General features: G+C 67.2%; 48 protein-coding genes and 1 tRNA gene (1 of these 49 running past the window's edge). 27 read left to right on the top strand and 22 right to left on the bottom strand.

The features are described 5' to 3' along the window. Positions 1–118 precede the first annotated feature (118 nt). The 3 genes from gorA to AC0Z6F_RS18275 all read right to left on the bottom strand — a co-directional run bounded on the left by gorA (position 119) and on the right by AC0Z6F_RS18275 (position 3519). Positions 119–1477 carry a glutathione-disulfide reductase gene (gorA, locus tag AC0Z6F_RS18265; RefSeq protein ID WP_006381791.1) on the bottom strand — a complete coding sequence of 453 codons (1359 nt, stop codon included), beginning with the start codon at positions 1475–1477 and terminating at the stop codon, positions 119–121. A gap of 215 nt (positions 1478–1692) precedes the next feature. Continuing rightward, entirely contained in the window at positions 1693–2937 is a 1245-nt protein-coding gene (locus AC0Z6F_RS18270) for a DUF418 domain-containing protein (RefSeq protein ID WP_485618125.1), read from the bottom strand. A gap of 99 nt (positions 2938–3036) precedes the next feature. After that, positions 3037–3519 (bottom strand): FKBP-type peptidyl-prolyl cis-trans isomerase, encoded by a 483-nt coding sequence (locus tag AC0Z6F_RS18275; RefSeq protein WP_012511747.1) that lies wholly within the window; start codon positions 3517–3519, stop codon positions 3037–3039. Between the two features lie 111 nt (positions 3520–3630). Here AC0Z6F_RS18275 and AC0Z6F_RS18280 point away from each other — a divergent pair, with 111 nt between their 5' ends. Further along, positions 3631–4170 (top strand): C40 family peptidase, encoded by a 540-nt coding sequence (locus tag AC0Z6F_RS18280; protein ID WP_485618130.1) that lies wholly within the window; start codon positions 3631–3633, stop codon positions 4168–4170. A gap of 131 nt (positions 4171–4301) precedes the next feature. Then, positions 4302–5075, top strand: coding sequence for a C40 family peptidase (locus tag AC0Z6F_RS18285; protein WP_041864571.1), 774 nt, complete (start codon positions 4302–4304; stop codon positions 5073–5075). Between the two features lie 257 nt (positions 5076–5332). Here AC0Z6F_RS18285 and AC0Z6F_RS18290 read toward each other — a convergent pair whose 3' ends face one another. Next, a complete protein-coding gene (locus tag AC0Z6F_RS18290) occupies positions 5333–6667 on the bottom strand; it encodes a dicarboxylate/amino acid:cation symporter (protein WP_006381938.1) in 1335 nt (444 codons plus the stop codon). A gap of 154 nt (positions 6668–6821) precedes the next feature. Here AC0Z6F_RS18290 and AC0Z6F_RS18295 point away from each other — a divergent pair, with 154 nt between their 5' ends. The 5 genes from AC0Z6F_RS18295 (at position 6822) to AC0Z6F_RS18315 (ending at position 12135) form a co-directional block, all read left to right on the top strand. Next, positions 6822–8528 carry an alkaline phosphatase gene (locus AC0Z6F_RS18295; RefSeq protein ID WP_485618122.1) on the top strand — a complete coding sequence of 569 codons (1707 nt, stop codon included), beginning with the start codon at positions 6822–6824 and terminating at the stop codon, positions 8526–8528. After that, entirely contained in the window at positions 8528–9070 is a 543-nt protein-coding gene (locus AC0Z6F_RS18300) for a WG repeat-containing protein (RefSeq protein WP_485618128.1), read from the top strand. The genes AC0Z6F_RS18295 and AC0Z6F_RS18300 overlap by 1 nt, the downstream gene beginning before the upstream one ends. 613 nt (positions 9071–9683) lie before the next feature. Continuing rightward, the gene (gene tilS, locus AC0Z6F_RS18305) at positions 9684–10970 is read left to right on the top strand and encodes a tRNA lysidine(34) synthetase TilS (RefSeq protein ID WP_485618120.1); all 1287 of its coding nucleotides are present in this window, start codon (positions 9684–9686) and stop codon (positions 10968–10970) included. Between the two features lie 36 nt (positions 10971–11006). Beyond that, a complete protein-coding gene (locus AC0Z6F_RS18310; RefSeq protein WP_010482975.1) occupies positions 11007–11267 on the top strand; it encodes an exodeoxyribonuclease VII small subunit in 261 nt (86 codons plus the stop codon). Beyond that, on the top strand, positions 11257–12135 hold the full coding sequence (locus AC0Z6F_RS18315; protein WP_485618118.1) for a polyprenyl synthetase family protein: 879 nt from the start codon (positions 11257–11259) through the stop codon (positions 12133–12135). Before AC0Z6F_RS18310 ends, AC0Z6F_RS18315 begins: the two co-directional genes overlap by 11 nt. A 112-nt stretch (positions 12136–12247) precedes the next feature. On the opposite strand, the gene AC0Z6F_RS18320 is transcribed toward AC0Z6F_RS18315, so the two are convergent. Both AC0Z6F_RS18320 and pmbA read right to left on the bottom strand, forming a co-directional pair. Further along, complete coding sequence (locus AC0Z6F_RS18320; RefSeq protein ID WP_012511754.1) at positions 12248–12619, bottom strand: DUF4870 domain-containing protein; 372 nt, start codon at positions 12617–12619, stop codon at positions 12248–12250. A gap of 87 nt (positions 12620–12706) precedes the next feature. Then, positions 12707–14074, bottom strand: a complete 1368-nt coding sequence (gene pmbA / locus AC0Z6F_RS18325; RefSeq protein WP_485618116.1) for a metalloprotease PmbA — start codon at positions 14072–14074, stop codon at positions 12707–12709. A 68-nt stretch (positions 14075–14142) separates the two neighbouring features. Between pmbA and yjgA the strand changes: the two genes are divergently transcribed. Then, a complete protein-coding gene (gene yjgA, locus AC0Z6F_RS18330) occupies positions 14143–14733 on the top strand; it encodes a ribosome biogenesis factor YjgA (protein ID WP_012511756.1) in 591 nt (196 codons plus the stop codon). A gap of 41 nt (positions 14734–14774) precedes the next feature. Here the strand turns inward: yjgA and tldD are convergent, their stop codons facing one another. From tldD to AC0Z6F_RS18350, 4 genes are read right to left on the bottom strand one after another with little or no spacing between them, the layout of a single operon-like run. Next, positions 14775–16220, bottom strand: coding sequence for a metalloprotease TldD (gene tldD, locus AC0Z6F_RS18335; protein WP_485618113.1), 1446 nt, complete (start codon positions 16218–16220; stop codon positions 14775–14777). 59 nt (positions 16221–16279) lie between these two features. After that, a complete protein-coding gene (locus AC0Z6F_RS18340) occupies positions 16280–20131 on the bottom strand; it encodes a YhdP family protein (protein ID WP_485618111.1) in 3852 nt (1283 codons plus the stop codon). A 30-nt stretch (positions 20132–20161) separates the two neighbouring features. Beyond that, complete coding sequence (gene rng / locus AC0Z6F_RS18345; RefSeq protein WP_006382134.1) at positions 20162–21649, bottom strand: ribonuclease G; 1488 nt, start codon at positions 21647–21649, stop codon at positions 20162–20164. After that, positions 21642–22250, bottom strand: coding sequence for a Maf family nucleotide pyrophosphatase (locus AC0Z6F_RS18350; protein ID WP_065724413.1), 609 nt, complete (start codon positions 22248–22250; stop codon positions 21642–21644). The genes rng and AC0Z6F_RS18350 overlap by 8 nt, the downstream gene beginning before the upstream one ends. Positions 22251–22379: 129 nt before the next feature. On the opposite strand from AC0Z6F_RS18350, the gene AC0Z6F_RS18355 reads away from it, so the two are divergent. The 4 genes from AC0Z6F_RS18355 (at position 22380) to AC0Z6F_RS18370 (ending at position 28586) form a co-directional block, all read left to right on the top strand. Then, positions 22380–23117 (top strand): SIMPL domain-containing protein, encoded by a 738-nt coding sequence (locus AC0Z6F_RS18355; RefSeq protein WP_046983566.1) that lies wholly within the window; start codon positions 22380–22382, stop codon positions 23115–23117. A gap of 217 nt (positions 23118–23334) precedes the next feature. Further along, positions 23335–23991: an energy transducer TonB gene (locus AC0Z6F_RS18360; RefSeq protein ID WP_065724414.1), complete on the top strand. Its 657-nt coding sequence runs from the start codon at positions 23335–23337 to the stop codon at positions 23989–23991. A 200-nt stretch (positions 23992–24191) separates the two neighbouring features. Next, a complete protein-coding gene (locus AC0Z6F_RS18365) occupies positions 24192–27026 on the top strand; it encodes a TonB-dependent receptor (protein ID WP_012511760.1) in 2835 nt (944 codons plus the stop codon). 138 nt (positions 27027–27164) lie between these two features. Next, entirely contained in the window at positions 27165–28586 is a 1422-nt protein-coding gene (locus AC0Z6F_RS18370; RefSeq protein ID WP_100435074.1) for a basic amino acid/polyamine antiporter, read from the top strand. 83 nt (positions 28587–28669) lie between these two features. Here the strand turns inward: AC0Z6F_RS18370 and AC0Z6F_RS18375 are convergent, their stop codons facing one another. The 9 genes from AC0Z6F_RS18375 to AC0Z6F_RS18415 form a co-directional block, all read right to left on the bottom strand. Continuing rightward, a complete protein-coding gene (locus AC0Z6F_RS18375) occupies positions 28670–29629 on the bottom strand; it encodes an alpha/beta hydrolase (protein ID WP_485618108.1) in 960 nt (319 codons plus the stop codon). 90 nt (positions 29630–29719) lie between these two features. After that, positions 29720–29796, bottom strand: a tRNA-Asn gene (locus AC0Z6F_RS18380). 22 nt (positions 29797–29818) lie between these two features. After that, positions 29819–30289, bottom strand: a complete 471-nt coding sequence (gene rlmH, locus AC0Z6F_RS18385) for a 23S rRNA (pseudouridine(1915)-N(3))-methyltransferase RlmH (protein ID WP_012511763.1) — start codon at positions 30287–30289, stop codon at positions 29819–29821. 64 nt (positions 30290–30353) lie between these two features. Continuing rightward, on the bottom strand, positions 30354–30767 hold the full coding sequence (gene rsfS, locus AC0Z6F_RS18390) for a ribosome silencing factor (RefSeq protein ID WP_012511764.1): 414 nt from the start codon (positions 30765–30767) through the stop codon (positions 30354–30356). Between the two features lie 58 nt (positions 30768–30825). Next, a complete protein-coding gene (nadD, locus tag AC0Z6F_RS18395) occupies positions 30826–31491 on the bottom strand; it encodes a nicotinate-nucleotide adenylyltransferase (RefSeq protein WP_012511765.1) in 666 nt (221 codons plus the stop codon). A 4-nt stretch (positions 31492–31495) separates the two neighbouring features. Further along, entirely contained in the window at positions 31496–32533 is a 1038-nt protein-coding gene (holA, locus tag AC0Z6F_RS18400) for a DNA polymerase III subunit delta (protein ID WP_012511766.1), read from the bottom strand. Positions 32534–32542: 9 nt separating this feature from the next. Then, a complete protein-coding gene (locus AC0Z6F_RS18405) occupies positions 32543–33127 on the bottom strand; it encodes an LPS-assembly lipoprotein LptE (protein ID WP_012511767.1) in 585 nt (194 codons plus the stop codon). A gap of 136 nt (positions 33128–33263) precedes the next feature. Then, a complete protein-coding gene (gene leuS, locus AC0Z6F_RS18410; protein WP_485618104.1) occupies positions 33264–35906 on the bottom strand; it encodes a leucine--tRNA ligase in 2643 nt (880 codons plus the stop codon). A gap of 105 nt (positions 35907–36011) precedes the next feature. After that, on the bottom strand, positions 36012–36614 hold the full coding sequence (locus AC0Z6F_RS18415) for a DUF998 domain-containing protein (RefSeq protein ID WP_485618102.1): 603 nt from the start codon (positions 36612–36614) through the stop codon (positions 36012–36014). Between the two features lie 124 nt (positions 36615–36738). On the opposite strand from AC0Z6F_RS18415, the gene trxA reads away from it, so the two are divergent. The 5 genes from trxA to AC0Z6F_RS18440 all read left to right on the top strand — a co-directional run bounded on the left by trxA (position 36739) and on the right by AC0Z6F_RS18440 (position 42323). Further along, positions 36739–37596, top strand: coding sequence for a thioredoxin (trxA, locus tag AC0Z6F_RS18420; RefSeq protein ID WP_012511770.1), 858 nt, complete (start codon positions 36739–36741; stop codon positions 37594–37596). Between the two features lie 107 nt (positions 37597–37703). Continuing rightward, positions 37704–39404: a FecR family protein gene (locus AC0Z6F_RS18425; RefSeq protein WP_485618100.1), complete on the top strand. Its 1701-nt coding sequence runs from the start codon at positions 37704–37706 to the stop codon at positions 39402–39404. After that, positions 39401–41032, top strand: a complete 1632-nt coding sequence (locus AC0Z6F_RS18430; RefSeq protein WP_485618098.1) for a CHASE2 domain-containing protein — start codon at positions 39401–39403, stop codon at positions 41030–41032. The genes AC0Z6F_RS18425 and AC0Z6F_RS18430 overlap by 4 nt, the downstream gene beginning before the upstream one ends. A gap of 74 nt (positions 41033–41106) precedes the next feature. Next, positions 41107–41559, top strand: coding sequence for a DUF4442 domain-containing protein (locus tag AC0Z6F_RS18435; protein WP_006382368.1), 453 nt, complete (start codon positions 41107–41109; stop codon positions 41557–41559). A gap of 47 nt (positions 41560–41606) precedes the next feature. Next, the gene (locus tag AC0Z6F_RS18440) at positions 41607–42323 is read left to right on the top strand and encodes a hypothetical protein (protein WP_065724420.1); all 717 of its coding nucleotides are present in this window, start codon (positions 41607–41609) and stop codon (positions 42321–42323) included. A gap of 8 nt (positions 42324–42331) precedes the next feature. Here AC0Z6F_RS18440 and AC0Z6F_RS18445 read toward each other — a convergent pair whose 3' ends face one another. Next, entirely contained in the window at positions 42332–43645 is a 1314-nt protein-coding gene (locus AC0Z6F_RS18445) for a hypothetical protein (protein WP_485618096.1), read from the bottom strand. Positions 43646–43721: 76 nt separating this feature from the next. Here AC0Z6F_RS18445 and AC0Z6F_RS18450 point away from each other — a divergent pair, with 76 nt between their 5' ends. From AC0Z6F_RS18450 to rnfB, 9 genes are all read left to right on the top strand, one after another. Continuing rightward, entirely contained in the window at positions 43722–44405 is a 684-nt protein-coding gene (locus AC0Z6F_RS18450) for a DUF502 domain-containing protein (RefSeq protein WP_006382401.1), read from the top strand. Further along, entirely contained in the window at positions 44402–45187 is a 786-nt protein-coding gene (locus tag AC0Z6F_RS18455; RefSeq protein WP_006382403.1) for a queuosine precursor transporter, read from the top strand. Before AC0Z6F_RS18450 ends, AC0Z6F_RS18455 begins: the two co-directional genes overlap by 4 nt. Before the next feature lie 95 nt (positions 45188–45282). Continuing rightward, the gene (locus AC0Z6F_RS18460; RefSeq protein WP_485618093.1) at positions 45283–47223 is read left to right on the top strand and encodes a DUF885 domain-containing protein; all 1941 of its coding nucleotides are present in this window, start codon (positions 45283–45285) and stop codon (positions 47221–47223) included. 13 nt (positions 47224–47236) lie between these two features. Continuing rightward, complete coding sequence (locus AC0Z6F_RS18465; protein WP_485618091.1) at positions 47237–48307, top strand: serine hydrolase domain-containing protein; 1071 nt, start codon at positions 47237–47239, stop codon at positions 48305–48307. Next, positions 48304–48708, top strand: a complete 405-nt coding sequence (gene gloA2 / locus AC0Z6F_RS18470; RefSeq protein ID WP_065724424.1) for an SMU1112c/YaeR family gloxylase I-like metalloprotein — start codon at positions 48304–48306, stop codon at positions 48706–48708. The genes AC0Z6F_RS18465 and gloA2 overlap by 4 nt, the downstream gene beginning before the upstream one ends. Before the next feature lie 383 nt (positions 48709–49091). Further along, on the top strand, positions 49092–49535 hold the full coding sequence (locus tag AC0Z6F_RS18475; RefSeq protein WP_032971981.1) for a DUF2147 domain-containing protein: 444 nt from the start codon (positions 49092–49094) through the stop codon (positions 49533–49535). Positions 49536–49638: 103 nt separating this feature from the next. After that, positions 49639–51720, top strand: coding sequence for a methionine--tRNA ligase (metG, locus tag AC0Z6F_RS18480; protein WP_065723970.1), 2082 nt, complete (start codon positions 49639–49641; stop codon positions 51718–51720). A 78-nt stretch (positions 51721–51798) separates the two neighbouring features. Beyond that, complete coding sequence (locus tag AC0Z6F_RS18485) at positions 51799–52389, top strand: HAD family hydrolase (RefSeq protein WP_065723969.1); 591 nt, start codon at positions 51799–51801, stop codon at positions 52387–52389. Positions 52390–52413: 24 nt separating this feature from the next. Continuing rightward, complete coding sequence (gene rnfB / locus AC0Z6F_RS18490) at positions 52414–52827, top strand: Rnf electron transport complex subunit RnfB (protein ID WP_485618089.1); 414 nt, start codon at positions 52414–52416, stop codon at positions 52825–52827. A 201-nt stretch (positions 52828–53028) separates the two neighbouring features. Here the strand turns inward: rnfB and AC0Z6F_RS18495 are convergent, their stop codons facing one another. Beyond that, positions 53029–53376: a RidA family protein gene (locus tag AC0Z6F_RS18495; protein WP_005418155.1), complete on the bottom strand. Its 348-nt coding sequence runs from the start codon at positions 53374–53376 to the stop codon at positions 53029–53031. 192 nt (positions 53377–53568) lie between these two features. On the opposite strand from AC0Z6F_RS18495, the gene mprF reads away from it, so the two are divergent. Beyond that, positions 53569–56133: a bifunctional lysylphosphatidylglycerol flippase/synthetase MprF gene (gene mprF / locus AC0Z6F_RS18500; RefSeq protein ID WP_485618087.1), complete on the top strand. Its 2565-nt coding sequence runs from the start codon at positions 53569–53571 to the stop codon at positions 56131–56133. A gap of 120 nt (positions 56134–56253) precedes the next feature. Here mprF and AC0Z6F_RS18505 read toward each other — a convergent pair whose 3' ends face one another. Beyond that, positions 56254–57494: the 3' portion of a virulence factor family protein gene (locus tag AC0Z6F_RS18505; protein ID WP_485618086.1), read on the bottom strand. 106 nt of this gene lie beyond the right edge of the window; only the last 1241 of its 1347 coding nucleotides appear in the window; its start codon lies beyond the right edge, outside the window; the stop codon is at positions 56254–56256.

A 57494-nucleotide genomic window follows, 5' to 3' on the forward strand; every position in this document is an offset into this window, starting at 1 on the left:
GGGAGGTTGGGGGGTTGGTTGTGTTCGAGGGGGGGTTGCACTCTCTTTTTGGGGGTTAGGCCCGTTTTCGTTTGCTTCCGGGGGAAGGTCGGTTGTTTCTCGACTCTACAATCGCAGGTCAGCGCATCAGCACCACTTCCTCGGCCGAGGTCGGGTGGATCGCCACGGTGTCGTCGAACTGGGCCTTGGTCGCGCCCATCTTCACCGCCACCGCGAAGCCCTGCAGGATCTCATCCGCGGCCTCGCCCAGCAGATGGATGCCGACCACGCGTTCTTCCGGGCCGGCGCAGACCATCTTGAACAGGCTGCGCTGGGTGCCATTGGCCAGCGCCTGCAGCATCGGGCGGAAACGGCTGTGGTAAACGCTCACCTGGTCGAAGCCTGCGCGTGCTTCTTCTTCGCTCATGCCCACCGCGCCCAGCGGCGGGTGCGAGAACACCACGCTGGCCACGTTCTCGTAATCCATCTTCGACTGCGGGCGGCCACCGAACAGGCGGTCCATCAGCCGCCGCGATGCGGCCACCGCCACCGGGGTCAGGCCAACCTTGCCGGCGATGTCACCCACCGCGTGCACGCTCGGCACGCTGGTGGTCTGCCATTCGTCCACCTGCACCTGCTGGTGTTCGCCAATGCCGATGCCGAGCGCTTCCAGGCCCAGATCACGGCTGTTGCCGCGACGCCCGGTGGCAAAGAACACCGCATCGAACACGTTGTCGAGCGGACCGTCATGGCCGAACGCACGCACCCGTTCGCCATCGCGCTGCAGTTCGCGCAGGCGGTAGTTGAAATGGATGCGCACGCCCTGCTGTTTCAGGTTCTCGGCCAACTGATCGGTCAGCTCGTAGTCGAAGCGCTCCAGCAATCGCTTGCCGCGCACCAGCAGGCTCACGCGGCTGCCCAGCGCCTGCAGCAGGCCGGCCAGTTCCACCGCGATGTACCCCCCCCCGATGATCGCGACCTCGGCAGGTGCCGCGCGCAGATCGAAGAAATCGTCGGAGACCAGGCCCAGTTCGGCACCCGGAATGTCGGGCCGCAACGGGTGCGCACCGGTGGCGATCAGGATGTGCTCGGCGCTGTAGCGCACACCATCGCTACAGGCCACGGTGTGCGCATCCAGCAGATGGCCACGCGCTGGAATACGCACCACGCCGGTCTCATCCAGGCGCTTGTGGTAGCTGGTGTGAATGTTGCTGATGTAGGCCTGGCGATGGATCACCAGTTCCTTCCAGGAAAGCGCCGGGCGCGCTTTTACATCGAAGCCCATCGCACTGGCCAGGCCGATGCGCTCGTGCAGGTCGGCTGCCAGCCACATCGCCTTCTTCGGCACGCAGCCGACATTGACGCAGGTCCCGCCCAGTTCGCCCGGCTCCAGCATCGCCACACGCTTGCCGTGCTGTGCGGCGCGGATCGCGCCAGCCAGGCCGGCGGAGCCGCCGCCAAGGACGATCAGGTCGTAATCATAGGGTGCAGTGCTCATCGGAATCGCTCGGGTCGGTAGGGGGCAGGATCGATCGCGGGTGGACGGTCGCAGACAGGATCGGCGATCAGCCGGCCGGTGCCGGCACTCATGCTGATATCGAGCATGGCACGGCCCACTGCAGGCCAGACGTGAACTGACGCCACCGATGACCTGCGGCAGCTGCGCAGATGGCGGCGGCGATCACGGTCAACGGCGTGTGTGGCAGGCATCGATCAGCCCTGCCCGGCATCGCGTCGCATCGCCGGCCATTGCCGGTAGGTCATCGCTCGCCACAGCCATTCCATCGGACCAAAACGGAACCGGCGCAGCCAGAGACGGCTGATCACCACCTGGGTGGCGAACAGCAGCAGCGCCGACAGCAGTTGCACGCTGCGCGGCATCAGCTCGAACCATCCCAAGCCGTAGTGATAGAACAGGAGCGTGCAGACCAGCGACTGCGCCAGGTAATGGGTCAGCGCCATGCGCCCGACCGGCGCCAGCCATCCCAGCCGCGTACGCCAGTGCACGATCCACGCCAGGTAGCCCAAGCACATCGGTAGCGCGCCAACCGTCACCAGTGCCATTGTCGCGGTCACCGGCAGGTCGTAGGCGCCCGGCACCAGGTACGGCTTCCAGGCAACACCGATCAACGTGATCAACAGGCCCAGCGGCAGCGCAATCCAGCGCAGCACCGCGTACAGCCGCGGGAAGCGCTCCGGCGCCGCCAGCGCACCGCTGCCGGCGAACCAGCTGCCGATCAGGAACATGCCCAGCACTTCGGGGCCGGTGATCAGCAGCGCACCCATCGACGTGCCGAACTCGCTCAACCGCTGCACGTTGGCCTGCATCCAGCTGCCGTGCCCGTACACCTGCCGCTGCAGATTGATGCTCTGCTGCGCCTCAGCCAGCATTTTCTGCACATCCTCGGCCGAGGCCATCGATACCATCGCGCCGACCAGCAGCATCATCGCCACACCGCCCAGATAGAGCATCACGCCCACCCATGGCAGCCAGCTGCGCGGCGCCTCGCGGCAGGCCAGCAACGGCAGCGACACCAATGCGTACATCACCAGGATGTCGCCGGACCAGACCAGCAGCGCATGGCACAGGCCGATCAACAGCAGTCCGGCGCTGCGGCGCAGGTAGAACGGAGTGAACCCACGCCCGGCCACTTCAGCGCGCCGTGACATCACCGCGAAGCCGGCGCCGAACAGCAGCGAGAACAGAGTGAAGAACTTGCCCTGCACGAACACGTAGACGAAGGCATCGGCCCAGTAGTCGATGCCCTGCCAATGCGCGTCGATGCCGGTAAAGGCCAGATCCAGCGGTCCGCTGAAGGCCTCGATGTTCATCAGCAGGATGCCCAGCAGCGCGGCACCGCGCAGCATGTCCAGCACCGCGATGCGTTCGCCGGAAGCCACCGGCTGCAGGGAAGGAGAAGCGGCGTTCACGGGGGATCCGTCGGGCAGGTCCGCCATTATGCCGCCGGCCTGCGCGCCATGGATGGCCGCGCCGTGTTCCACAAACGCAACGGCCCGCCGTAGCGGGCCGTTGCAGCCATCACGATCGCGCTGCGATCAGTGCTGGTGACCACCGTCGCCGTGGACGTGGCCGTGGTCGAGCTCTTCCTTGCCGGCTTCGCGCACGTCGACGATCTCGACGTCGAAATGCAGGTCCTTGCCGGCCATCGGGTGGTTCAGGTCAACGTCGACCACGCTCATGCCGACCTTCTGCACGGTCACCGCACGCGGGCCGAAGTTGGTCTGCAGCACAACCTGCTGGCCCGGGACCAGCTTGGTGTTGCCGAAGTGTTTCTTCGGCACGCGCTGGGACAGGCCATCACGGCGCTCGCCGTAGGCGTCGGCCGCCTTGACGTCGACATTGAAGGTCGCACCGGCTTCCTTGTCCATCATGGCGTTTTCCAGGCCCGGGATGATGTTGCCGTGGCCGATCAGGATCGCCAGCGGCTCGCCGCGGTCCTTGGACGATTCGATCGGCTCCTGGCCGGCTTCGGAAACGGTGTAGTGGAAGCGGACAACGCGGTCTTTTTCGATCTTCATGCGCAACTCTGTATGGATCTGCCGGAGGCAGGCGGGTTGGGGCGGGTTGTCGCCCGGCGGGGACGCCGCCATCATGACGGCCAATCCAAGGTGGCGCATTATCCGGAGATCATGCAGATCACGCCAGTTTCGTCCGGCCCGCGCCGGCTCCTCGCCCCGGCCCTGCTGCTGGCCCTGCCCCTGTTGATGAGCGCTTGTGGCGGCGGCAAGGCCACGCGCCCGGCCCCACCACCGCCCTCGGCGAACTGGCCGAAGACGGTGCCGGACAATCCCGAGGCCGCCAACTCGGTGCTGATGCGCGCCATCAGCCTGGTCGGCACGCCTTACCGCTATGGCGGCAACACGCCTGATTCGGGCTTCGACTGCAGCGGACTGGTCGCCTACGTCTATCGCGAGATGCTGGACCTGAAGCTGCCGCGGACCTCGCGCGACCTGGCCGCGGTACAGGGCCCGAAGATCGATCCGCAGCGCCTGGCCACGGGTGACCTGGTGTTCTTCGGCAGCCGCGGCAGCGTCACCCATGTCGGCATTTATGTAGGTGAAGGACGCTTCGTGCACGCACCGAGCACCGGCGGTACGGTTCGTCTCGATTCGCTCAGCGGGCCCTATTGGAAAGACCACTACACCGGCGCGAAACGTGTTCTTCGCTAAACTGAACAGGCGATATGTTCAAAACTGTGACGTCCATCACCATAAAAATAACGGTTTTATAACGGAATTTTTAACTTTTAGAGGCGTTCGCAGGGCATGATGCCCCATCGTTTTTTTCCTGTGACCGACGCGTGACGACTGAAGACCAGACGTGCCAAGGCCAGACCGCCGCATTTTCGCGTAGTGCCCGCCCTCTGCTGATGGGCCTGGCGCTGTGTCTGACCAGCCTTCCGGCCTGGTCGCAGACTGTTCCCTCCCGCTCCGATGTGACCCCGGCCCCCGCGGCCGAGAGCACCGCCCGCCCGGCCGCCAAGGCCGAGGCTGCCGCTCCTCAGCGCAGCCGCGTCGATGCCGCCGCCAGTGCCACGCTGGCCGCCCTGCTGCCGCACCTGGCCGCCAATGACACCATTCCGCTGATGGACCGTTCGGCCGTGGTGGCCGGCGACCTCAGCCGCCTGCTCGCCAACTACGACACCAGCAGCGCCGCCAATGGCAGCGTTGTCGGCACCGCCGCCGACAACGGCAAGGTGCAGTCGCTGCTGCGCCGCGCGATGACCCTGCTGGGCACCCCGTACCGTTGGGGTGGCAGCAACCCGGACAGCGGTTTCGACTGCAGCGGTCTGGTCGGCTACGTGTTCCGCTCGGCCCTGGGCATCGAGCTGCCGCGCGTATCGCGCGAGATGGCCCACGATGACAACGCCGAACTGATCAACGACCGCACCGCGCTGGCCGCTGGTGACCTGGTGTTCTTCGGCCGCAAGGGCCGCGTCGACCACGTCGGCATCTACGTCGGTGATGGCCGCTTCCTGCACGCCCCGAGCTCCGGCAAGGATGTGCGCGTGGATACCCTGCTCAGTGGCTACTGGGGCAACAAGTTCATGCAGGCCCGCCGGGTCGATCTCTGATCTGACCTCGCTGGCGCCACGGCGCCGCCTGAGAGACAAGAAGCCGCTGCCCTGCAGCGGCTTTTTTGTTGGGCCCGCAATGACGGGTAGGCAGATGCCGGTCGACCCTCTGTCAGATGGGTGCCGACCTTGGTCGGCACTGCCTTCATCCACGCTTGGCGTGGATCTACCGGGGGCCGCCTTGGTCGGCAACGCGTCCGCCATCCCCCAAACGAAAGGCCCGCCGGTCAGGGCGGGCCTTTCATCTCAACGCAACCTCAGGCGCGTGGCGGTGTTGGATCAGGATCGTCCACACCCACATTGCTGGACGGGTTGTCATACACCGCCTGGTCGAGCAGCCCGGTTTCCTTGGCCACGATCACCGGCACCAGCATCTGGCCCGTCACATTGGTCATCGTGCGCATCATGTCGAGGATGCGGTCGATGGCATACAGGTAGCCGATGGTCTCCAGCGGCAGGTTGGCTGCGCTCAGCACCACCGTGGCCATGATCACTGCCGTGCCGGGTACACCGGCGGTGCCGAAGCTGCCCAGCACCGAGGCGATCAGCACCACCACGTACTGTTCCGGGGTCAGCGGCACACCGCTGTACTGCGCGATGAACACCGCGCACAGCGCTGGGTAGATCGCGCCGCAGCCATCCATCTTGATGCTGGCTCCCAGCGGTACCGCGAACGAACCGTAGTCCTTGTTCACGCCCAGGTTGTGGGTGATCGAACGCAGCGCCACTGGCATCGCAGCGAAGCTGGACGAACTGACGAAGGCCACCTGCATGCCCGGCGCCGCCCCACGGAAGAACTTCAGCGGGTTCAGTCCGTGCGCCAGCAGCAGTGCACTGTAGACCACCACGATGTGCAGCGCGCAGGCCACGTACAGCGCCAGCACGAAATGACCCAGTGGCAGCAGCTTCTCGAAGCCATAGCTGCCGACCAGGCCGGCGATCAGGCCGAAGGTACCGATCGGGGTGACTTCCAGCACGAAGCGGGTCACCTGGATCATGATGTCGCTCATCTGCCCGACCAGCTTGCGCGCCTCGGTCACCTTTTCGCCCAGCTTGACGATGGCAAAGCCGACCAGGCCGGCGAAGAAGATCACCGGCAGGATCGAGCCACGGCCCGCCGCCAGCACGGTCTCACCCGCCGCATTGACCTTGGTGCCGATGCCGGACAGCGCATAGAAGACATTGGCCGGCACCACGTCCAGCAGCACCTGCACCACGCTGGGCACTTCGCGCGGCACGTAGTTGCTGGCCATCGACAGCTGCAGGCCACCGGCGCCGGGCTGCAGCACGGTACCCACGCCCAGGCCGACGCAGACCGCCAGCGCGGCGGTGATCACGAACCACAGGAAGGTGCGGCCACTGAGTGCGGCGACCGACTTCTGGCCGTGCAGCGACGAGATCGCGTTGATGACCGCGAAGAACACCAGCGGCACCGCGATCATCTTGATCAGGGTGACGTACAGCTCGCCCAGCGGGCCGAACCAGGTTTCAGCAGCCGGGCCGAGCGCCCAGCCGGCCAGCGCGCCAAGCACGAAGCCACCGACCACGCGCTGCCAGAATGGAATCCGCAGCCAGGCAGAGACCAGCTTCATAGGCAATCCAGAGGGGAAGGAAGGGATGCTGGCACGATAGCCCAAGGCGGCCCGCAGAACGACCGCCGGGCGGGCAAATCAGTGTGTCATCGGCGTGCCTTGCGAGGGCGGGCATAATGAACGTCCCGTTACAGTTTGTGAGATCCCAGCGTCCATGCGCCGTTCCGTCTCCCTGTTGGCCGCCTGCGCCACCACCCTGCTGCTGGGCGCCTGCGCCAGCACCGCCCCCGCGTCCGCCCCTGCCGGCCTGAAGGTCGCTGTCGATCCTGTCGCCCATCCGGCCGGCGAGACCCCGCAGTGGTGGTACCGCAGTGGCGCCGCCCAGGCGGCAGCCAACGGCGCGATGTCCGGCAAGGCCAAAAACGTCATCCTGTTCCTCGGTGACGGCATGAGCCTGACCACCGTAGCCGCCTCGCGCATCTACGAAGGCCAGCAGAAGGGCGGCTCGGGCGAGGAGAACCTGCTGTCCTGGGAGCGCTTCCCGGCCACGGCCTTCAGCAAGACCTACAACACCGATTCGCAGACCCCGGATTCGGCCGGCACCATGACCGCCATCACCACCGGCGTGAAGACCCACATGGGCGCGATCGGCGTCAGCGCCGGCACCCGCACCGACTGCGCCGACAGCCTGTCCAAGGGACTGCTGACCTGGCTGCAGCTGGCCGACAGCGCCGGCCTGGCCACCGGCGTGGTGTCCACCGCGCGCCTGACCCATGCCACTCCGGCCGCCACCTACGCGCACTCGCCCGAGCGCAACTGGGAAAACGACACCGACCTGACCGAAGCGGCCAAGGCGGCCGGCTGCAAGGACATCGCCCAGCAGCTGCTGTCGACCTCGCGCTATGGCCGTGGCCCGCTGGTCGCCCTTGGCGGTGGCCGTGGTGAGTTCACCACCGTGGAAGAGCGCGATCCGGAATACGACGACAAGGTCGGCCAGCGCCTGGATGGCCGCAGCCTTGTGCAGGAATGGCAGCAGGCGCACCCGCAGGGTGCCTACGTGTGGAACAGCAAGCAGCTGGCCGCCGCCGCCAACGCGCCGGCCATCCTTGGCCTGTTCGAGCCGGACCACATGCGCTACGAGTACGAGCGCCCGCAGGATCCGGGCGGTGAGCCGAGCCTGGCCGAACTGACGGCGGCAGCCATCAAGAACCTGGCCAAGCACCAGGAAGGCTACGTGCTGATGATCGAAGGCGCGCGCATCGACCACGCCAACCACAGCGGCAACGCCTACCGGGCGCTGACCGAGACCGTGGCGCTGTCCGACGCCGTGCGCGTGGCCAACGAACTGACTTCGGCCGATGACACCCTGATCATTGTCACCGCCGACCACTCGCACACCCTGAACTTCGTCGGCTACCCGGCGCGCGGCAACCCGATCCTGGGCAAGGTGAAGGACAAGGGCGGCGAAGACGGCGCCGGCAAGCTGGACTACGCGCTGGACGGCACCGGCCAGCCCTACACCACGCTGAGCTACGCCAACGGCCCGGGCCACACCGGCAGCAGCAACCAGCAGCCGGCTGGCACCAAACGCTATCCGCACAATCCCAGCACGTTCGAGCCGGCCAATGGCCGCCCGAACCTGCGCGAGGTCGATACCGAGCACCCCGATTACATGCAGGAAGCGCTGGTACCGATGAAGTCCGAATCGCACGGTGGCGAGGACGTCGGCATCTGGGCCCGCGGCCCCGGCAGCAAGGCGATCCGCGGCACGCTGGAACAGAACGCGATCTACCACATGATCGTGCAGGCCACCCCGGCCCTGCGCGAGCGCCTGTGCCAGGCCGGCACCTGCGATGACAAGGGCGTGCCGGTGCAGTTGCCGGCGCCGACCGTCTTCGAGCGCAAGGCCGAGGCCAAGTGATGGTGTGGCCGGCACGCCCTGCCCCCGCCAGCGGCCGCCTCGCGCGGTCGCTGGTCCTGCTCGGCGTGCTGGCCAGCGGCAGCGCGCTGGCGCAGGGACCGGCCTGCAAGGTCATGACCGAAGAACATGGTCTCTGGATGCTGCCGGGCTGCGAGGTCGCCAACGGCCGGCCGCAGATCAGCCGGGACATCCTGGCGCAACTGCCGTACGACGATCATGGCCTGGCCGTGGTGTACGCAGGCGAAGGCTTCCACTACGTCAACCGCAAGGGTCGCAGCCTGCCGGTGATCACCTGGGACAACGGCCCGGAGACACCGAAGGAAGGCCTGTTGCGCGGGCGCGTTGGCAATCGCGTGGCCTACTTCGATCTGAAGTTCCAGCAGACGGTACCAGGCACTTTCGATTTTGCGTGGCCATTCCAGGATGGCGTGGCTGAAGTCTGCAATGGCTGCCGGCGTGGCACGCCGGATGGCGATGGCCACACGCCGATGGAAGGCGGCGACTGGTTCCGCATCGACCGCAAGGGTCGTCGAGTGAAGTAGGTTTTCGGCAGGGCTGCGCCCTGCACCTGCAGACGCAACGGCAACAGCCGAAGCAACAGCGTGCATTCCGTGGGATGGCGGGGCACTGTGGGTTTGCGGGGACGGCGCAAGTACGTCCATGTAGCCTTGATCGCCGCATCCATGCGGCTCACACCCCGCAAACCCACAGTGCCCCGCCTTCGACAGTTTTCCGGCGGCCGGTAGATCCACGCCATGCGTGGATCAGATCTGTCAGATATCGAATTGAATCCGGGGTCAGATCCGTTTTCCTGCGGAAAACGGATCTGACCCCATCAGCATGCCCAACAGATCGCAGGACACTGTCGAAGGCGGGGTGGGTCCGGTTGCGGGGGCGTGAGCCGCATGGGCCCGAGGCATGCCTCGGGCGGGTTGGGCAGGACGCCCAACCCCGGTCTTGCCGTGTGCGCAGGACTGCGCACACGAGCAAGCGGCGACCGAGCTTACATGGACGTACTTGCAGCGTCCCCCGCAACCGGACCCACCCCGCCTACCCTCAGGAAACCCGCTTCTGCTGTTGCTTCGGCCGTTGCCGTTGCTTGCGCGTCTGCGGGTGCAGGGCGCAGCCCTGCCGACCAACCCTATACTTGCCGCCGTGAGTGAATTCCCTGCCCTTGTTCCGCTGGATGCGCCCGTGCTGGTGGGCTACAGCGGCGGTGTCGACTCGACCGTGCTGCTGCACTGGTTGTGGCGCTGCGCACAGGCCTCCGGTACCCCGCTGCGCGCGGTGCACATCCACCATGGCCTGCAAGCTGCAGCTGACGAGTGGGTACTGCACTGCCAACAACAGTGCATAGCACTGGGCATCGAACTGGCCGTACACCGCGTGCAGATCGACCACACATTGGGCCTGGGCCTCGAAGGTGCGGCCCGGCAGGCACGGCGGGCGGCGTTCGCGGCCGAACTGCGCGAGGGCGAAACGCTGGCGCTGGCGCAGCACCAGGACGATCAGGCCGAAACGTTCCTGCTGCGCGCCTTGCGTGGCTCCGGCGTCGACGGCCTTGCGGCGATGTCCGCCGACAGCCTGCTCGACGGTCACCGCCTGTGGCGACCACTGCTGCAGGTGCCCCGCAGCATCCTGCTCGACCATGCCCGCCAGCACGCACTGCGCTGGATCGAAGACCCCAGCAATGGCGATGACCACGCCGATCGCAATTTCCTGCGCCTGCAGGTGCTGCCACTGCTGCGCCAGCGCTGGCCTCATGCGGCCAGCGCATTGGCGGGCAGCGCGTTGCATTGCAGGCAGACGCGGGACCTGCTGGATGAAGAAGACGCGGAACTGATCACGCATCTGGAAGTGGCACCGCGCGTGCTGTCGCTGCAGCTGCTGCGCCAGGTCTCGACGGGCCGCGCCGCGCGTGTGCTGCGTGCCTGGGTGGTTGGCCACGGTGCTGCACCGCTGCCGGCCACGGTGCTGCAGCAGGCACTGGACGAACTGCTGCCGGCCGACAACGATCGCCAGGCGCGCGTGTGCTGGCACGATCACGCGATCCAGCAATGGCGCGACCATGCCTACCTGCTGCCCGCGCAGCTTCCCGTGCTGCCGAACGACTGGCAGACCGAATGGGACGGGCGAGCGCCGCTGCCCCTGCCCGACGGTGGCCAGCTGCGCCTGCAGGGCATCGCTGCCTTCGAACGCCCGCTGCAGGTGCGTGCACGCATGGGTGGCGAGCGCATCCAGCTGGCCGGACGCCAACATTCGCACGCGCTGAAGGACTGCCTGCAGCGCGAACATCTTGCGCCGTGGCGACGCGCGCAGCTGCCGTTGATCTTCGATGGCCCGCAGTTGCTGGCCGCCGCCGACGTGGTCATCGCCGCACCGCTGCAGGCCTGGTTGCAGGCGCATGACGCGCAGCTGCAGTGGCGGCCGGGCGGCTGGTGAATTGACCCCCGCGCGCGGCCCGTCCACACTTGCCGCATGGCCAAGAAGTCCCCCGAAAACGCCTCCCCGGTCGCCCAGTTCGAGCAGTCGCTCGAATCGCTGGAGCAGCTGGTGGAGCAGATGGAAACCGGCGAGCTGAGCCTGGAAGCTTCGCTCAGTGCTTACGAACGCGGCGTGGGCCTGTACCGCCAGTGCCAGCAGGCGCTGGAGCAGGCTGAACTGCGCGTGCGCCTGCTCAGCGACCCCGCCCAGCCGGAAGCCGCCGAACCTTTCGACCCGCCCAGCCATGACGGCTGAGGCATTGTTCGCGCGCTGGCGCGACCGTATCGAAAGCCAGCTCGACGCCGCCCTGCCCTCGCCGGCCGAGGCGCCACAGCGCCTGCACCAGGCCATGCGCTATTCGGTGCTCGGCGGCGGCAAGCGCATGCGCCCGCTGCTGGTGTATGCCAGCGGCCAGCTGTTCGGCGCGCAGCCGGAAAGCCTGGACGCGGCGGCGATGGCAGTCGAACTGATCCACGCCTATTCGTTGGTGCATGACGACCTGCCGGCCATGGACGACGACGCCCTGCGCCGCGGCAAGCCGACCACCCACATCGCCTTCGACGAAGCCACCGCGATCCTCGCCGGCGATGCGCTGCAGACTCGTGCTTTTGGTCTGCTGGCCGATGCTCCGCTGCCGGCAACGCTGCGCGTGGCCTGCCTGCAGACCCTGGCGCATGCCTCCGGTGCCTCCGGCATGTGCGGCGGCCAGGCGCTGGATATCGATGCCACCGGCCAGCAGCAGACGTTGGCGGCACTGACCCGCATGCACGCACTGAAGACCGGCGCACTGATTCGCGCGGCGGTGCGCATGGGCGCGCTGTGCGGCCAGGCCAACGAACCTCAGCTCGCCCAGCTCGACAGCTTCGCCGATGCGCTCGGCCTGGCTTTCCAGGTGCGTGACGACATCCTCGATGTCGAAGCCAGTTCCGAACAGTTGGGCAAGACCGCGGGCAAGGACCAGGCGCAGGACAAGAGTACCTTCCCCGCCCTGCTCGGCATGGACGGTGCGAAGGCCCAGCTGCGCGAACTCGCGGCCCGCATGCAGGCCACCTTGGCCGACTATGGCGAGGAAGCCGACGCGCTGCGTGCGCTGGCGACGCTGGCGGTGGAACGCGATCACTGATCGCTGGCGGTGATGCTGCCGCGCTGCGCGCTCGCCGGGCATGGCCCGGCGCTACCGCCAAGCAAAAACGCCCGGCAGTGCCGGGCGTTTTCGTTTCAGCATGCAGCCGGGCTTACTTGATCAGGCGCAGCGTGAACGGGTAGCGGTACGCTTCACCGTTGTTGGCCTTGACCGCTGCGATGATGCAGAACACCAGGTTGATGATGCCGACGATCGGGGCCAGGATGCCGCCGATGATCACGATCATCAGGATGATGCTGATGACCATGGCGATGGTCACGGTGATCTGGAAGTTCAGGGCTTCCTTGGCCTGGTCGGTGACGAACGACTTGGCAGCATCGTCCTTGTTGATCAGCCAGATGATCAGCGCGCCGATGAAGCCGGTGAAGATACCCAGCAGGTGGGCAGCCAGGGCCATGGTGCGCTGGTCGGCCGGCACATCGGTGGTGACCGGCGGCGGCGGGACGTTATCGAATTCGCTCACGACAAAACTCCTTTTCATTGGGTGGTCTTGACCCACCAGCACCAAGCTGGTTGCGTCAGGCGGGCATAGCTTACGCCATCGACGCCATCAATCATTACCGGCGATGGTCATCCGCCCCAACAGGATCGAGCCGGTGCGGATGTGCGAGCGCGGGTCGACGTCGCTGCCGACCGCTTCGATCGAACGGAACATCTCGCGCAGGTTGCCAGCAATGGTGATGCCGTCCACCGGGAACTGGATCTCGCCGTTCTCGACACGGAAGCCGCCAGCCCCCCGCGAGTAGTCGCCGGTCACCCCGTTAACGCCCTGCCCCATCAGCTCGGTCACCAGCAGGCCGTCGCCCATCTGCCGGGCAATCTCCTGCAGGGAACCGGCGTTGGCGGCCAGCTGCAGGTTGTGCACGCCGCCGGCATTGGCGGTGGTCTGCAGGCCCAGCTTGCGCGCCGAGTAGCTGCCCAGCACATAACGCTGCAGCACGCCGTCGCGGACCAGGGCCGAGGCGCGGGTAGCCACACCATCACCGTCAAAGGCGGCCGAGCGCAGGCCACGGCGCAGGTGCGGCAGTTCCTCGATCTGCATCCAGTCCGGGAACAGCTGCTGGCCGACGCTGTCCAGCAGGAAGCTGGCCTGGCGGTACAGCGCACCGCCGGACACGGCCGAGAGCAGATGGCCGACCAGGCTGCGCGCCACTTCCGGGGCGAACAGCACCGGCATGCTGCCGGTGGAAAGCGACCGTGGCTGCAGGCGGGCGACGGTGCGTTCGGCGGCACGGCGTCCGACCAGGCCCACATCCTCCAGATCTTCACGGGCCAGCGCACCGGTGTACCAGCCGTCGCGCTGCATGCCATCACCCTGGCCAGCGATCAGCGCACATCCGATCGAATGGTGGGTGCCGCGCTCACGGCCGATGAACCCATGCGAATTGGCATACACCGACAGGCTCTGCATGCTCGACACCGAGGCGCCGTCGGAATTGCGGATCTGCGCGTCAGCATCGCGGCCGGCGGTTTCACAGGCCAGGGCCAGGTCCACGGCCTCATCGGCCTGCAGCGCCCACGGATGCCAGGCATCCAGATCCGGGAAGTCGGTGGCCATCAGCACAGCCTCGGCCAGCCCGGCGGCCGGGTCGTCCTCGGTATGCCGGGCAATCGCGCAGGCCTGCTCGACGGTGGCCGCCAGGCTGGCCTCGTTCAGGTCGCCGGTGCTGGCACTGCCCTTACGCTGGCCGAAATAGACGGTCACGGCGATACCGCGGTCACGCGTGGACTGCACGGTCTCCACGTCACCGAGGCGCACATTGACCTCCAGGCCACGGTCCTCGCTGCAACTGACCTCGGCCTGGCTGGCGCCGAGCGCGCGGGCACGGTCGAGCAGCTGCTGGGAGAGGTCGGCCAGCCGTTCCAGCCGGGCCGGGCTGTCGTCACCGACGGCGACTTCAGGGGCGATCACGTTCAATGCTTTATCCTGTACAGGTTGGGCCCGGCATCACGCCGGGCGACTTTTTTTGAAATCAGGTATGGACGATGCGCGGACGCGACGAAGAAACCGGTGAATTCCATGACAAGAGCCGCAGCCAGAACCGGCGCGACGCGCTCGACGTTCTGGCCCTGGGCGAGAAGCTGGTGTCGCTGACCCCGGCCCAGCTGGCGCGCCTGCCGGTTCCGGAAGACCTGCTGCCGCACATCGCCGAGTGCAAGCGGATCACCGCCCACATCGCCCACAAGCGCCAGCTGGCGTTCCTGGCCAAGCACATGCGCCGCGAAGAAGATGCCACCCTGGATGCGATCCGCGATGCGCTGGATGCCAACAGTGAGACCGGCCGCCGCGAAGTGGCGATGATGCACCGTGCAGAAGACTGGCGCGAACGCCTGCTTGCCGAGGGCGACAAGGCGCTGGCCGCACTGCTCGATGACTACCCGCAGGCCGACCGCCAGCAGCTGCGCACGCTGGTACGCAACGCCCAGGCCGAAAAGGCCAAGAACAAGCCGCCGCGCGCCTACCGCGAGATCTTCCAGGTGCTGCGTACGCTGATGCTGCCGGCCGCGCTGGGCCTGAAGGCCAGCGACGACGAGGTCGAGGCCGACGACACGGCCGACGCCAGCGACGAGGACTGAGTCCCCGCCGGGCCTGGCGGTGGCGCTGGCCATCGCCCGGCTCAGGCCTGGGTACCGCCGACGGTGATGCCTTCGATCAGCAACGACGGCTGGCCGACGCCCACCGGCACGCTCTGGCCGTCCTTGCCACAGATGCCCACACCCTCGTCGAGGGCCAGGTCGTTGCCGACCATGCGCACCTTCTGCATGGTTTCCGGGCCGTTGCCGATCAGGGTCGCGCCCTTCACCGGCGCGGTGATCCGGCCATCCTCGATCAGGTAGGCCTCGGTGGCCGAGAACACGTACTTGCCGCTGGTGATATCGACCTGGCCGCCGCCGAAGTTCACCGCGTACAGGCCCTTCTTCACCGAACGGATCATCTCCTGCGGATCGTGCTGGCCGGCACGCATGTAGGTATTGGTCATGCGCGGCATGGTCAGGTGCGCGAACGATTCGCGGCGACCGTTGCCGGTCGGCGCCATGCCCATCAGCCGTGCGTTGAGGCTGTCCTGCATGTAGCCGACCAGGATGCCGTCCTCGATCAGCGTGGTGCACTGGGTCGGGTGGCCTTCATCGTCGATGTTCAACGAGCCACGGCGGCCATCCAGCGTGCCGTCGTCGACGATGGTCACGCCCGGGGCGGCCACGCGCTCGCCGATGCGACCGGCGTAGACGCTGGTGCCCTTGCGGTTGAAGTCACCTTCCAGACCGTGGCCGACCGCTTCGTGCAGCAGCACGCCGGGCCAGCCTGGGCCGAGCACCACCGGCATCACACCGGCCGGCGCCGGCACCGCGTCCAGGTTCACCAGCGCCTGGCGCAGTGCCTCGCGGGCGAACGCTTCGGGACGTCCCTCGGCGAACAGTTCTTCATAACCATAGCGGCCACCGCCACCGGCATAGCCCGATTCACGGCGGCCGTTCTGCTCGACGATCACCTGCACGTTCAGGCGCACCAGCGGGCGCACGTCTGCGCCCAGCACGCCGTCGGTGCGGGCCACCAGCACGGTGTCCACGCCGCCGGACAGGCTGACCATCACCTGCTTCACGCGCGGGTCGGCGGCACGCAGGTAGCCGTCCAGGCGCTTGAGCACCTCGACCTTGGCCTCGTTGCCCAGGCTGTCGATCGGGTCCAGGGTCGGGTACAGCGCGCGCGCGTTGCCGCGCAGCAGCGACCGCCCGGACTGGGCACCGCCTTCACGCGAGATCGCACGCGCCGACTGCGCCGCCGCCAGCAGCGCGTCGGCATGGATGTCATCGGAGTAGGCGAAGCCGGTCTTCTCCCCGGCAATCGCACGCACGCCCACGCCCTGCTCGATGGAATGGGCACCGTCCTTGACGATGCCGTCCTCCACGCTCCAGCTCTCGCGGCGGGCGTGCTGGAAATAGAGGTCGCCGAAGTCGACACCGGGGCCGAGCAACTGGCCGAAGGTGCGCTCCAGGCCAGCGGTATCCAGGCCACCGGGGCGCAACAGGCGGTCTTGGGCAAGCGTCAGGGCGGTATCAGTCATGGTCTCGATCTGGGGATGCGGGGGCGCTCAGGCAAGCCCCGTGAACAGGAGGGCCACGCTCAGCGCGAGCGCGGCAGGTCGGTGACGGTCGGCGGAATGGCCGGTGCCGGCTTCGGCGCGGGCGGCGGAGTCTTGTCGCGGCTGCGCTCGATCACTTCCACTTTCGGCTCCTTCCATGGACCGGTCACCTTGTACGTGCGGGCGCCGATTTCGCCCAGTGGCTTGGACAATACCGCATTGGTGGCGGCACCGAGCGCAGCGCCCACCGGCCCGCCGGCCACCGCACCGACCACGGTCAGCAGGTTGCCGGCACGCGGGTTGACGTCGATGGTCTGGTCGAACTGCTGGTTGCGGAGGTCGGCCTGGCCGCGAATGGTGATGTTCGCCGCGGGGCCCTCGATCAACACCTTGTCGGTACGTGCCATGCCCTGGCCGAACTGCATGCTGCCGTCGATCTGGTTGAACGCGAAGCCCTTGGAGAAGAAGTCGCGGAAATCGAACATCAGGCGCCGCGGCAACTGGGTGACACTGAGCAGGCCCAGCACGCGGCCGGCACCCGGCTCCAGCTCCAGCAGCTGGCCATTGCGTGCATGCAGATCGAGGGTGCCCTGCAGGTTGCCCAGCTGGAAGTCCGACGGACCGCCGCTCCATGACGCCTGCAACTGCGCCCGGCCCGAGCCGCCGCGCAGCTGGCCGCCGTAGTCGAGGTTCTGCATGAGTCCACCGAGGTCTTCGCTGCGCACCTGCGCGGTCAGTTCAGTGCGCGCGCCACCACTGCGGCCCAGCCAACGGCCGCTGATGTCGATTTCCTGGTCCGGCGCGCGGAAGCGCAGCTCATCCACGTTCAGTCCGTTGCCCAGCGGTCGCGTACGCAGCACCGTCTGGCCGAGCACGACCTTGCCGAACTTGAGGTCGGCGATGTCCAGCGCGAACGGCGGCAGCTTGGCCGGGTCCATGTCATTGGCACCGGCCTGTACCCGCGCCGGCGCGGCAGCACCGGGGGACGGCGGCAGCGACTGCCAGTGCACGCGGTCGAGCTGGCCACTGATGGTGCCGCCCTCGGCGTTGGGTACCGTCAAACGGCCTGCCAGCGTAGGTCCATCCAGGCGCACGTCCAGTGCCTGCGGGCCGGGCTGCAGCTGCAGCCGGGTCTGTTCGAAGACGCCGCCGATCAGCATCAGCTTGCCGACCTGCACATCCACCGCACGCAGCGGCATTGCATCATCGTCGTCACCACCGCGGGCCAGGCTGATCCACTCCAGCGCATCCAGGGTCGGGCTGCGGCCGTTGACGGTCAGCCCGCTCGGCGGGGGCTCCCGGTCAACATGATCGCTGCCCAGGGTGACCTGCACGCCGGTGCGGTTGTTGTGGCTGCGCGCGGCCAGGGCCAGACGCTGGCCGAAGGCCACATCGATACGGCCGGCGCCCATCGGCAACTGCGCGGCCACCGTGGTCGCCAGCGGCTCGCCGGCGGGCTTGTCCAGCGGTGCCGGCAGGTCAAGACGGGTGCCGACCAGATCCGAGCTCAGCCGCAGTTCGCTGGGCGGGGCCGGTGCACCAGGCGCGACCTTCGGCAGGTTGACCGCGATGGTCCACGGCGAGACACCGCTGATGTAGGGCTTGAGCCAGGCCATCTCCGGCGCGCGGTCGATCAGCACGCCGGCGTCGAGGTTGGCCGATAGCTGCGATTCAAAAGCCAGTTTGCTGTCGTGCACATAGCTGCCGGCCCGCAGGCTCAGGCGACCGTCCTGACCGAGATGGCGCACCGCCAGTTCCTCGGCGCCGAAACCACCGTTGCCGTAGCGCGCCTGCCCCTGCATGTTGTCGAAGGTCAACTGGAAGCGCTTGTCGACCAGCTTCACTCCCGCCAGATCTACCGTGCCCTGCAGGTGGCCGCCACCTTCATCGTGATGCAGCGGCTGCAGCAGGTCGAAGGTCACATGCGCCGGACCCGCTGCGGTCAGGTTGTCCAGGGTGTCGCCATAATCCTTGTGCAGCGGGCTCTGCCGCAGCATCGCCAGCAGCTTGCCTGCCTCGCTCTGCGTGTCGGCGCGCACATACAGCGGCTGCTGGCCGAAGTCGGGAATACCCGCCTCGAATTTCTGCACCGCCACACCCGCCAGGTCACCGCGCCCGCGCATGTCGAAGCCCGGCCCGATGAAAGCGATATCGGCGTCAACCTGGCTCATCAGCGGCCAGTCGTGCTGGAAGCGGATGTCGCCGTTGGTGATGTGGCCAGTGGCTTCAAAGCGACCGTCGTTGTTATCGAACGGCCAGTCGTCCAGGTCACCGCTGACCAGACCGATGCCGCCACGCACCTGGCCACCGGCCAGCGCCATGTCCAGCCAGTCGGTGGCGCCCTTGCTCATCCTGGAGTGGATCCAGAAGCGCTTGGCCGCGGTCATCGGCACATCGTCCAGCTTGGCGGCCAACTGCAGCCACGGCCGGGTGCCGTCACCCTGGAACCAGACCCCGCCACGCACGTCAGCGGCGTAATCGGTGCCTTCCACGCGCATCGCCGCGGTGCCGATACGCCAGCCGCCGCCCTCGTCACGCCAACCCACCACCTGGCCGGCCAGATGCAGGTCGTGGCGCACGCCAAAGCCGGTCGGCCAGTCGAACTGCAACTGGCGCTGCGGCTGCAGCTGCAGGCTGAAGCCATTGGCATCGCCCTCGAAGCGTCCGCCAAGGCCACGTAGGCCAGGCGAATGACCGACGCTGGCAAAGCCCAGCGACTGCAGCTCGCCCTGTGCCCACAACGGGCCATCGCGCTCGCCGGACAGCTGCAGCTCTGCGACGTCCAGCTGCGGTTTGGACAGGAACAGCCAGCGGCGCAGCCCGGGGTCAAGGCGGTCACTCAGCGCCAGTGCGCGCAGCGCGGTGCCGGCCTGCACTTCACCGGAGCTCATCCGCAGCTGCTTGCCGACCTGCAGCTGCAGGCCATCGAGCTGCTGCTCGCCCTCTTCCGTTTTCAAGCGCAGGTGCGGTACCTGCAGCGCCCAGCCATCGGCCTGGCGTTGCCAGCGCAGGCGTGCCTGCAGGCGCTGCAGCTGCAGCTGCGGTGCAGCCAGCTCCGGCATCGGCGCGCCGTCGATGCGTACGTCGCGCAGGTCCGAATCGGTGGTCAACGCCACCGGCGCGAAATCACGCAGGGTCAGCCACAGGTTCAGTTCGCCCTTGCCCTCGCGCAGGCGAACGCCGCCGGCCGCCAGCAGTGGCGACCAGGCATGGAAATCGACCGGGTCGGCACCCAGCCAGGCCTGGCCGTTGCCGCCTGCGCGGTCCACGTCCAGTACCGCGGTCAGCGGCAGCGCATCGGTCTGGGCCCAGGCCCGCACGCCCACCCGCAGGCGCTCGCCGTTGACGCGCAGGCGCAGGTCGATGCGTGGCAGCGTGGTGTCGATGCCGAGGCCAGGGGCATGCACGCCCAGACGGCCACCGATCACCTGCAGCTCGCCCAACCGGCGCAGTGCGTCCAATGGGTCGCCACCGCTGTCGGATCGGGGCAGGCCGCGTACCGACCAGCGCCCGTCCTCACCCTGCTGCAGGTCCAGCGCCAGCCCGCGCAGGCGCAGCTCGGTCAGCGAGCGGCCCGGAAGCAGGCCGCTGTACAGCGATACCAGCACTTCGGCCTCGCCGATGGCCAGGCCCTGCCCGGCGCCGATGCGCAGGCCCTTCAGCTGCAGCAGCGGACCACGCCGGGTCCAGGCGGTCTGCAACTGATCGAAACGGACCGGCTGGCCAGCACGCTCGCTCAGCCACGCAGCAATCTTTTCAGGATGGCGCTCGGCCAGCGGCAGCAGCTGGCTGAGCGTTCCCACCAGCAGTGCAAGCCCGACCAGGCCAACCGCGCAGGCGGCGATGAAATGACGGCGGATCCTTCGCAGTCGCAGGCGCGGCGGCGCGCTCATCGGCCACCGGAAGAAGACAGTCGGCCTGGATCAGAGCAGCACAACATCGAACTGCTCCTGCAGGTACTGCTCGTCCGCCTGGAAGCGGATGCTCTTGCCGAGGAACTCCTCAAGCTCGGCCACCGCCGAAGACTCCTCGTCGGTGATGCGCGCGACCACCTTGGTCGAGGCAATCACCAACAGGCGCGCGGCATCGAACTGGCGCACCGCACGGGTGATCTCGCGGAAGATCTCATAGGTCACCGTTTCGGTGGTCTTGATGGTGCCGCGGCCACTGCACTGCGGGCAGGTTTCCGACAGCTGGCGCTCCAGGCTTTCCACCGTGCGCTTGCGGGTCATCTCCACCAGACCCAGCGGCGAGAAGTCGTACACCGTGGTCTTGGCATGATCGCGCGCCAGCGCCTTTTCCAGCGTGCGCAGCACCTGGCGGCGGTGCTCGGCATCGTCCATGTCGATGAAGTCGATGATGATGATGCCGCCGAGGTTGCGCAGCCGCAGCTGCCTGGCTACTGCCTGCGCAGCCTCCAGGTTGGTACGGAACACCGTCTCTTCCAGGTTGCGCTGGCCAAGGAACGAGCCGGTGTTGACGTCGATGGTGGTCATCGCCTCGGTCTGGTCGATCACCAGGTAGCCACCGGACTTCAACGGCACCTGCTTGTCCAGCGCGCGGCCGATCTCGTCCTCCACCCCGAACATGTCGAAGATCGGGCGATCGCCGCTGTACAGCTCGATCTTCTCGGCCAGCACCGGCATGTACTTGGCCACGAAGGCCTGCAGCTGGGCGAAGGTCTCCTTGGAGTCCACCTTCACCTTGTCCACATCCTTGCGGATCAGGTCGCGCACCGAACGCAGCGGCAGGCTCAGGTCTTCATAGATGTTGCTGCACGAGGCCGCTTCACGGCCACGACGCTCGACCACGTTCCAGACCCGCGACAGGTAGGCGACGTCCTCGGCGATGGCCTCGGCCGGCTGGCCCTCGGCATTGGTACGCACGATGTAGCCGTAGCCGCCATGCTGGGCCGACAGCTCGGTCACCAGCGCCTTCAGCCGCGCACGCTCGCCTTCATCCTCGATGCGCGCCGACACCCCCACCACCTTGGACTGCGGCAGCAGCACCATGTAACGCGAGGGAATGCTGATCTGGGTGGTCAGGCGCGCGCCCTTGGTCCCGATCGGATCCTTCACCACCTGCACCACGATGTCCTGGCCGTCGCGCAGCAGTTCGACGATCGGCACGCTGGACGGCGGTGGCAGCGTGGTGTTTTCGGTGTCGGCGCTGGCCACCGGCGCCGGCCGTACCACGTCGTTGGCGTGCAGGAACGCGGCGCGCTCCAGCCCGACCTCGACGAAGGCCGCCTGCATGCCCGGCATGACCCGCTGCACCTTGCCCTTGTAGATGTTGCCGACCACACCCCGGCGCCAACCGCGCTCGATGTGCAGTTCCTGCAGCATGCCGTTCTCGATCACCGCGACCCGGGTTTCGCGCGGGGTCACATTGACCAGGATTTCCTCAGACATCGGCAGCCTCCCTGGCGGCATCAGCAGTTGTGGCCGGCACGCCGCAGCGCGACAGCAGACGATCGGTATGCAGCAGTGGCAGCCCCATGACACCGGAGTAGCTGCCGGAAAGATGTTCGATCCAGCGCTCGGCACCGCCCTGGATGGCGTAGGCGCCGGCCTTGTCCAGCGGCTCGCCGGTGGCCACGTAGTCGGCGATGTCGGCGCTGTCGATCGGGGCAAAGGTCACCTCGGAAACGACCAGCTCGCTGTCCAGGCCTTCCGCGCCGACCACCACCACGGCGGTCATCACCTGGTGGGTACGCCCGGCAAGCCGCGCCAGCATCGCCCGCGCGTCGGCAGCATCGGCCGGCTTGCCGAACACCTCGCCGTCCAGCACCACCTCGGTGTCCGAGCCGAGCACCCGCGCCTGCGGGTCATCGGCCAGCACCCGGGCCAGGCCGGCACGTGCCTTGTCGGCTGCGACCCGGCAGACATACTGTTCGGCGCTTTCAGCGGGCGCGCGCTGCTCGACGACCTCCAGGTCCAGGGCCTGGAAGGGGCGTCCGAGTCGGGCCAGCAGCTGGTTGCGTCGGGGGGAGCGGGAAGCAAGATAGAGCATCGGCACAGCATAACCTGAGGCCGCCACCTGAATCGTCGGCAACCCCTCGCGGTACGCTTCCAACCCCGAACAGGCTCACAGCGCGTTCATCGCTACGACACCACCCTCACCGCACAACAAGGAGATCCCATGCGCCTGACCGCCACCCCGCTGCTGCTCGCCCTGTCCCTCGCCCTTGGAACCTCGATGACCGCCCATGCTGCCCCGTCGTCGCCGTCGATCGCCGCCCCGGCCGAAGGCACCCTGCTGAACATCTCGTCCAACGCCGAAGCCACCCGCGTGCCGGACGTGGCCACCTTGTCGGCCGGCGTGGTCACCCAGGCCGCCGATGGCAACAGCGCGATGCGCCAGAACGCCCAGCAGATGGACAAGGTGCTGGCCGCGATCAAGGCGGCCGGCATTGCCGAGCGTGACGTGCAGACCAGCGGCGTCAGCCTCAACCCGCAGTACCGCTATGCCGACAACGAGGCGCCGAAGATCACCGGCTACCAGGCCAGCAACACGGTCAGCCTGAAGGTCCGCGACATCGCCAAGCTCGGCAAGGTGCTGGACGCACTGGCCGCGCAGGGCGCCAACCAGATCAACGGCCCCAGCTTCGAGATCGATCAGCCGGAACCGGTCTATGACGAAGCCCGCCTGGCTGCACTGAAGAAGGCCCAGGCCCGCGCCCAGACCTATGCCAAGTCGCTGGGCCTGCAGGTGCGCCGCATCGTCAGCATTTCCGAGAATGCCGGCGGCGGCTACCGCCCGATGCCGATGATGCGGGCGATGTCGGCCGGCGCCGCAATGGACAAGGCTACCCCGGTCGCTCCGGGCGAGTCGACCGTCTCGGTCAACCTGGATGTGGTGTTCGAACTGGGCCGCTGATCCCGCTCGTCATTGCCGACAAAGGCGGATCCCGCAGGGGATCCGCCTTTTTTCATGCCCGCGGCCGGCACTGGCTGAAGGCCAGCCCAACGATCGCCCCCCTGCCTCTAGGCAGTAGCCGCCGCGTCGCGCTACTGATGCACTGCCAGCCGCGTGCGGCAACCCCGTCATCGGCCCTGGTGCGTTGAGGACTTCGTCACTGGCATGGAGGTGGACCATGGTTCGTACGTATCCCGTTGCATCCCCGCACTTCGACCCCGCCCGCGTTGCCGCCTGGAGCGCGGCCATCGCCCTGCATCTGATCGCGCTGCTGATGTTGCTGATCCCGGCGACCTACCAGGCCGTCACCGCACTGCCCCGCGACAACACCACGGTGCGCCTGATCCCGAAGGAACAGCCCAGACCACCGGAGCCGCCCAAGCTGCCCACTGACCCGGAACAGGTACAGGTCAAGGCCGAACCACGGCAGCAGACCGTGCCCACGCCATTGCCCGCCCCCACCGCCACCGTCGAGGAGGCACAGGGCATCGTCCTGCCTGCTGCTGATCCTGCGCCGGTGCAGGCGGCCCCGAGCATCGATAGCTCGACGCCGCTGGCCGGTGCCCAACTGCAGTATCGCAGCGCCCCGCCGCCGACCTACCCGGTTCCGGCGCTGCGCAACCACGAGCAGGGCACGGTGCTGCTGCGGGTGGAAGTGGACAACAGCGGTCAACCGGTGGTGGTCAGCATCGAGCGCAGCAGTGGCTCGCGCAGCCTGGACCAGGCCGCACGCCAGCAGGTACTGAAGCACTGGCGCTTCGAACCCGCCCAGCGTGAAGGCGTGGCAGTGCCGGCCATCGGCCTGGTGCCGGTGCAGTTCTCGCTGCCGGACTGAGCCTCTCCGAGCGCCGGCCCGGCACCCGCCGGGTCGGCCTGGAAGGTCGAAATGCCAGATTCAGCAAAGTCCGTCCTTAAACGTTACGGATTAAGCAAAATTTCACGACTTCGTCACCCGCTGGAAACCTAGATTGGCCCGTCCCGGAACCTTCCGGAGACAGCCCTCAACGCTAAGGTTTTCCAGTTAGGAGAGAAGCTGTGAAACACCCGATCCAACGGCCCGCCAGCCGCCGCCGCTCCACCCTGGCATCGTCCATCACCCATATCCTTACCGGCGGCACCCTGCTGCTGGTTGGCGCCGTGGCTTCCACCTCCGCCTTCGCGCAGGAAAAGGCCACCAACCTGGACCGGATCACGGTCACCGGCTCGAACATTCCGCGCACCAACACCGAAACACCGTCCCCGGTGCAGGTGGTGACCCGCCAGGAAATCGACCGTACCGGCAAGACCACGGTTGCTGAATACCTGCAGACATTGACTGCCGATGGTTCCGGCTCCATTCCCAAGACCTTCGGCAACGGCTTCGCCGGCGGTGGCGCCGGCATTTCGTTGCGTGGTCTGGGCGCGGGTTCGACCCTTGTCCTGCTGAATGGCCGCCGCATGGCCACCTATGGCCTGGCCGATGACGGCCAGAAGGTCTTCACCGACCTGAGCACCATCCCGCTCGACGCCGTTGAACGCGTTGAAGTGCTGAAGGATGGCGCCTCGGCGATCTATGGCTCCGACGCCATCGCCGGCGTGGTCAACATCATCCTGCGCAGCGATTTCCAGGGTGCGATCCTTCGCGGTTCCTACGGCGTTTCCGGCGACGGCGATGGCGACGCGAAGAAGGCGACCCTGACCGCCGGTACCGGCGACCTCGCCACCGATGGCTGGAATGCATTCTTCAGCCTGGATGTGGCAAAGACCGACGCGATCAAGATCAGCGACCGCAAGAACCGCAAGTGGATCGGTACCGGCGATACCCGCCCGTGGGGCTATGGCAACAACGCCCAGTTCCTGGGCGGCGCCTTCCTCAGCGGCAAGACCCGGGGTGGCGTCGGTCCGAACGGTTCGGTGTATGACGATCGCAATGTAACCAAGGAGAACCCCGCCTTCCTGGTCGCACTGCCGGGCTGTGCTGGCCTGACCACGATTCCGGGTCAGACCGAAGCCTCGGCACAGGCGCAGGGCTGCCTGTGGGATCCGAACCAGCTGTATCGCGACCTGACCCCTGAAGAGAAGTACATCAACGTGTTCGGTCGCGCCAGCTTCGCCTTTGGTGAAGGGGGTGAGATCTACACCGAAATCGGCTACTCGAAGAAGGAAACGACCTTCAGCAATACACCTTCCGGCGTATCCGGCAGCTGGGGTTTCCCAGAGGGTCCCGTCAACGGCAACAGCGGCCCGGGCGCGGTCGTGCTCGGCCCCAACCACCCGGACAATCCGATCCCGGGCCAGGCCTCGCGCCTGCGCTATTCGGCATGGGATGTCGGTCCGCGCGTGACCAACAACACCAACGAGTTCACTCGCTTCCTGGTCGGCGTCAAGGGCAACTGGGGTGACTGGAGCTACGACACCGCATACCTGCACTCCGGCACCGACCTGGTCAACAAGCGCACCGGTTTCCTCAACTACGACAACGTACGTTGCGCACTGGCCAATCCGAACTGCGCCGGTGGTGTTTGGCGCATCGGTGACAACGCGGGCATGAACTCGCAGGCGTTGTACGACTTCATCTCGCCGGATATCAGCGCCCGCGCCAAGTCGAGCCTGGACATGTTCGACTTCACCGTGTCGCGCAGCCTGATGGACCTCAAGGGCGGCCCGCTGGGCCTGGCACTGGGTACTGAATGGCGCAAGACCAGCAACAGCCTGACCCCGCAGACCTACACCGACAAGGGCCAGATCATTGGTCTGGGCTACTCGGCCTATGACGGCACGCAGAACGTGTACGCCGGCTACGTCGAACTGTCGGCCCCCGTGCTGGAAAGCCTGGAACTGTCCGGTGCTGTGCGCTACGACAAGTATGAAAGCGGCGAAGGCAAGGCCACACCGAAGATCGGCATCAAGTGGACACCGGCCGACTGGATCGCACTGCGCGGCAGCTATGCCGAAGGCTTCCGTGCACCGAACCCGGCCGAGAACGGCGATGGCGGCCTGGCAGCGTTCTCCAATGCATCCGATCCGGTGCGCTGCCCGGGCGGCAACCCGGCACCAGGTGCAAACGGTGACGACTGTGGCGCCCTGCCGGTCGCCATCATCACCCGCCCGAACAAGGACCTGAAGCCGGAAGAGTCGAAGAGCTACTCGGTGGGTATCGTCCTGCAGCCGACGTCCACGACCTCGCTGACCATCGATGCCTGGCAGATCAAGCGCACCAACGAAATTGCCCAGGGCAGCACTGCCGAGGCAATTGCTGCCGGCAACGTACTGCGTGACACCAACCTGCTCAATGGCGTACCCGGCACCGGCAGCATCCTGGCGGTCAACACGCAGTACATCAACGCCGCATCGACCCGGGTACGGGGTATCGATACCGATATCCGCCAGACCTTCGACATCGGTCCGGGTCAGCTGGAGATGGATCTGCAGTGGAGCCATGTGCTCAAGTTCGAGCGCACCGATGCCGACGTGACGGTTGACTACGCGGGTACTCACGGCAACTGCGACGTGACCAACTGCATCGGCACGCCGAAGGACCGCATCAACTTCGGCACCACCTGGCGGCAGGGCCCGTGGAGCGTCAGCGGTGTCGCCAACTACATCTCGAAGATGGACAACAAGGACTTCCGTGGTCCGGACGGCTCGTATCTGTTCGCGTATGCGGACGGCACCGACGTCAAGAAGATCTCCTCGTTCACCACGTTCGACCTGTCGGGCCGCTGGAACATCACTGACGCGTTCGAGTTGAATGCCTCGGTGCAGAACGTGTTCGATCGGATTGCGCCGCTGGATCCGTCCACCTACGGCGGCGTGAACTACAACCCGTTGCACTTCAGCGGTGCCATCGGTCGTTACTTCACCGTCGGTGCCAAGTACACCTTCAAGTAATACAGGCACCATCCGTCAACGCAGTACCTTCGAAGGCCCGGGCAGCTGCCCGGGCCTTCGTCGTTCTGCCCCTTGCAGGCATGTTCACAAGCACATGGCTACCGTGTGCACGCGGCATCACCGCCGCAGGGGATTTCCATGGCCGCGACATCGCAACGCCTGGGCCTGCCCGCGTTGATCGCACTGGTGGTCGGCTCGATGGTAGGCGCAGGAATATTTTCATTGCCGCAGAACGTGGCGCGCAGCGCCGGCCCGGCCGCTGCGCTGATCGGCTGGGCGCTGAGCGGCGCCGGCATGCTGATGCTGGCCTTCGTGTTCCAGGCCCTGGCCAACCGCCGCCCGGACCTGGATACCGGCATCTATGCCTATGCGCGCGAAGGCTTCGGCAACTACATCGGCTTTTCCGCAGCGTGGGGCTACTGGGTCGCTTCGGTACTGGGCAATGCCAGCTTCTTCGTACTGATCTTCAGCGGGCTTGGCCACTTCATGCCCGTCTTCGGTGAAGGCAATACCCCGGCCGCGGTGGCGGCCTCGTCGCTGCTGCTGTGGGCCGTACACCTGCTGGTGCTGCGCGGCCTGCGTACTGCCGCCATCGTCAACGGACTGGTGACGGTGGCCAAGCTGTTGCCGATCGCACTGTTCCTGGTGCTTGCTGCCGGTGCGTTCCGTCTCGACGTGTTCCGTGCCGATTTCTTCGGCACGCCTGCACTCGGCGATCTCGGCCAGCAGCTGCGCGGCATGATGCTGGTCACCGTCTGGGTGTTCATCGGCATCGAAGGCGCCAGCATCTACTCACGTCGCGCCGCCCGCCGCGCCGATGTCGGCCGCGCTACGGTGATCGGCTTCGTGGGTGTGTGGCTGCTGCTGGTGCTGGTCAGCCTGCTGTCGATGGGCGTGCTGTCACAGGCGGAACTGGCAGGCCTGCCCAATCCGTCGATGGCCTATGTGCTGCGCGCCATCGTCGGCGAATGGGGCGCGACGGTGATCATCGTCGGCTCGATCATTTCCGTGCTGGGTGCGCTGCTGGCCTGGGTGCTGCTGTGCGCCGAAGTGCTGTACGCTGCCGCAGGCGATGGCACGATGCCCGCATTCCTCGGCCGCGAAAACGCGCGCGGTGTGCCGGCCAATGCACTCTGGTTGAGCAACGGGCTGATCCAGTTGTTCCTGCTGCTGGTGCTGGTCAATTCCGGCAGCTACACCGGACTGGTGCTGCTGGCCGCATCGATGAGCCTGGTGCCATATTTCCTGTCCACCGCGTTCGGTGTGCAGCTGGCCTGGCGCGGTCACGCCTACGCCGGTGAGCCGGGTGTGCGCTGGCGCGATTTCGCGGTTGCGCTGCTGGCCAGCGCGTATGCACTGTGGCTGGTATATGCCGGCGGCCTCGACAACCTGCTGCTGTCGGTGCTGCTGTATGTGCCGGGCGTGGTGCTGTTCGCGCTGACCCGGCACCAGCGCGGCGATCAGGTATTCACGCGCTGGGAATGGGTGCTGTTCGCTGCGATCCTGGTTGTGGCGGTTGCTACGCTGGCGGCGTTCTGGCGAGGAGCACTGACACTGTAGAGCCGAGCCCGCGCTCGGCTGCTGCTGGGTAGAGTCGAGCTTGCTCGACGCTACGAAGCAGAGCGGCTCCATATGGTTCGACTCTACAAGACCCTGGGCAGCATGCCGATATCGCGCATCCAGCGTTCGGCCAGATGCGGCCACTCCGCCACCGGCGCGTCCTTCACACGCAGGCCGAAGGCATGGCCGCCACGCGCAAACAGATGCATTTCCACCGGCACGCCCGCGCCGATCAGCGCACGGTAATAGGTCAATGATTCGCGCACGTCATCGGTTGGGTCATCGGTCGCCTGCACGATGAAGGTCGGCGGCACCGCATCATCCACGACAATGTCGCCGGCCAGCGACAGCCCGTGCTTCGCACCGGTCCACAGATGCCCGGAGTACATCACCATCGCGAAATCCGGGCGGCTCGGCTGCGCATCTGCGGCATCGACCGCAACGTAGCTGCGCGCGTCATGCGTGCTCAATCCAGCCACCACGTGGCCACCGGCGGAAAAGCCGATGACCCCCACCCGCTTCGGATCAATCTTCCAGCGCTCTGCCTGCGCACGCAGCAGGCCCATCGCACGCTGTGCATCCTGCAGCGCCATCGGCACCGCTGGAATGTCCCGGCAGTTGCAGTCGCTATCCCAGTTCGGCCGCGATGCCGGCACACGGTACTTCAGCAGCGCGCAGGTGATGCCCTGGCCGGTCAACCAGTCGCAGATCTCGCTGCCTTCCAGATCCATCGCCAACACACGGTAGCCTCCGCCGGGCACCACCAACACCGCCGTCCCGTTGCCACCACCCTTGGCGGGAAACACAGTCAGCGTCGGCACGGCCACGTTCTGCAGCATCGCCCAGCGTTCGCCGCTGGCTTTCGAGATGGTATCCCTGAGCTCTTCGGGCCCTTTCAGTTTCGGTGGTGCCGTTACCTTGCCCGGCGGCCACAGCGGCATCTCGGTGCTGCCCGGTGGTGGCTGCCAGGTCGGCGTTACCGCCATCGCCGCGCAGGGCGACAATGCAAGCAGCACTGCAATGGCAATGACAGACGCACGCATATCCGACTTCCCTATGGATGAAGAAGGATTGTAGGGCCGGACAATCGACGCAAAAAAAAACCTGCATCTCGCGATGCAGGTTTCTCAAGGTGGCGCCCGAAGTTGGACTCGAACCAACGACCCCCTGATTAACAGTCAAGTGCTCTAACCGGCTGAGCTATTCGGGCAGACGACCAGTATAACCACTCTTCACGCGCGATGGTAGGGGTGATTTGCCAACATCGCCGCAGCGCGATACAGCTGTTCGGCCACCACCAGCCGTACCAGCATGTGTGGCAGGGTCAGCGGGCCGATCGACCACTTCTCATCGGCCAGCGCCGAGACCTCCGGCGAATGTCCTTCCGGCCCACCGATCAGGAATGCGAGATCCCTGCCCTGCCCGCGCCAATGTTCCAAGCGCTGTGCAAGCTGCTCGGAACTGAGCTGGCGACCCGGTACATCCAGCGCCACCACGTAGGCATTCTTCGGCAGCGCAGCGATCACCCGCTTGCCTTCATCCTCGGTGGCGCGGCGCGGATCACGGCCCTTGCCACGCAGGCCCGGCTCGATTTCCACCAGTTCGAAGGGCAGCCAGTGCGAAAGACGCTTCTGGTACTCGGCGAAACCCTGCGCGACCCAGCTGGGTGCGCGTTCGCCGGTAGCGATCAGTCGGGCTTTCATCAACGGTCCTCCAAAACGTCGACGGCGCCATCGGCGCCGTCGAAGGGGTGCATCAACGTGTGGCTCAGGCCACTTCGTCGTCGTCGCGGGACGGCGGCTGGTCGCCGACGGTCCACAGGCGCTCGAGCGCATAGAACTCTCGCACGCGCGGCAGCATCACGTGGACGATCACGTCGCCCAGGTCCACCAGCACCCACTCGGCCTCGCGCTCGCCTTCCACACCCAGCGGCATGACATCGATCTTCTTGGCAAAACGCACGACTTCATCGGCAATCGACTTGACGTGGCGGGTCGACGTACCCGACACGACCACCATGTAGTCGGCAACGCTGGAGCGGCCACGCACGTCGATCTCGACCGGGTCCTTGGCCTTCAGGTCTTCAGTGGCTTGGCGGACGCTGGCCAGCAGTTCCGGCACGGACGGCGGCGGGCTGGGCAGATCGACCTTGATGGTCTGGGGCTGGGTCTGGTTGCTCAAAGTGGATCGACTCGATAAACGTAGGGGCGATTATACGGGGATGCTGCGGCCGCGCCATTCACGGCGTGGCCGGGCGGTACAGGCCGTGTGCAGCGACATAGTCGGCCACGGCCGGTGGCAACAGCGCCCGCCAGGGGCCGGAGCCGGCAATCTGCGCACGCACGGCACTGGCCGATTCCGCGCGCAGGGGGTGGTGCAGGCGCAGGATACGCCCGGCCGGGCTGGCAAACAGGGCCTGCTCGCTGTCGGTCCAGCGCCCCTCCAGTGCCCGGCCCAGCTCGCCGTCCACCGAAGCCTGCAACGGGCTGCCGGGGCGCTCTGCCACCACGAAATGGGCCAACCCGAACAGGGCTTCCCACTCGTGCCAGCTGGGCAGGCCAAGCAGGCTGTCGGCCCCCACCAGCCAGGCGAGCGGTCTGCTGGGACCGAGTTCCCCGCGCAGGTCGCGCAGGGTATCGACGGTATAGGACGGGCGGCCGGGAAAGCGCGCAGCGCGATCCAGTTCGCGGCGATCCAACAGCAGGCCCGGCTCGTCGCCAATGGCCAGCGACAGCATGGTGCAGCGCTGTTCGGCGGTGGCACCGGGCAGCGCACGGTGTGGCGGGTCGGCAGCGGGCAGCATGCGCACCGCCACCTGCAGTTCGTCTCGCGCGGCGCGTGCGATCGCCAGGTGGCCGAGGTGCACCGGATCAAAGGTGCCCCCGTAATAGATCCGCAGGCTCATTGGCTCAGGCCCGCGCCAGCAGGCGCACGGCACGCGGTTCGGCCACGGCCACCAGCAGGCGCTCCAGCGCCAGCCAGGCATCGCCGTCGGCGCGGCCCTTGGCGATGCGGTCGACCAGCCCGGCCTCCGCCACGAAGCGTTCCCAGCGCTTGCCTTCCGGGTGCCGCTGCAGCGCGCGCTTGTACGGCGCCTGCCGCGACTCCCATATGCCACGGGACTTCATTTCGGCGGCCAGGTTGCCGCCACGCGCCTGCACCCGTGCCAGGCCGGCACCGGCCAGCAGTTCACGGATCACGATCGGCATCAGTGCAGCCACGGCTTCGCCTTCACCACGCAGGCCGGCCAGCATGCGCAGCACCGCCGGCGCCTGCCCGGAGAAGGTGGCTTCCACCAGCCGGAACACGTCGTAGCGGGCCGCATCGGCCACCAGCGACTCCATCCGTTCCACATCCAGCGGCTGGCCATCGGCCAGCAGCGCCAGTTTGTCGATTTCCTGCGCGGCAGCCAGCAGGTTGCCTTCCACCCGTTCGGCCAGCCGCTGCACCGCGGCCGGATCGGCACGCAGGCCCTTGCCACGCAGGCGGCGCTCGATCCAGTCCGGCAGTTCGTGCGGCTTGATCGCCCAGGCCACCGACAGCACGCCGATGCGATTGACCGCCTCGGCCCACTTGCCCTGATGGGCCTTGCTCCATTCGTTGGCGGTGATCATCAGCACCACGTCCGGCGCCGGGTTGGCACAGAACTGGCTGATCACCTCCGCCCCGTCCTTGCCCGGCTTGCCGCTGGGCAGGCGTACCTCGACCAGGCGGCGGGCGCTGAACAGGCTGGGCGCGTTGAACGTTGCGTCAAGCTGGTTCCAGTCGAAATCGCGACCGTCCGCGTCGAACACCTCGCGCTCGCCGATGCCGGCGGCACGTGCACGCGCGCGGACGGCATCCGCCGCCTCCAGTACGCGCAGGGTTTCCGGCCCGGCAATCAGATAGACCGGCGCCAGCGGGGTGTCAGCGCCCTGGCTGGCCAGCTGCTCCGGACGCAGTTCCATCGTCGCGGCTCAGTGCTTCACTGCAGGGGCCGGAGCGGCCGGGACCGCATCCTCGACCGGCGGGGTCTTCGGTGCAGACAGGCTGCCACCCTTCTCGATCTCGGCGCGGACCACGCTGTCGATGCGGCGGATGATCGAAGCGGACATTTCCCGGCGCAGCTCGGTGGCCAGGATTTCGCGTTCGGTGGTGGTACCGGTGGCGTCGGTCGGCGGCGACACGTAGTCGCGCGACAGCTCGATCACCTGCTGCGGCACCAGATCGCTGCCATCCTCGCGGCGGAAGATGAAGATCACCGCATAGCGCAGGCTGTATTCCTGTGCACGGCCCTGCGAGTCGATGGCAATCGGCAGATCGCCCCAGCGTTCGGACAGTACCTGCAACTGGGTGCTGGGCTCCTTGCTGTCCTCATCGGCCAGCCTGGCGCCGGACGCCAGCAGGTTGCGGTTGAGCAGCTTGACCAGTTCGCTGTACGGCGCAGTGGAAACCACCTTCACCGGTGCCGTATCGGTCGGCAGCATCAGCTTGTTGCGCAGATGGAAACCGCAGCCGGCAAGGCCGAGGGCAAGAACGAGGGCAAGCAGGATTCGGGTCATGGAGACAGTCTGGCGGAGCCGGGCGATCACGGCAACACACAGCCTGCCCGAAGCCGCGTGAATGCAGGGCCATCAAGTGCCTGGCCCTGCACCGGAAAGAGCACCGGCCACCCGTGGGCGGCCGGTGCGGGAAGCATCAGGCGACGACGATGTTCACGATCTTGCCCGGGACAATGATGATCTTGCGCACCGTCAGGCCTTCCATGAACTTGGCCGCGTTGGGCTCGGCCAGCGCCAACGCCTCGACCTGTTCGCGCGGGGCGTCGGCCGCCACCTCGATGGTGCCACGCAGCTTGCCGTTGACCTGCACGGCCAGGGTCAGCGCATCGCGCACCAGCGCGGCGGCGTCGGCCTGCGGGAACGGCTGGTCTTCCAGCAGCGTCTCGCCGTGGCCCAGCACCTGCCACAGCGTGTGGCTGGCGTGCGGGGTAATCGGGTTGAGCAGCAGTACGATGGCCTGCAGCGCTTCCTGGCGTACCGCACGGCCCTGGTCGCTGCCATCGTCGAACTTGGCCAGCGCGTTCATCAGCTCCATCACTGCAGCGATGGCGGTGTTGAAACTGTGACGGCGGCCGTAGTCGTCGCCGACCTTGCCGATGGTTTCATGGGTCTTGCGGCGCAGCGCCTTCTGGCTGGCATCCAGCACGGCCACGTCCAGCGCCGGTGCGGCACCGTCGGCAGCGTGCTTCTGTACCTGCGCCCACAAGCGACGCAGGAATCGGGCCATGCCATCCACGCCCGCTTCGTTCCACTCCAGCGACTGTTCCGGCGGCGCAGCGAACATCGAGAACAGGCGCACGGTGTCGGCGCCGTACTTGCCGACCATCGCCTGCGGGTCCACGCCGTTGTTCTTCGACTTGGACATCTTCTCGGTGCCACCGACCACCACCGGCTGGCCGTCGGCGATCAGGGTGGCACCGGTGATGCGGCCGCGCTCGTCACGCTGCACGTCCACATCGGCCGGGTTGATCCAGTCCTTGGAACCATCCGGGTTCGGGCGGTAATAGGTTTCGGCGATCACCATGCCCTGGCACAGCAGGTTGCGTGCCGGTTCATTGCTGTCCACCATCCGCGCGTCGCGCAGCAGCTTGTGGTAGAAGCGGAAGTACATCAGGTGCAGGATCGCGTGCTCGATGCCGCCGATGTACTGGTCGACCGGCAGCCAATAGTTGCCGCGCTTGTCCACCGCATCGCGCGCACCCGGCGAGGTGTAACGGGCGTAGTACCAGCTCGACTCCATGAAGGTGTCGAAGGTGTCGGTTTCGCGCTCGGCCGCGCCGCCGCAGTCCGGGCAGGTGGTCTTGCGCCATTCGGGATCGGTCTTGATCGGCGAGCCGGTACCGGCGAACGCCACGTCTTCCGGCAGCACCACCGGCAGCTGTTCTTCCGGCACCGGCACCGCACCGCACTTGGCGCAGTAGATCACCGGAATCGGGCAGCCCCAGTAGCGCTGACGGCTCACGCCCCAGTCGCGCAGGCGGTAGTTGACGCGACGCTGGCCCTGCGCCTTGCGCTCGAAACGCTCGGCCAGGGCTTCGAAGGCGCCCTGGAAGTCCAGGCCGTCGAACTCGGCTGAGTTCACCAGCTCGAAGGCACGGCTCTTGTCGCTGTACCAGTCCTGCCAGCGGGTGGCGTCCCAGCTGCGCTCTTCTTCGCTGCGCGGATCCTTCAGCGCGATGACCTGCACGATCGGCAGGCCATACTTGTTGGCCACTTCGTTGTCACGCTGGTCATGGCCGGGAACGGCCATCACCGCACCGGTGCCGTAACCCATCAGCACAAAGTTGGCGACCCACACCGGCACCTGTTCGCCGGTGACCGGATGGATGGCGCGCAGGCCGGTATCCATGCCGCGCTTTTCCTGGGTTTCCAGCTCGGCCTCGGACACGCCGCCCTGCTTCAGGTCGGCCAGCAGTGCCGCCAGTTCAGGGTTGTTCTTCGCTGCGTGCAGCGCCAGCGGATGCTCGGCGGCGATCGACACGAAGGTCACGCCCATCACGGTGTCCGGACGGGTGGTGAACACGCGCAGCGGATCCAGCACGCCACCGTCGACATCACGCACGTCGAACTGGATTTCCAGGCCCTCGGAACGGCCGATCCAGTTGCGCTGCATGGTCTTGACCGATTCCGGCCAGCCGTCCAGCTCGTCCAGGCCGTCCAGCAGCTCCTGGGCGTAGTCGGTGATGCGCAGGAACCACTGCGGGATCTCGCGCTTCTCGACCAGCGCACCGGAGCGCCAGCCGCGGCCATCAATGACCTGCTCGTTGGCCAGCACGGTCTGGTCGACCGGGTCCCAGTTCACCACCGCGTTGCGGCGGTAGGCCAGGCCCTTGCGCATCAGGCGGGTGAACATGCGCTGCTCGTGGACGTAGTAATCCGGGCGGCAGGTGGCGAATTCGCGCGACCAGTCGATGGCGTAGCCCAGCGACTTCAGCTGGGTCCGCATGTGGTCGATGTTCTTGTAGGTCCACGCCGCCGGCGCGGTCTTGTTCTTGATCGCAGCGTTTTCCGCCGGCAGGCCGAATGCGTCCCAGCCCATTGGCTGCAGCACGTTATGGCCGGTCATGCGCTTGTAGCGGCTGATCACGTCGCCGATCGTGTAGTTGCGCACATGACCCATGTGCAGCGCGCCGGACGGGTACGGAAGCATCGACAGGCAGTAGTACTTCGGCTTGTCCGAGGCTTCATCGACCTCGAAGGCACGGGTGGCATCCCAGTACTGCTGGGCGGCGGATTCAACCTGCTGCGGATCGTAAACGTTGGGTTCGACGCTGGTCATGTAACACGCGGTTGCGGCGGCAAAGCGGTACAGCGTACCGCAGTGCGGCAAATGGCTCCAATCCCGCCCGCCCGATGCAGGCGCCGGCAGCGCCCGGAACCTGTCTCAGCGTGGCCGCGACAGCGGCAGGGCCAGCGCCAGCCAGACCGCCCAGCAGGCAAAAGCGACCCGCTGCGCCAGTGGTGCCGTCAGTACGCCCTGCAGGGCGAAGGCGGCCAGCGTCGCCAGCACGCCGCAGGCAACCGCCACCCCGCCCAACGCGCGGCCGTGCGTCTGGCGCAGCTGGGAGATGCCCAGCAACAGGGTGCCCGCGACGAAGCCCAGCACCCAGACCATCCAGGCACTGGCGTGCAGCTGGCTGGCCGGCCCGTGCAGATCGTCCACGTCCAGCGGCAGCAGGCCCATCGCGGCGAACGCCAGCCCAGCCAGCAGCAGCATCTGGCTGCCGACCCGCGGCGCCCAACCGGCCGTGGCCGGCAGGCGCCGGCGCAGGCACTCGGCCACCACCACCGCCAGCAGGCCCGGCAGCACGAAGCCCAGCAGATTGAAGGCCAGCGCGTGCGGCACGCCCTGCGCACCGAGCAGCGCCACCGGGTGGCGCGCCTGCGCGTAGCCGTCCAGGACGGCGCCGAAACCCAGCGCCGCTACTACGAACAACAGCGCGGCAGCCAGACCGGACAGGCGCAGCAACGGTGACAGGGGCGACATGCGGGCTCCGGGAACGACGTCTATGGGAAGGCCGCATTGTCAGGTATTTGCCGCAACCCGGGTTGAGACCGGCATCGATCGTCACCATAGAATCGGTCTCCAGACGCCAAACGATGCCTCCCCCATGACCGAGACGACCTACGTATTCGACGCCACCACTGCGACTTTCGAGGCCGAAGTCCTGCAGAAGTCGCTGCAGACCCCGGTGCTGGTGGACTTCTGGGCGACCTGGTGCGGGCCGTGCAAGACCCTGGGGCCGATGCTGGAAAAGCTGGCCGCTGAGTACAACGGCGCCTTCGAGCTGGCCAAGGTCGATGTCGACGCCGAACAGCAGATCGCCGCCGCTTTCCAGATCCGCTCGGTGCCCACCGTGTTCCTGGTCAAGGGCGGCCAACTGGTGGATGGCTTCCCCGGCGCCATTCCCGAAGGCCAGCTGCGTGAGTTCCTGGCCCAGCACGGCGTGGTGCCGGCCGACGTTGGCAACACCATCACCGAGGACGAAGCGCCGCTGGACCCGCAGGCACAGGTGGACGTGCTGCGTGCGCAGATCGCCGCCGAGCCGGACAAGGACGAGCTGAGGCTGGACCTGGCCCTGGCCCTGCTGCAGATCGGCGGCGTGGACGAAGCCGCCACGCTGATCGATGGCCTGCCGGCCAACCTGGCCACCGACGACCGCGCCGTGCGTGGCCGCGCCCGCCTGGCCTTCGCCGCTGCGCTGAAGGATGCCCCGGCCGCCGAAGTGCTGGAAGCGCGTATCGCCGCCGACGGCAAGGACCTCAAGGCCCGCCACCTGCGTGGTGTGCAGCTGCTGCTTGGTGGCCACGACGAGGCTGCGCTGGAACAGTTCCTGGAAATGCTGCGGATCGATCGCAGTTTCGAGGAAGGGCTGCCGCGCAAAGCGCTGATCGACGCCTTCAATGTGATCTCCGACGAGGACCTGGTCGGGCGGTACCGCCGCCGGATGGCGTCCCTGCTGTTCTGAACGGGAGCCCGCTTCGTTCAGAATCCCTGCATTGAACGCGGGCAATAATGCGCGGGATGGCGGCCGTACGGTCGCCACGATCCGTTCGGGGGGATGAGGTCGGGGCCATGGGGTCTTGCAGCTGCGCCCCCGCATTGCCGGGATTGCCAACTGTGACCTTCGTCCGCTCGCTGTCGTTTGCCATGCGCTTCCAGGGTGCGCTGCTCTGCGCCCTTCTCCTGCTGCCGGCCGTGGCCGCGGCCCAGGACTGGAACTACCGGGTCCGGCCCGGCGATACCCTGTGGGACCTGGGTGGCGTGTACCTGAAGCCTTCGGTACGCTGGCAGCAGCTGCAGCAGCACAACCGCATCGACAACCCCTACCAGCTGCCGCCTGGCCAGCTGCTGCGCTTCCCGATCAGCTGGCTGCGCACCGAACCGGCGCCGGCCCGCGTGCTGTCGGTGCGTGGCAAGGTCGAGCTGTCCGGCGCCGATGGCAGGGCTACCCGCGCCATTCTGGCTGGCGAGCAGCTGCACATCGGTGACACCATCGAGACCGAAGGCGATTCCAGCGTCACCCTCGAATTCGCCGACGCCTCGCGCCTGCAGTTGCGCGAATATTCCCGCCTGCGCCTGGATCAGCTCAGCCGCTACGGCCACACCGGCATGGTCGATACCCGCCTGCGCCTGCAACAGGGCCGTGCCAGCAACCGCGTGACGCCGGCCCGCGGCCCTGCATCGCGATACATCATTGACGCACCCACCGCTACCAGCAGCGTGCGCGGCACTGTGTTCCGGGTCAGTGCCGGCGACACCCACCATGTTGCCGCCACTGAAGTCCTGCAGGGCAAGGTACAGGTCGGCAACAACCATGGCCGGCAGCTGGTCAAGCCCGGCCAGGCCAGCCGCAGCAGCAGCGCCGACAGCGCGCCCGATGCGGTCTCCGCCCTGCTGCCGGCGCCGCAGCTGCGCAATGACGAGCTGCGCCTGGCGCCGCTGCCGACCCGGCGGGCCTGGGAGCCGGTCGACGGCGCCGCGCAGTACCGCATTGAAGTGGTGCAGGCGGCGACACCGGAGATCCTGCTGTTCGCCGCCACCACCACCGACACCCGCCTGTCGATCGGCGACCTGCCACCTGGCCAGCTGCGCATCCTGCTGCGCGCCGTCGATGCCCAGGGCGTGGAAGGCCTCGATGCCAGTGCCGACTTCGAACTCAGCGACCAGCCGCCACCGCCGTTGACGGTCGCACCGCTGCACGGCCAGACGATCAACAGTGACCGCCCGCGTTTCCGCTGGAGCCAGGCCCCCGGCGCACACAGCAGCGTGCTGCAGATCGCCGCCGAACCGACCTTCCAGCAGCCGTTGCAGGAACAGACCACTCAGAGCACCGACCTGCGCCTGGCACAGCCACTGCCTCCTGGCCAGTACTTCTGGCGGGTGGCTTCGCGCGATGGCAACGAGCACCAGGGCCGCTACGGCCAGGCACTGCCGCTGCAACTGAGCAATGAACCGGTCGACCCCGCCCTGCAACCACCCGAAGCCGCGCATGGTGAGCTGACCCTGCGCTGGCAGGCCGGTAGCGAGGGCCAGCGCTACCGGGTGCAGGTGGATCGCCATGGCGACTTCAAGGCGCCGCTCGTCGACGAAACCGTGACCGAGCCGCAGGTCAGCTTCAAGCGGCCGTGGAGCGGCACCCTGCACGTGCGCGTGCAGTACATCGACGACGACGGCCACGCTGGCGAGTATTCCCCTGCCCAGCAGATCAAGCTGCCCTGCCGCCTGTGCTACGGCGCCGGTGGTGGCGCCCTGCTGCTGTGGTTGTTGTTGTGAGGCGGTCGCCGCTTCCATGGTCGAAGCGGATCGTGCTGGCACTGCTGGCAGGGATACTGACGATCGTGGCCAGCCAAGGCCAATGGTTGTGGCGGCAGGACGAAGCCGCCTACGACGCGATGGTCGGCAACTGGGACTATCGCCCTGATCCCAGCGTGCTGATCGTGGCCATCGACGAGGGCAGCCTGCAGCGCATCGGCCAGTGGCCGTGGCCGCGCTCGATCCACGCACGGTTGCTGGATCGCCTGACCGATGCCGGTGCCGAGCGCGTGGCGCTGGACCTGATGCTGTCCGAACCTGACCGCCGCGCCAGCCGCCAGGATGAACAGCTGGCGGCGGCCATCCGGCGCAACGGCCGGGTGGTGCTGCCGGTCCTGGCGGCGCCCGCAGCCGGCGATCGCATGGCCGAGGAAATGCTGCCGATTCCACGGATCGCAGCCAGCGCGGCGGCGATCGGCCATACCGACGTCGAAGTGGATGGCGATGGCGTTGCCCGCGGCGTGTACCTGCACGCAGGCATCGGCCGTGCGCACTGGCCTGCACTCGGGCTGGCCCTGGCCGATCTGCCGCCAGGCGCAGTACGTGGGCTGCCCGATCCGGATCCGGGCGTGAACTCGCCCTACCAATGGCGGCGCGACGACTACGTGCGGGTGCGCTATGCCGGCCCGCCCGAACGCCTGCCCCAGGTTTCCTACGCCGACGTGCTCGATGGCCACGTGGACATGGCCATGCTGCACGGCCGTCGCATCGTGGTGGGCATGACCGCCAGCGGCGTCGCGCCGCGGCTGCTGACCCCGACCACCCGCGAATTCTGGATGAGTGGCAGCGAGTACCAGGCCAACATCGCTTCGATGCTGCTGCAGCACAAGCAGATCGACCTGCTGCCCCGCCTCTGGCAGCACGCCATCAGCGGCGTTCTGGTGGCACTGTGCGTGCTCCTGCTCGGCCTGCGCCTGCCGTGGCTGGCCGCGCTGTGCTCGCTGCCGCTGGCGCCGCTGCTGAGCTGGCTGCTGCTGCGCGCCTGCGACCTGTGGTGGGCCCCGGCCAGCGCCATGCTGGGCATTACCCTGGTGCTGCTGGCCTGGGCGACCTGGCGGATTTCGGCCTGGCACCGCCAGGCCAACCGCGATGCGCTGACCGGCCTCGGCAACCGCCTGCGCTTCGAGCAGTCGCTGCAGCAGGAATGCGATGCCGCGCGGCGCAGTGGCAAGCCGCTGAGCCTGGCGCTGATCGACGTCGACCATTTCAAGCGCCACAACGACCGCCACGGCCATCAGGTCGGCGACCGCGTGCTGCGCGATGTCGCGCGCCTGATCGGTGCGCATGCACGGCGCCCGCGCGACATGGCCGCACGCTATGGCGGCGACGAATTCGCGCTGGTGCTGCCGGATACGCCAGCCGAAGGCGCGCGCCTGGTGATCGAAGACCTGATCGCCTGCGTGCGGGCGTTGCCGGCGCCCGGTGAAAGCAGCGACGCCGACGCCGGCGTCACCCTCACCATCGGCGTGTTCACCCGCGTGCCGGACGGCGAACTGCAACCGCACGACTTCGTCGAAGGTGCCGATACCGCCCTGTACCAGGCCAAGGCCAACGGCCGCGACGGTTATGTGATCGACAGTGCGTCCTGAACACCGGCCCGGGCTATAACATACGCATGCGAATGGTTAAACTGTAAACCTCGCCCCGCGCCCCCCGGACCCGCATGAACGCCCGCCTGTTCCGCTTCGGCATCAACCTCTGGCCGCCGTTCCTGTTCACCGGCATCCACGTCACCCGGGTCTCGCCGGACTACCGGCAGATCGACGTCGAACTGCGCATGCGGCCCTGGAACCGCAACTACGTCGGCACGCATTTCGGCGGCAGCCTGTTTGCGATGACCGATCCGTTCTGGATGCTTGGCCTGCTGCACATCCTCGGCCGCGACTACTACGTGTGGGACCGCGCCGGTGCGATCGATTTCCTCAAGCCCGGCCGCGGCACCGTACGTACGTCGTTCCGCATCGATGACGCACTGCTGGACGAACTGCGCGCCGAAGCGGCCAACGGCGACAAAGTGCTGCGCTGGTTCAGCAACGACGTGGTCGATGAAAGCGGCGAAGTGGTCGCACAGGTGCGCAAGCAGGTCTACCTGCGGCTGAAACCACACGCACGCTGATCGGCAGCATCGGCGCTATTCTCTGCCTCCCCGCCATGGAGGCTCCGATGCGCCCGTTCGCCCTTGCTGCACTGCTGACCCCACTATCCTTCGCCGCCCACGCACTGGATGTGCCACCGGTGCAGTACCCGACGCTGCCGGCGCAGGCGGCCGATGCGGCCGGCTTCGTGCCCAAGGGCTGGACGCTGGAAACCCGACTGGAAGGTGACCTCGACCAGGATGGTCGCGCCGACCTGGTGCTGGTGTTGCGCCAGCAGGATCCGCGCAACGTCATCGAGCACGATGGCTTCGGTCCCTCTCCGTATGACAGCAATCCGCGCATCCTCGCCATCGCCTGGTCGCGCCCGTCCGGCTACGTGCTCGCGGCGCAGGACCACAGGCTGATTCCGCGCCCGGAAAGTCCCGTGCTCAGCGATCCGCTCGAAGACGGCGGGGTCAGCATCCAGCGCGGCACGCTGAGGGTGGCGTTGTTTTCGTTCGCCAGCGCAGGCAGCTGGTCGATGGGCACGACCGCGTTCACCTTCCGCTGGCAGAACGGCGCCTTCGCCCTCATCGGCTATGACCGCGATTCGGTGATGCGCAACTCCGGGCAGACCGAGTCGTTGAGCGTCAACTTTTCCACCGGCAAGGTGAAACAGGTTGAAGGCAGCATCGAGACCGATACCGACAGCGTGCGCTGGAAACCGCTGCGCAGCAGCCGGCGCTGGACGCTTGAAACGGTCGGCGATGGCTGGGGATTCGATCCGTTGGCCGGCGGCGGCTGAGCCGTCCCTCAGTCGCGTGCGGCGGCTGAAGGCGCACCTGCGCTCAGTGGTACCGACAGCCAGGCGCTTTCATCATTGCTGCGCGGCGGCGAACGGCGAGGCACCTGCAGGCGGCTGCCATCGGCCGACAGCTGCGGCACGCGCACCGGCGAGCGGAACTGCGCGGGCAACCGCTGCAGCGCCTCCGTCGGTTCTTCTGCCTGCTGCCGCAGCCAGCGCTGCGCCCCCAGCAGGCGCAGCATCGCCGCAGCATCCTGGGTCCGGGACGAATACGCGGGATAGACCGGCGCCGCAATGTCGGTCAATACGCACCCCATGACGTTGGACAGGCAACCGAAATCCCGCTGCGGCGGCGCCTGCACCGGCAACGGTCGATCTGCTTCCAGCGCCGCCTTGGCGGTGGCGCCACAGGCCCAGCCGAGATTGCCGGCCACGCGTGCCAAGGTGCTGCTGCGGTCCAGCACCAGTACGCCGCCGAATTCGCTCGCCGAGGTTTCAATCGCTGCCCGGCTCATTGCGTACTCACCCTGCATCGCGCGGCACAGGCTCTGTTCGTCGGCCAGCATCGGCTGCATCGCCTTCTCGCACTCGACCGGCAAGGGATGGTCGGGGGGCAGTTCTGCCAGCATGTCGGCCAGCAGCTGGGCGTTGGCCTGGACCAGGTTGGCACCGATGATGCTTTCGACCAGGTAACTGCCCCCGGGTACCAGCCGACGGCCCAGCTGCAGGCCACGGCAACTGCCGCGCAACGCACCCTCGACGTCGCCCTGCACATAGGCCAGCGCGCGGGCGCTGGTGGCGTCCACCACCAGGCCATAGGTCGGCAACGGGACGAGAATGCCCTCGCCCTTCGGCAGGAACGGCGACACGAAGTGGTCCGCTTCAGCCAGTTGGTCCAAGCGTGTGTGCAACTGCTGATGCCCGGCATGGGCGTCCACGAAGCGTTGCGGATCGGCGCGCACCTGGGCCAGGCAGTCGCTGGCGGTCGGCCCGCAACTGGCACCCGGCCGTGAGTGCAGCTCGGCGTGGCTGGCCGCCAGGTGGGTCTGGCCAACGCCGCCGCCCCTCGGGTCGGCCGCCCAGCGCCGCGCGTCCTCGGCTAGCGCCTGCTCGCGCTGGCGGGCATCCAGCCCGTCAAACGGAAGCGTCCACAGCAGCGCATAGCCATTGCGCCCGGCCGCTGGCAGGCGTGCCTCCAGTCGATGCTGCGCCTGCACCCTCGATTCGGGCACGGGCCACATGCGCGAGGCGCACCACACCACGATCGCCAGCACCAGCAGGCCACCCAGGGTCCAGCCCAGTCCGCGCAGAATCTTCAACACAGCTTCCCTTCCATGTGCCGTTGCCGCAGTTGATCGCCCAGCGTAATCGACCGGCAGTGACCGCTACAATGCGCGCATGTCGCTCGAAGCCCCCGCCCTGGTCCCCCGCCCCTCCCTGCAGCGCCTGTTCCTGACCGGCCTGCTGACCCTGCTGCCGATCTGGCTGACCTGGGTGGTGGTCAAATTCGTGTTCGTGCTGCTGTCAGGCATTTCCAGCCCGCTGGTGGTGCCGTTGTCCGAGCAGATCGCGACAAACTTCCCGCATTACCTCGGCTGGGTCCGTGCCGAGTGGATCCAGGACACCATCGCCCTGCTCGCCACCCTGCTGGTGATCCTGGCGGTGGGCGTGGCCAGCCGCCGCGTGCTCGGCCAGCGCCTGCTGCGCTGGGTCGGCGCGGTCATCAAGCGCATTCCACTGGCCAGCATCATCTACGACAGCGCCAAGAAGCTGCTGGACATGCTGCAGACCGAGCCGGGCAGCACCCAGCGCGTGGTGCTGATCGACTTCCCGCACCGCGACATGAAGTCGGTCGGCCTGGTGACCCGGGTCATCAAGGAACACGGCACCGATCGTGAGCTGGCCGCGGTGTATGTGCCGACCACGCCGAACCCGACCTCGGGCTATCTGGAGATCGTGCCGGTCGAGCTGCTGACCCCCACCGACTGGACCGTGGACCAGGCGATGAGCTTCATCATCTCCGGCGGCGCGGTTGCCCCGCCCACCGTGCCGTTCACCCGCGCCGGCGATCGCGCCGAATGACCGCGGCGCCGATCGAGCGCCCGCTGCAGGACCGTGCGGTCCTGCTGTTCATCGTGTTGGCCGCGTTCTTCTGCGGCAACGCGGTGCTGGCCGAGCTGATCGGGGTGAAGATCTTCGCCCTCGAAGACACGCTCGGCATCGATCCGCTGAACTGGAACCTGTTCGGCCAGACCGGCTCGCTCAGCTTCACCGCAGGCACTCTGTTGTGGCCGGTGGTGTTCATCATGACCGACACCATCAACGAGTTCTTCGGCAAGCGCGGCGTGCGCTTCATCTCGTGGCTGGCGGTGGTGCTGATCGGCTACGGTTTCCTGTTCGCCTTCGCAGCGATCTCGCTGGCACCGGCCAGCTGGTGGGTCACGTCGATGAACGGCCACGGCGTGCCCGACTACCAGGCTGCATTCGCGGCGGTGTTCGGCCAGGGCATGTGGACCATTGCCGGTTCGCTGGTGGCGTTCCTGCTTGGCCAGCTGATCGATGTGGCGGTGTTCCACCGCATCCGCCAGGCCACCGGCGAGCGCCATGTGTGGCTTCGTGCGACCGGCTCGACCGCGATCTCGCAGGTGGTGGACAGCTTCGTGGTGATCTGGATCGCCTTCGTGCTCGGCCCGCAGCACTGGCCGACCTCGTTGTTCCTGGCGGTCAGCAGCGTCAACTACGTCTACAAGATGGGCTTTGCCATCGCGCTGATTCCCTTGCTGTACCTGATGCGGCGCGCGATTACCCGCTACCTGGGCAGCGAACGTGCCGCCGCATTGCGTGCCGCCGCCGCGGCTGACTGAAGCCCCAGCGCCGGCAAGCTGACTGCGCCTTCACGCTGGCCGTACGCGGTCGGATCGTGCAAGCTCCACGGTCTGTGTTCCACGGAAGCTTCTTGATGCCGCATCCCACCCGCGTCCTGGCCGCCGCCATCGCCGCGTTGTTCCTGTTCAGTGCCGTTCCGTCGGCCGAAGCAGCGAAGAAGAAGGCCAGCCGTCCTGCCGCCGCGCAGACCCGCCAGGCCGCCAAGCCCAAGGCCAGGCCCACCCGCGCCACCGCGCCGGCCCGTGGCAGTTCGGCGCGCCGCGCTGCGCCACGTCCGGTCGCACCGGCCCGCGCCGTGCCCAAGCAGGTGCAGCTGGAGCGCCTCTACGACGAATACTGGGATGCCTCGATGCGCTTGAATCCGCTGCAGGCCACCTTCCAGGGCGAAACCCGCTACAACGACCAGCTGCCCAACATCCTGTCCCCCACCTGGCGCCAGCAGTCGCACGACTTCACTACCGAATGGCTGGGCAAGGTCGAGAAACTGGGCAATGACGGCCTGCAGGGCCAGGACCTGCTCAGCTACGAGATCTTCGTGCGCGATGCGCGCGCCTCGCTGGCCGCCGAGCGTTACCCGAGCTGGATGATGCCGATCAGCCAGTACTACAACGTCGGCAGCATCATGGCGATCCTCGGTTCCGGTGCCGGCGCACAGCCGTTCAATACCGTGCAGGACTACGACACCTGGTCGCGCCGCTCGCTGGGCATTCCCGAGCTGTTCGACCAGGCCATCGACAACATGCGGCAGGGCGTGAAAGCCGGTGTTGTGCAGCCGCGTGACCTGATGGAGAAGGTTATCCCGCAGTTGGATGCAGTGATCAAACCGACCGCTGAGGAGAGCATCTTCTGGTCGCCGATCCGCACCATGCCGAACACCATCGCGGCCGAGGACAAGGCGCGTATCAGTGCCGAGTACAAGCGCATGATCGAACTGCGCATCATGCCGGCCTACCGTGCCCTGCGCGGCTTCATCGCCACCGAGTACCTGCCGGCCACCCGCGCCAGCAGCGGGCTGGGCGCACTGCCCGATGGCCAGGCCTGGTATGCCAACCTGATCGTGCAGACCACCGCCAGCGACCAGACCGCCACGCAGCTGCATGCACTGGGCGAACAGCGCGTGCAGGAGCTGCAGGCACAGATCGCTACGGTGATGAAGGACGCCAAGCTGCGCGGTACGCCGTCCAAGCTGCTGCGCAGCATGCGCAACGACCGCCAGTTCCAGTACGGCGACGCCAATGCGTTGATCAACCGCTACCGCCAGGTGCAGCAGCAGGTCAACGCGCGCCTGCCGCAGGTGCTGGACACCCTGCCCAAGTCCACGCTGGAAATACGCGCGGTGGAGCCCGAGCGTGCACTCACCTCCGCTGCGGCGGCCTACCAGCCGTCGCCGGCCGGGCAGCCGGGCCTGCTGTACGTCAACACCCGCGACCTGCCCAGCCGCAAGCGCTGGAGCGTGCCGGTGCAGTACCTGCATGAAGCCATTCCCGGCCACCACGTACAGCTGGGCCTGCAGCAGGAACTGGCCAAGCTGCCGCGCTTCCGCCGCCTGGGCGGCGACCTGGCCTTCGTCGAAGGCTGGGGCCTGTACGCGGAAACCCTGGGCGAGGATCTCGGCATCTATACCGACCCTTATGACCGCATCGGTTATCTATACTCGCGCCTGCTGCGCGCGGCGCGCGTGGTGGCCGACACCGGCGTGAACGCGCAGGGCTGGAGCAAGCAGCAGGCCGTGGCCTACCTGCAGAAGACCGTGGACATGAGCAGCGATGACGCCAACGCCGAAGTCGAGCGGATCATGGCCCAGCCCGGCCAGGCGCTGTCCAACGTGGCCGGCCTGACCACCATCGTGGGCCTGCGCGACAAGGCCAAGGCACGGCAGGGTGCAGCCTTCGACCTGCGACGTTTCCACGCCGAACTGCTGAAGGACGGCTCGATGCCATTGGACGTACTGAGCCGCAAGATGGAACGCTGGATGGCGCAGCCGGCCAGCACCACGCCCACGCCTTCCTCCTGAGTCCGGAGCCGCCATGCGCCCTGCCGTCGTCCTGTTCGCCGCCGTGCTGGGCCTGCTGCCGACGACGGGCCCAGCGGCTCCGGTGCTGGCACCGCCGGATACGGGGATCGACGGCCTGATGCAGGCCTACGACGGCCAGGTGCCCGGCGGCGCCGTGCTGGTGCTGCACGACGGCAAACCGGTGTTCCGCCGCGGCTATGGTCTGGCGGTGGTGGAAGACCGCACCGCAGTCACTCCGGCCAGCAACTTCCGGCTGGCCTCGGTCAGCAAGCAGTTCACCGCCGCCGCGGTGCTGCTGCTGGTGGAGGATGGCCGGCTGGGGCTCGACCAGCCTGCCCGGCAGTGGCTGCCGGAGCTGCCCCCGGTGGCGGCAGACATGACGATCCGCCAACTGCTCTCACACACCAGTGGTCTGCTCGATTACGAAGACCTGATGGACCCGGCCGACACCCGCCAGGTGCACGATGCCGATGTACTGGCCCTGCTGTCGCGCGCGGACCGCTTGAACTTCGCACCCGGCACGCAATACCGCTACAGCAACAGCGGCTACGCGCTGCTGGCGCTGATCGTCGGCCGCGCCTCCGGCCAGGATTTCGCGGGCTTCCTGCAGCAGCGGATCTTCCGCCCGCTGGGCATGGCCCATACCGTGGCCCACCAGGACGGCGTCGATGTGGTGGCGCAGCGTGCCTACGGCTACAGCGAGATGGACGGCCACTGGCAGCGCACCGACCAGAGCACCACCAGCGCCGTGCTGGGTGATGGCGGCATCTATTCCTCGCTGGACGACCTCGCCCGCTGGGATGCCGCGCTGTATGACGACCGCCTGCTGTCGAAGGCCTCGCGCCGCGCGATGTTCAGCCCGGCCACCGCAACCACCGAGCCGGACGTGCCGCACTACGGCTTCGGCTGGCGCCTGAACGGGCCGGTGCAGTGGCACAGCGGCGAGAGCATCGGTTTCCGCAACGTGATCGTGCGCCATCCAGAAAAGCACCTGACCGTGATCGTGCTGAGCAACCGCAACGACCCCGAACCCTATCCGCTGGCGCAGAAGATTGCCCAGCGCTGGCTGGACACCCTGCAATGAGCGATGACGCCTGCGCCCTGCTGGGCATCCACCACGCCGCACTGATCTGCAGCGACTACGCGCGCTCGAAAGACTTCTACGTGCGCATCCTCGGCCTGCAGGTGCTGGCCGAAAACCACCGTCCCGCGCGTGACTCCTGGAAACTGGACCTGGCCCTGCCCGACGGCGGCCAGCTGGAACTGTTCTCCTTCCCGTCCCCGCCGCCCCGTCCCAGCCGCCCGGAAGCCCAGGGCCTGCGCCACCTCGCATTCCGCGTCGCCATGCTGGAACCCTTCATCCAGCGCCTGGCCGCGCATGGCATAGCCTGCGAACCGATCCGCGTGGACGAATACACCGGCCGCCGCTTCACCTTCTTCGCCGACCCCGACGACCTGCCATTGGAGTTGTACGAAATTGGTTGAGCCGGTGCCTCGGGGTCAGATCCCTTTTCCATCGGAAAAGGGATCTGACCCCGAGGCACCGGTAACGCCAGCCGGTACCCACAGATCGCTGAGAACTGTCGAAGGCGGGGTGGGTCCGGTTGCGGGGGTGTCCGCGGCATGGATGCCGCGGCCAAGCCCCCAGGGACGGGTTTACGGCGTCCCCCGCAACCGGACCCACCCCGCCATCCCACGGAATGCACGCTGTTGCTTCGGCTGTTGCTTCTGAGGTTGCCGGCCAGCGGCCGGCACTACCGCGGGTGCAGGGCGCAGCCCGGCCGAAGCCCCCTTCCCCATACCCCGCCGAATGGGTATACAGTCGACCCATACCGGCACCGTGCCGGAATGAACCCTGGGAGGGGACCATGCGCAAGACCTTCAAGACCCTGCTGCTGGCGCTGCCACTGTGCCTGGCCGCGCTCTCGGCGCAGGCCGCCGACAGCGCTGCCGGCCGCTGGAAGACCATCGACGACAAGACCGGCAAGGTGAAGTCGATCGTCGAGATCACCCAGGCCGCCAATGGCACGCTGACCGGCAAGGTGGTCGACATCCTGCACTCGGACAAGGGGCCGAACCCGGTCTGCGACGGCTGTGAAGGTGCCAACAAGAACAAGCCGGTGAAGGGCATGACCATCCTCTGGAACCTGAAGGCCGACGGCGCCAACAAGTGGTCCGGCGGCACCATCCTCGACCCGGCCAACGGCAAGACCTACAAGTCGAAGATGGAACTGCAAACCGGCGGCACCAAGCTGGACGTAGCCGGCTGCATCGCCTTCATCTGCCGTACCCAGACCTGGGTGCGCGAGTAAACGGCGCGGCCCGCGCAGAACCCCCGTGACCCGGCCCCGGCCGGGTCACCTCGTTGCGGGCGTGCGATACTCTGCGGTTCCCCTCGGATTCCACCCCGCGACCATGACCCGTACCGCGCTCGTCACCACCGCCCTGCCCTACGCCAACGGCCCGCTGCACCTGGGCCACCTGGTCGGCTACATCCAGGCCGACATCTGGGTGCGTGCGCGGCGAATGAGCGGCGGCAAGGCCTGGTTCGTCTGCGCCGACGACACCCACGGCACGCCGATCATGCTGGCCGCGGAAAAGGCCGGGGTCACGCCGGAAACTTTCATCGCCAACATCCAGGCCAGTCACGAACGTGACTTCGCCGCCTTCGGCGTGGCCTTCGACCACTACGACTCGACCAATTCGGCAGCCAACAAGGCGCTGACCGAGCAGTTCTACCTGAAGCTGGAAGCGGCCGGCCACATCAGCCGCCGTTCGGTGGCGCAGTTCTACGACCCCGCCAAGGGCATGTTCCTGCCCGACCGCTACGTCAAGGGCATCTGCCCGAACTGCGGCAGCGCCGACCAGTACGGCGACAACTGCGAAGTCTGTGGCGCCACCTATGCGCCGACCGACCTGAAGGAGCCGCGCTCGGTCGTCTCCGGCGCCACGCCGGAAATGCGCGATTCGGAGCATTTCTTCTTCGAGGTCGGCCACTTCGATGGCTTCCTGCGCGACTGGCTGGCCGGCGATGTCGCCCTGCCGGGCGTGAAGGCCAAGTTGGGTGAGTGGCTCAATGCCGAAGGTGGCCTGCGCGCCTGGGACATCTCGCGCGATGCACCCTACTTCGGCTTCGAGATTCCCGGCCAGCCGGGCAAGTACTTCTACGTCTGGCTGGACGCGCCGATCGGCTACCTGTCCAGCTTCCAGACCCTGTGCAGCAGGATCGGCGAAGACTTCGAGGCGCACCTGCGCGCCGGCACCAGCACCGAGCTGCACCACTTCCTCGGCAAGGACATCGTCAACTTCCACGGCCTGTTCTGGCCGGCGGTGCTGCATGGCACCGGCCACCGCGCGCCGACCCGCCTGCACGTCAACGGCTACCTGACCGTGGACGGTGCCAAGATGAGCAAATCGCGCGGCACCTTCGTGATGGCGCGTACGTTCCTCGATGCCGGCCTGGAACCGGAAGCGCTGCGTTATTACTTCGCGGCGAAGTCTGGTGGCGGCGTCGACGACCTCGACCTGAACCTGGGTGACTTCATCGCGCGCGTCAATGCGGATCTGGTCGGCAAGTTCGTCAACCTCGCCAGCCGCTGTGCCGGTTTCATCAGCAAGCGCTTCGACGGCCTGCTGGCTGCGCAGCTGCCCGACGCGGCCCAGTACCAGCGCTTCGTCGATGGCCTGGCACCGATCCGAGAAGCCTACGAGCGCAACGACCCGGCCGCCGCCATCCGCCTGACCATGACCCTGGCCGATGAAGCCAACCGCTACATCGATGATGTGAAGCCGTGGGTGATCGCCAAGCAGGAAGGCGCCGACGCGCAGCTGCAGGCGGTGTGCAGCCAGGGCCTGAACCTGTTCCGCGTGCTGGTCACCGCACTGAAGCCGGTGCTGCCGGCCACCGCCGCACAGGCCGAAGCCTTCCTGGCCGCACCGGTGAACGACTGGACCGAACTGGCGCAGCCGCTGCTGGGCCATCGCATCACCGATTACACCCCGCTGTTCACCCGTATCGACCCGAAGAAGATTGACGCCATGATCGACGCCTCCAAGGACACCCTGCAGACCACCGCCGCTGCAGCCCCCACCGCCAAGAGCGAAGCGGCCAAGCCCGCCGCGCCGGCCGCCGCCAAAGCCGAAGCGAACAACGCCGATGCACCGGCCACGATCGGCATCGATGACTTCGCCAAGCTCGATCTGCGCATTGGCAAGGTGCTGGTGTGCGAGTTCGTGGAAGGCTCGGACAAGCTGCTGCGCTTCGAACTGGACGCGGGCGAACTGGGCAAGCGCCAGATCTTCTCCGGCATCCGCGGCAGCTATGGCGAGCCGGAAAAGCTGGTCGGCCGCAGTGTGGTGTTCATCGCCAATCTGGCTCCGCGCAAGATGCGCTTCGGCCTGAGCGAAGGCATGATCCTGTCGGCCGGTTTCGACGGCGGCGCACTGGCGCTGCTGGACGCCGACAGCGGCGCACAGCCGGGCATGCCGGTCCGCTGATGCCTGCAGCGGGCGTGGCCACCGCCGCGCCCGCCGGCAGCACCGGCCACCGGAAGCAACGCGATGGGAGGCAACGGAATGGAACTGGCGCTGTTCGACTTCGACCACACCGTGACCACCTGCGATACCTATGGCCGCTTCCTGCGCCGCGTCGCCACGGCCGAACAGCTGGCACAGGCATGGTGGAAGATCGGCCCGTGGCTGGCTGCGTACAAGCTGAAGCTGATCTCGGCAGAACGCATCCGCGCACGCGTCACCCGCCTGGCCTTCAGCGACCGCCACAGCGACGACATCACCACGCTGGCAGCCGGTTTCTCGCGTGATGTGCTGCCCGACGTGGTGCGGCCTGAGATGCTGGAGCAGATCCGCTGGCACAAGGAACAGCAGCACACGGTGGTGATCGTGTCCGGTTCGCTGGACCTGTACCTGAAGCCGTGGTGCGAGCAGTTGGGCCTGCAGCTGATCTGCAACCGGCTGGAAAGCCAGGACGGTCGCCTGACCGGTCGTTATGCGGGCGGCGACTGTGGCCCGCGCAAGGTCGAGCATATCCGCCGCCAGTTCGATCTGTCGCGTTACGTGCGCATCCACGCCTACGGCGACAGTTCCGAAGACCGGCCGATGCTGGCGCTGGCCCACGAGCGCTGGTTCCGTGGCAAACCCCTGAAGTAACCCAACGCGCAGCCTTCGCCACGCATGAGCCTGATCCCGCCCCTGACCGAACGCCTGGACCGCTTGCTGCCGCAGACCCAATGCGGGCAATGCGGCTACGACGGCTGTCGCCCGTATGCGCAGGCGATGGCACGTGGCGAAGCGAACGTGGACCGCTGCCCACCCGGTGGCGACGCAGGCGCAAGGGCGTTGGCACAGGTGCTGGGTGTGCCTGCGGTTGCGTTCGACCGCGCGCGCGGCGAACACAAGGCGCCGCAGGTGGCATTGATCGTGGAAGCCGACTGCATCGGCTGCACCAAGTGCATCCAGGCCTGTCCGGTGGATGCCATTGTCGGCGGTGCCAAGTACATGCACACGGTCATTGCCGATCTGTGCACCGGCTGCGAACTGTGCATTCCACCGTGCCCGGTGGACTGCATCGAGATGGTGCCGGCGTAACCACCGGGCCAGCGGGCGATGGAGCGGCGGGGTAGAGTCGACTGTCAGTCGACTGCTCTTCGTTCCGACGGCGTAAAACCCCGCGCTGCGCGCGATAGTCGACTACCAGTCGACTCTACCCAGCCGCGCTTGCCCAGCCAGCGCCAACCTTAGGGGTCAGATCCCTTTTCCAACGGAGAGGGATCTGACTCCGTACAAGGGTTACGGCACCGCCGCCGTCACCACGATTTCAACCTTCCACTCGGCGTGGGCCAGCTTGGCTTCGAACGTTGCGCGGGCCGGGGTCGCGCCCTCGACCACCCACTCGTCCCACGCCTTGTTCATGCCATCGAAATCGGCGATGTCGGCGAGGAAGACTTCCGCACGCAGCACGTGCTGGCGATCACTGGCCACCAGCGCCAGCAGCTTGTCGATCTCGGCCAGCACCTGCCGGGTCTGTCCGGTGATGTCCTGGCTGGTGTCTTCGGGAATCTGGCCTGAGAGATAGGCGACCTTGTTGTACACGGTCATTTCGGACATGCGCGGTCCGACGTCGTAACGCTCCATCATGGGCGTGGCTCCTGCGGGTGATCAGGCCTGCATTGTCCTCCAAACCGACCAACGGTGGGTGCATGGACGCCCTGTACGCAATGCCACTACCGGCCTCCGACAGTTCTGCTGGTCAAATGCCCGCGACAGGCGCACGATGCGCCACGCCCGCGTTGACACCGCCCTCGCCCCTGCTGCCGCACCCTTGCGCCGATGACCGCTCCCTCCGATTCCATCGCTCCCCCTTCCACGCCCACCTGGAAGCGGGTCGCCACCATCGTCATCCCGCTGCTGATCCTGGCACTGGCCCTGCATGGCCTGGCCGGTGAATTCGACAAGCATGGCTACCGTGCCATCCGCCAGGCCTTCCGCCAGCTCAGCGGCACCCAGATCGCGCTTACCGTGGTACTCGGCCTGGCCAGCTATGCCTGCCTGATCGGCTTCGACGCCATCGGTCTGCGCCGCAGCGGCATCCGCGTGCATCCAGCGCGCATCGGCATCACCGCTTTCCTCGCGCATACCCTCGGCCAGACCGTGGGCTTTGCCGCGCTGACCGGCGGCGCGGTACGCCTGCGCGGCTACCGCAGCGCCGGCCTCGACCTGGCGCAGATCGGGCAGGTGGTGCTGATGAGCACGCTCGGTTTCGTGTTCGGTGCGTGGCTGTTGATCAGCGTGGCGCTGTGCATGGAGCCGGCAGCCGCGGCATTGGCTTTGCCGTTGAATCCAGACGCGGTGCGCGTGGTCGGCGTGGCCGCCCTGCTCGCATTTGTGGGCACCGTGCTGCTGGTCGGCCGCGAGGGACGGCAGTTCAGCGTGTTCGGCCATGCACTGTGGTTGCCCGACCGCCGCACCATGCTGGGTGTCACCGTACTCAGCGTCATCGAGCTGGTGCTGGCCAGTGCTGCGTTCTATGTGCTGCTGCCCGACTCCACGCCCACCGGCCTGCCCGGCTTCGTCGGCCTGTACCTGGTGGCGGTGCTGGCCGGCCTGGTCTCGACCGTGCCGGCGGGCCTGGGCGTGTTCGAGTGGAGCCTGCTGAAGCTGCTGCCGCAGGTAGCCCCGGCAGCGGTGCTGGCCGCAGCGCTGATCTACCGCGTCACCTACTACGTGCTGCCGCTGCTGCTGGCCACCCTGCTTGCCCTTGCGCCCGCGCTGCGGCAACCACTGCAGGCCAGTGCCGGAGCAACCCGTGCCGGCTGGAACGCGCTGCGCCCGTGGCTGCCGCAGATCATCGCGCTGGCCGTGTTCAGCATCGGCGCCGCGCTGGTCATCGATGGCACGCTGCCAACGCCACGCCGCCATCTGGTCGGCGCTTCGCTGCCGATCCTGGAAACCTCGCACCTGATCGGCAGTCTCAGCGGTGTCGCCCTGCTGCTGATCGGACAGGGTCTGGCGAGGCGCAGCCATGCCGCGTGGATGCTGGCGATGGCGGTGTGCGTGATCACCCCGCTGCCGTTGTGGCTGCGCGGTGGCCAACTGCTGATCGCCGTTTCTGCGCTGCTGGTGGCGATGGCGCTGTGGGCCGCACGCCGCGAGTTCTACCGCCAGGGTGCACTGCTCGATGAAGCCTGGTCATGGCCATGGCTGCGCAACCTCGGCCTGGTGCTGGTGGCGGTCACCTGGCTGCTGTTCTTCACCTACAGCCACGTCGAGTACCAGAACGAGCTGTGGTGGCAGTTCGCGGTGTCGGGCAATGCACCGCGCGCACTGCGTGCGTTGCTGGTGGTCGCGATCGCGCTGGTGATGTTCGGCCTGGCGCGATTGCTGCACAGCACGCGCAGCCCACTGCGACCCGCCGACGAGGCTACGTTGCAGTCACTGGCACCCGTGCTGGCTGGCGCCACTGATACCCAGGCCTGCCTGGTGCTGACTGCCGACAAGGCAGTGCTGCGCGATGAGGCCAAGCAAGGCTTTGTGATGATGCAGCGCTATGGCGGTTCGCTGATCGCCATGGGCGATCCGGTCGGTCCACCGGATGTGGCGCGCGCCTTGATCTGGCGCTTCCGCGAGGAAGCCGACCGGCTCGGGCTGCGGCCGGTGTTCTACCAAGTCGGTGAAACCTATTGGCAGACCTATCTCGACCTCGGCCTGGGCCTGGTCAAGCTGGGCGAAGAAGCGATGGTACCGCTGCATGATTTCGGGCTGGAGGGACGCGAGCGTGCCGACCTGCGCCAGGCCTGGAACCGCGGCAAGCGCAGCGGCCTGTCCTTCCGCGTGGCATCGGTGGAAGAGATCCCAAGCCTGCTGCCGCGCCTGCACGCGATCTCCAACGCATGGCTGGAAGACAAGGCCGGCGACGAGAAGGGCTTCTCGCTCGGCAGTTACGACCCGGATTACCTGGTGCGCTTCCCGGTGGCACTGGTCGAGGCCGAGGGCCAGATCGTGGCGTTCGCCAACCTGTGGCAGGCACCGGCCGGTGCCGAGCTGTCGGTGGACCTGATGCGCCACGTCAACGAGGCTCCGAAGGGCACGATGGACTTCCTCTTCATCGAGCTGTTCCTGTGGGGCCGCGCACAGGGCTATGCGCGTTTCTCGCTGGGCATGGCGCCGTTGTCCGGGCTGGCCCAGCATCGACTGGCCGGGCGCTGGAACCGGCTGGCCGGCCTGCTGGCACGGCACGGCGAGCGCTTCTACGGGTTCAGTGGCCTGCGCCGCTTCAAGTCCAAGTTCGACCCGCAATGGCGGCCGCGTTATCTGGCCGCCCCCGGTGGCATGCACCTGCCGGCCGCGCTGCTCGATGCCACGCGGCTGATCTCGCTGGATCCGCGGCGGAATTGAGCGCACCGGTGCCGCCGGGCATGGCCCGTCGCTACCGGGTCAACGGCACACCCCGGCATCGTCACCAGGCCGATGCAGCACGCGGGTAGCGCCGGGCCATGCCCGGCGGATTGCCGCAGGTCATGCGCCGCCCTTGAGAATCACTTCGGCGAGGCGGTCATAGTCACCGCCGAAATGGTGATCGCCGGGCAGTTTCACTTTCTTCACGCCATCATTGGCCGGCAGATCCGGGCACAGTGCGTCTTCGTCCTTGTCGCCATACACGCACACGGTCTTGGCTGCCGGCAACCTGGCCACTTCCGGTGCGATCGGCAGGCCGTCGCCACCACCGCCCAGCCAGTTGCTGACGTGGAACTCGAAGTCGGCCTTCTTCCCGACCGACAGCAGCACGATACGATCCAGCGAGTCGCGCGTACTGGCATCGAGCTGGTTGATGGTGGCCGGCAGTACGTCGGCGCCCTGCGAGAAGCCGATCAGCATCACCTTGTCGCGATGCCACTGGGTGCGGTAGTGGTCGATGATCTTCTGCAGGTCACCGGCAAAGCCCTTCGGCGTGCGCTCGCTCCAGAAGTAGCGCAGCGAATCGATGCCGACTACTGCCACGCCCTGCTCGTTGAGCGCAGACGCAACGTCCTTGTCCAGGCCTGCCCAGCCGCCGTCACCGGAGACGAACACCGCCAGCGTGTCACCGTTGCCGGAGGCCGGCACTTCCACTACAGGCAACCCCTTCAGCACAGCTGGTGGCGGGGCCAGGCTGATGCCCGCCTGTGCGCCAATCACCCGCGCCGCAGCCACCAGGCCCGGTGATGCATCACCACGCGTGGTGCGCTTGAACTCGCGCGCCATCGCGACCTGCTGCACGAAGCGGCTCGCCTGGCCGACCTTGCAGCCGCGGTCACCGGCCGCGCTCAACCACGGAAAATTCAGTTCGGCCGGTTGCAGCGCGTTGTGCTTGACCCCATCGCCGCAGACCATGCGCTGATGGTTGTGGTCCGGGCAGAAGCCAGTGGTCAGCAGGCCGGCGAATACCTGGGTGTCGGCCTGCGCCGCCAGCGTGTAGGCCATCTCGGCACCTTCGCCATCGCCGCCGACCAGCGGCAGGTGGTAGCCGGGCAGATGCAGGGAGGCCTGCAGCCAGCGCGAGAAATTCTCCACATCGCCGGAGCCGAACGAACAGGTCGGATCACCTTCGCGCTTGAGCACCCCGCGCAGGTGCGCGATGTCCACCGCCGCAACCAGCGCGCCGTCTGCCCGCAGAGCCTCGATCGGCAGGCGGCTGGTGTCGCCACCGGCGGCGGGCTCATGGAACCAGATCACCACACGCTGCGGCGTGCCGGCCGGCATGTGCACCGGGATCTGCT

The sequence above is a fragment of the Stenotrophomonas sp. 1L-E-5-B-C3 genome (genome assembly GCF_057292075.1).

Excerpts from the sequence above, each read along its gene's own strand:
- gorA (WP_006381791.1), bottom strand. The coding sequence starts at position 1,477 with ATGAGCACTGCACCCTATGATTACGACCTGATCGTCCTTGGCGGCGGC.
- AC0Z6F_RS18270 (WP_485618125.1), bottom strand. The coding sequence starts at position 2,937 with ATGGCGGACCTGCCCGACGGATCCCCCGTGAACGCCGCTTCTCCTTCC.
- AC0Z6F_RS18275 (WP_012511747.1), bottom strand. The coding sequence starts at position 3,519 with ATGAAGATCGAAAAAGACCGCGTTGTCCGCTTCCACTACACCGTTTCC.
- AC0Z6F_RS18280 (WP_485618130.1), top strand. The coding sequence starts at position 3,631 with ATGCAGATCACGCCAGTTTCGTCCGGCCCGCGCCGGCTCCTCGCCCCG.
- AC0Z6F_RS18290 (WP_006381938.1), bottom strand. The coding sequence starts at position 6,667 with ATGAAGCTGGTCTCTGCCTGGCTGCGGATTCCATTCTGGCAGCGCGTG.
- AC0Z6F_RS18295 (WP_485618122.1), top strand. The coding sequence starts at position 6,822 with ATGCGCCGTTCCGTCTCCCTGTTGGCCGCCTGCGCCACCACCCTGCTG.
- AC0Z6F_RS18300 (WP_485618128.1), top strand. The coding sequence starts at position 8,528 with ATGGTGTGGCCGGCACGCCCTGCCCCCGCCAGCGGCCGCCTCGCGCGG.
- AC0Z6F_RS18310 (WP_010482975.1), top strand. The coding sequence starts at position 11,007 with ATGGCCAAGAAGTCCCCCGAAAACGCCTCCCCGGTCGCCCAGTTCGAG.
- AC0Z6F_RS18315 (WP_485618118.1), top strand. The coding sequence starts at position 11,257 with ATGACGGCTGAGGCATTGTTCGCGCGCTGGCGCGACCGTATCGAAAGC.
- yjgA (WP_012511756.1), top strand. The coding sequence starts at position 14,143 with ATGCGCGGACGCGACGAAGAAACCGGTGAATTCCATGACAAGAGCCGC.
- tldD (WP_485618113.1), bottom strand. The coding sequence starts at position 16,220 with ATGACTGATACCGCCCTGACGCTTGCCCAAGACCGCCTGTTGCGCCCC.
- AC0Z6F_RS18340 (WP_485618111.1), bottom strand. The coding sequence starts at position 20,131 with ATGAGCGCGCCGCCGCGCCTGCGACTGCGAAGGATCCGCCGTCATTTC.
- rng (WP_006382134.1), bottom strand. The coding sequence starts at position 21,649 with ATGTCTGAGGAAATCCTGGTCAATGTGACCCCGCGCGAAACCCGGGTC.
- AC0Z6F_RS18350 (WP_065724413.1), bottom strand. The coding sequence starts at position 22,250 with ATGCTCTATCTTGCTTCCCGCTCCCCCCGACGCAACCAGCTGCTGGCC.
- AC0Z6F_RS18355 (WP_046983566.1), top strand. The coding sequence starts at position 22,380 with ATGCGCCTGACCGCCACCCCGCTGCTGCTCGCCCTGTCCCTCGCCCTT.
- AC0Z6F_RS18360 (WP_065724414.1), top strand. The coding sequence starts at position 23,335 with ATGGTTCGTACGTATCCCGTTGCATCCCCGCACTTCGACCCCGCCCGC.
- AC0Z6F_RS18370 (WP_100435074.1), top strand. The coding sequence starts at position 27,165 with ATGGCCGCGACATCGCAACGCCTGGGCCTGCCCGCGTTGATCGCACTG.
- AC0Z6F_RS18375 (WP_485618108.1), bottom strand. The coding sequence starts at position 29,629 with ATGCGTGCGTCTGTCATTGCCATTGCAGTGCTGCTTGCATTGTCGCCC.
- rlmH (WP_012511763.1), bottom strand. The coding sequence starts at position 30,289 with ATGAAAGCCCGACTGATCGCTACCGGCGAACGCGCACCCAGCTGGGTC.
- nadD (WP_012511765.1), bottom strand. The coding sequence starts at position 31,491 with ATGAGCCTGCGGATCTATTACGGGGGCACCTTTGATCCGGTGCACCTC.
- holA (WP_012511766.1), bottom strand. The coding sequence starts at position 32,533 with ATGGAACTGCGTCCGGAGCAGCTGGCCAGCCAGGGCGCTGACACCCCG.
- AC0Z6F_RS18405 (WP_012511767.1), bottom strand. The coding sequence starts at position 33,127 with ATGACCCGAATCCTGCTTGCCCTCGTTCTTGCCCTCGGCCTTGCCGGC.
- leuS (WP_485618104.1), bottom strand. The coding sequence starts at position 35,906 with ATGACCAGCGTCGAACCCAACGTTTACGATCCGCAGCAGGTTGAATCC.
- AC0Z6F_RS18415 (WP_485618102.1), bottom strand. The coding sequence starts at position 36,614 with ATGTCGCCCCTGTCACCGTTGCTGCGCCTGTCCGGTCTGGCTGCCGCG.
- trxA (WP_012511770.1), top strand. The coding sequence starts at position 36,739 with ATGACCGAGACGACCTACGTATTCGACGCCACCACTGCGACTTTCGAG.
- AC0Z6F_RS18425 (WP_485618100.1), top strand. The coding sequence starts at position 37,704 with ATGGGGTCTTGCAGCTGCGCCCCCGCATTGCCGGGATTGCCAACTGTG.
- AC0Z6F_RS18435 (WP_006382368.1), top strand. The coding sequence starts at position 41,107 with ATGAACGCCCGCCTGTTCCGCTTCGGCATCAACCTCTGGCCGCCGTTC.
- AC0Z6F_RS18440 (WP_065724420.1), top strand. The coding sequence starts at position 41,607 with ATGCGCCCGTTCGCCCTTGCTGCACTGCTGACCCCACTATCCTTCGCC.
- AC0Z6F_RS18450 (WP_006382401.1), top strand. The coding sequence starts at position 43,722 with ATGTCGCTCGAAGCCCCCGCCCTGGTCCCCCGCCCCTCCCTGCAGCGC.
- AC0Z6F_RS18455 (WP_006382403.1), top strand. The coding sequence starts at position 44,402 with ATGACCGCGGCGCCGATCGAGCGCCCGCTGCAGGACCGTGCGGTCCTG.
- AC0Z6F_RS18460 (WP_485618093.1), top strand. The coding sequence starts at position 45,283 with ATGCCGCATCCCACCCGCGTCCTGGCCGCCGCCATCGCCGCGTTGTTC.
- AC0Z6F_RS18465 (WP_485618091.1), top strand. The coding sequence starts at position 47,237 with ATGCGCCCTGCCGTCGTCCTGTTCGCCGCCGTGCTGGGCCTGCTGCCG.
- gloA2 (WP_065724424.1), top strand. The coding sequence starts at position 48,304 with ATGAGCGATGACGCCTGCGCCCTGCTGGGCATCCACCACGCCGCACTG.
- AC0Z6F_RS18475 (WP_032971981.1), top strand. The coding sequence starts at position 49,092 with ATGCGCAAGACCTTCAAGACCCTGCTGCTGGCGCTGCCACTGTGCCTG.
- metG (WP_065723970.1), top strand. The coding sequence starts at position 49,639 with ATGACCCGTACCGCGCTCGTCACCACCGCCCTGCCCTACGCCAACGGC.
- AC0Z6F_RS18485 (WP_065723969.1), top strand. The coding sequence starts at position 51,799 with ATGGAACTGGCGCTGTTCGACTTCGACCACACCGTGACCACCTGCGAT.
- rnfB (WP_485618089.1), top strand. The coding sequence starts at position 52,414 with ATGAGCCTGATCCCGCCCCTGACCGAACGCCTGGACCGCTTGCTGCCG.
- AC0Z6F_RS18495 (WP_005418155.1), bottom strand. The coding sequence starts at position 53,376 with ATGATGGAGCGTTACGACGTCGGACCGCGCATGTCCGAAATGACCGTG.
- mprF (WP_485618087.1), top strand. The coding sequence starts at position 53,569 with ATGACCGCTCCCTCCGATTCCATCGCTCCCCCTTCCACGCCCACCTGG.